Here is a 57,671-nt window from a genome sequence, read left to right as displayed (position 1 = left end):
GTATCTAATGCAATGAAATTCATCAAATATACGAATATGGATTTCGTCGATGTTGACTGGGAATATCCGGCCTCTGTACGCGCCCCAGACAACGTTGATAATAAAAATGATGAAGGAACACCGAATTCTAGGCCAGAGGATAAAGAAAACTATATTAAACTCTTGCAAGAACTACGTACCGCGCTCGATAAACAAGGCTCTGAGTTGAAGAAAACATATGAATTAACAGTCGCGTTACCAGCTCCAAAATCAAAACTTGATGAAGGAATCGATGTTAAAGCACTATTTAACATTGTTGATTTTGCTAACATCATGACATACGATATGCACGGTGCTTGGGAAGGTCAAAGTAATCACCATTCCGCACTATACGGCAATCCGAATAATCCAGACTATGCTAATGGACTTTCTGTGGATCAGACCGTGAATTATTTAACGAGTAAAGGCGCAGCATCAGAAAAAATCGTCATCGGTGCAGCCTATTATTCTCGTGGCTGGAACACTGTTGAAAAAGGTAATAATCCACTACAACCTGGTCTTTTTCAACCAGCAGCGAAAGATTTTGCTGATTCAGATGGTTCACCGACATGGGGAACAGTCAATGAAATCGATATGGTCATCGGAGATTTTGGACGTGCATCAGGAACATGGGCTTATCGTAATATTGACAAGTTAAAAGCAAGCGTACCAGGCCTGAAAGAATATTGGGATGACGTAGCCAAAGCACCATATCTGTACAGTGAAGTAACAGGACAATTTTTCACGTTTGACAATGTACGCTCTGTTACCGAAAAAGCAAACTACGTTAAAAATAAAAACCTCGGCGGCATGATCTCATGGATGCAATCTCAAGATAAAGTAAGCCCAGGCTCGACGAAACGCGATGAACTAACAAAAGCAATTAAAGTTGGACTGGAAGGCACTGAGAAATTACCAGACCAAAAAATCGTTTATGCCAACCAAGATGTAGAAGTAACACTAGGAACATCAGCGAATGCCTACACAGTGAATATCCGAAATAAAGCGACGGCTAAAGAAACTAGCCCAGTATTAAAAGCCGTTGAATCAGCATTTAACACTATCAAATTACCAAAATTCTATATTTCCCTAAACACTAACGAGCGCCTATCAGCAGGAGATAATCATGCAGGCTCTGTATCCCAAACAGGAAATATTGCGACTGTAGATCTTTCAAGTGTATATGACGGTAAAACAATCTTACCAGGGGGAAGCTATACATTTAAATTAACTACAACAGGCACTGCCAAACAAACTAATGTGGATACGATTCACTTAACGCAACGCATGACAACACATCGCAGTGAATTAGGTAAACAACTCGTGTATGGTACCCAAAATACTCCGCCAGAAATTAAAGGCGCGACGAATAAAACTATTAAAGTTGGAGACAATTTCAATGCGTTAGAAGGAGTCACAGCAACGGATGCAGAAGATTTGGACTTAACTTCCCAAATCAAAGTCACAGGTAGTGTGGACACATCAAAAGCAGGCGTATACACACTAACATACAGCGTTAAAGATTCAGCAGGTGAAGAAGTTAGCGTAAAACGGATAATTACAGTAGAAGCAAATACCGATGTAAGTGTTGATGCAAATATCTCCGTAGATCCATTTGTCGTATATCAAGATTCATACGTAAAAGGAACGTTCACAGGTGATGTAGCGAAAATCAAACTCATTGTTGCAGATGCAGAATACACAGGCGGAACAGTTAACAATAATGGAACGTTCCAATTTGATGCTACTAACAAAATCCGCAACTCCTACGACAAAGTAATTGTGGAAGCATATAATGCAGCCAACCAAAAAGTGGCTAGCAAAACAGTAGCTCTAACAAATGGAGATGGCGCAGGAACCATCTTAGTGAATGATTACATCCTTGGACAAAGTAAATACGTGGAAGGCGCGTACCAAGGAAATGTTTCCAGAGTGAAATTGCAAGTGGATGATACCGAATACGCTGGCGGATCAGTAACAGGTGGTAAAATCTCATTCTATGCCATGGATAAAATCAGAACGACAACGGCTAAAGTAGTATTAGTGGCATACGATAAGCGCGGCAATAAAATTGCTCAGCAAGAAGTAAAAGTAAAACCATTGCTCACAGGTGATATCACGACGAATGAATTTGTAGTATATCAAGATGGTTATGTCACAGGTACTTTTACAGGTGATGTTGCGAAAATTAAGCTTGTTGTAGAAGGCGATCAAGGTGGCGAATACGCAGGTGGTACAGTCGCTAATGGAACATTCCAGTTTTATGCAAAAGATAAGATTCGTAGTTCTTACAATAAAGTAACAGTAAAAGCATTCAACTCGGTAGGCCATGAGGTAGCAAGTAAAGAAGTACCGCTAAAAAATCTAGATGGTGCGGGTACAATTAATGTTGGCAACTATGTTCTAGGCGAAAGTAGATATTTAGAAGGCACATACACTGGGAATGTAAGCCGCGTACAGTTAAAAGTAGGCGATACCGTTTATAGTGGTGGTAGCGTATCGGATGGGAAAATTTCCTTCTATGCGCACGGCAAGATCAAGAATACAGCAGAAAAAGTAACGCTATTAGCCCTTGATGCAAGGGGCAATCTTATTAATCAACAAATTATCAATGTGACGAGCAAGTAAAAAATTGATAGGAATGACACTGAACAAGAAGATATCGCCGAACCTATTTTTGGGGTAAGGCGATATTTTTTGTGAATGTGTGGGAAGATAATCTAAATAAATCAAGATACATTTAAGACCGTAACAGATCCATTTTACGAAACCGCGTTGTATTTTTGTGAAGTTTCACGCATAATAAAGACAGTGATACGACAAAAGATCAACAGGGTGGTGAAAGTCCCCAACCAAATTTAAAATAAAAAAGAAGGTGCAAAATTTGAAGATAGTAGTTGTGGGGTTGGGATACATCGGCTTACCAACCGCAATCGTACTCGCTAAAGCGCAACATCAAGTAGTAGGTGTTGATGTGAATAGACGGATTGTAAATAGATTGAATAATCTGGAAATTAAAAAAGAAGAACCTTTTTTGAAAGAAGGGTTCGAGGAAGTAGTCGATTCAGGTAATTTTATCGCAAAAATGGAGGCAGAGGTAGCAGATGCATTCATCATAACGGTGCCCACACCAAATAAAGACGATACGCTTAAATCATGCGATCTCACACATGTGATCGAGGCAGTTAGAAGCATTTTGCCATATTTGCAACTAGGAAATATAGTTATTATTGAATCTACAGTTGGCCCGAAGACTACTGAATGTGAAATTTTGCCATTAATCGAATCGACAGGGTTGAAGGTAGGGAAGGATGTCTATTTATTGCATTGTCCAGAGCGCGTATTACCAGGTAAGATAATGCATGAGCTCGTTCATAACGACAGGATTATCGGAGGCGCGACGCCAGCATGTGCGGAAGCTGGCATGGCACTGTATCGAACATTTGTAACAGGCGAATTAATACCGACAGATGCTTCCACTGCAGAATTATCAAAGCTCATGGAAAATACATTTCGTGATGTTAACATTGGACTTGCGAACGAGTTGGTTAAAATCGGAAACGAATTAGGTGTGGATGCGCTAGAAGTCATCAAGCTTGCGAACCATCATCCTCGTGTCAATATACATCAACCAGGCCCTGGGGTAGGCGGACATTGTCTAGCTGTAGATCCTCATTTTGTAATAGCCGCCGCACCAATTACAGCTAAACTAATTAGGGAAGCCCGAACGATTAATCAGCGAATGCCCGCCTATATACGGAGTAAAGTAGAAGAAATAATGACGAATATCGATGGGAAAAAAATTGTAGTTTTTGGATTGACATATAAAGGGAATGTTGACGATACGCGTGAGAGTCCAGCGATGGATATCTATTTCGAATTACAACGAGCTGGGAAATACCAAGTAGTCGCTTATGATCCACATGTAGATTTACATTTTGTAGAGCGAGAGATGCAAGTAGCCGTTGAAAATGCTGATTTATTATTAGTCCTTACCGATCATTCGGAATTTAAATACATGGATACGAGTGGCATGAGGAACAAAGTTATTTTTGATACAAAAGGTATTGTTCAACGTGTAAGCGACGAAGCTCAGCTATTAAACCTAGGAAACATCTTTAAGATAGCAAACGAAAAAGTACGTAATTAGAAGTTGAAAATGATGAACAAGGAATGAGTAGAAATATGGAAAAAATGATTGATTTTCGCATCATTGTTAAGCACCTGAAACAGTATTTCTGGATACTGATGCTAGCCTCGATCATTGGTATAGGTGGCACAACATTTTGGCTCATGCAAATAGCGGTGCCGAAGTATCAGGCAAGCGCAGACATATTTGTTAAGCCGCAGAAAATAGAAAATGAAGGTTTTCGATTAGATTCCAATACCAACAATCGCTTAATCAGTACGTATTCTGGAATTTTAAAAAGTCATACAACGATCGATCAAGTGAAAGAAAAATTAAAGTTAAAAGAAGATTTTAAAACAATTACTACGAACCTGAGCATAAAAAATGAGAATGAGTCACAAATTATTTCTATATCGTATCAAGCAAATTCACCAGAACAAGCGGTTAAGGTTGTCAACACCACCGTCCAAATTATGCAACTTGAGGTGAGTAAACTATTTGAAAATAGTACCGTGAAACTATTATCAGGAGCAACTGTGGAAGATGCAACGATTCCGATATCGCCGAATATAAAAATAAGTCTAGCTTTAGGATTATTTATTGGATTGGTGGCAGGTATCATCGTTATAACCATTATGATATTGACCAATAATACAATTAGAGAAGATGAAGACATTGAAGAGATAACCAATATTCCTATTATAGGAGAGGTTGAAAAATGGTAGTAAGAAAGAAGCACTCCGAACGACAGTTAATTACAAAAGAAAAAGGTATCATACCAGAGCAACTACGAAATATTCGTACAAGTATTCAATATTTAGCTGAAAAGCGGAATATGAAAGTAATCATGGTTACATCATGCCGACAAGGCGAAGGCAAATCAACTGCTATTGCCAACCTAGCATATTTCATGGCAAAAAACGAAAAAAAAGTATTGATTATCGATAGCGACCTTCGCCTTCCAACAATACATGAGCTATTCAAACTCCAAAATTTTAGCGGACTCACAGATTTGCTAAATGAAATTGAAGGAAAAGATATCGTTCAACGAGTTATTGAAAATCTAGATATTGTTACGAGTGGGCCACTACCATATAACCCTACAGAACTTCTTAGTAAGCCGATTTTTCAAGATTTTATTGATAGTAGCCGCAACGAGTATGATTTCATTTTTGTGGATTCCACCCCAAGCGGTTTAGCTGATAGTTCGATTATTGGCAATGCTTGCGATAGCGTCCTGATCGTCGTAGAAAATGAGAAAACAACAAAACGACAATTGAAGTCCTGTATCGATAAGTACCAAATGCAGAATATTGATATCATGGGGATTGTTAGAAATAAAGTGAGAAGGAGAAAGCATGATTCCAGTTATTATTATCAATATACAAGGGAATAGCTGGGGATGCGCATGATGCAAGTAAGAATAGGAAGAGTGGTAGTCATTGCGGGAATCGCTCTTTATGTAATGATACTCTATGTGACATATATTAATCTAATTTCACCAGCGTATAGCTATTACCAACTCATTAATCTACATCCTCCACTTTGGATTATGTTGCTCTCTGGCTTTATGGCAGTTTTACCGAGTTTTTGGTCTGATTACCAGGTGGATCGCCCGTCACAAGTCATTTACTGGATTTTGTATTTATTTGCTTACATCCCCGTCGTCATTATTCCAGACTTTATACGAGAAGATCCACTTGACTCCTTTTGGTTATTTAAATTATCCGTATTCATCAGTCTCGGAACATTATATGTTTTTGGAAAAATACCTTTGATTCCTATTAAAAATAGCAGACTATCAACTTCGGTAGTAAATATCAGTTTATTCCTATACATGCTTATGTTATATGGGATTATTATCCAATCGTTTGGATTTCATGTGAACCTTGTCTCATTCAAAGATGTGTATGGCGTGCGAGAAGTTTTTAGAAGCGAGGCTAGTAGGTTGTCCGGATATGCCATTACCTGGCTGTCAAAAATAATGGATATGTTCCTCATCGCTATTGGTATGTTGAAAGGACAACTTCTACTCATTCTTATTGGTATCTTTGGTCAGGCATATGTCTATTCGATAACGGGTCATAAAAGTGTTGTCTTATCTGCATGTTTGCTGTTTATGGTACTATTTTGCCTTAGAAATAAGGGACGAACATTTGGTATTCGTTTTACTTGGTGTATGAGTCTTTTTGTGGGGATAGCGTTGTTGATGGATTATAGCAATAACACGATTACATTCACTGAAATCTTCACTCGCAGAATGCTGTTATTACCAGGAGCGCTATCCAGTTTATTTTTTGACTTCTTTTCGACGAATCCCAAAACGTATTTAGGCCATTCGATATTTCATTTTTTTGTAGAGTATCCATACAACGCAAATCCAAGTAGCATCATTGGTTTTGTATACTTTGGATCAGAGAAAATGTCTGCTAATGCAAATATGTGGGCAGATGGATACTCCGCTTTTGGGTATGCGGGTGTTATTGTTTTTAGTTTATTGCTAGCCACCATTCTCTGGGTTTACGATAGCATTGCACAGAATCGGAATTTTATGGTTAGTGTAGCATTGATGGTTATGCCGGCATGGAGTCTGGTAGATAGTTCGTTTATTATAGCTCTCATCACAAACGGGATATTCATTGCGATTGCATTGAATTATGTGTATCGCAGTGATTTATGGAAGGGAAAAGTAAATGTCAAATCGGAGAATACTAGTAACGCTATTTAGTGGAAATGGCCTAGCTCAGCTAATAATGATGTTATTTGCACCGATCATTTCACGTGTTTATTCTGAAACAGCAATGGGGACGTATGCTGCTTGTGTTACGGTCATTACTATTGTTGTTAAGGTTGCGAGTTTGAGTCTGGAGAAAGCGATACCTTTAGAAAGAGATATAAGATCAGCTAACAAATTAATGAAATTAAGCTTCACGATTGTGTGGTTGATCAGCCTGGTATTATTTATCTTTTATATCTTTTTTGACATTAGTTTGTTGAATTTCGTAGGTATACATCCTAGCTTTATCACGATGATATTGATTAGCTTAGGTATTATTTTCACGAGCATGATTCAGATTTATAATTATCAAAATATGGCATTAGAACAATATAAAACATTGTCGTCAACTAAAGGAATACAATTTATGAGTACAGGCGTGATTCAAAGTGCGCTATCGTTCTTTCAAGTATTTAAGTCGTCAGGATTACTCCTAGGAGATGTTGGGGGCAAACTAATTAGTATATTAGTATTACAACATGTTGCTAAGAAGGGTCACATGGAAAAGGTGACATTATCATGGAAAGAGGCTGTGGACTTATTAAGAAAACATCGCAATTTCATTTTATACTCGGCACCATCAGGACTGATTAATACACTAGCTTTGCAATTGCCCTTATTGTTTGTTATTGGTGTCTTTACTAGTTCTGATGGCGGACAATACGCTTTGGTTCAAAGAGTTATCGCGGTACCCATTTCTCTTTTGGCGATTTCATTGGCACAGTTTTTTTATAGCTTTGCGGCTAAAAATATCGCAAAAGAACCAGAGAAGGTGTACGAGCTATATATGCGGCTAACATGGAGGCTATTTATCATCATGCTAGTGCCAATGCTCTTATTATTTATCTTTGCTCCTACCATATTTCCATGGGTATTCGGAGAGAATTGGTTATTAGCCGGTCAGCTAGTTCCTGTTTTAGGGGGCATGTTTTTCTCGCAAGCGGTATTTGGCGCGACATCCCAAGTGTTGTACATTATCAACAAACAAGGCTTGCAACTGAGATGGGAATGTTTGAAACTCATCTGTATTATAGGCGTTTTTATGATAGTACAAGTAGATTTTTTATTGGCAATGTATTGTTACGGTATCGTTGTTTCCTTTTTTAATGCGATGTTGTGGTATCTCGGACAACGAAATTTGGCACAAGTATTGATGGCGACGAACGCGAATTATGCATAAGGAGAATCAATTTGATATGGGAAAAATAACGAATGATAAAGGTTACCACATATTGATTGAAAAGAGAGCCAGGATCGTATCTAAACGAATAGTAGACATACTTGTTGCGGTAATAGGAATTATTGTAACAGCTCCGATCATGGTTCTCATTGCCATTTGTATTAAGTTAGAGGATAAAGGACCAGTATTATTCGTACAAACACGAACAGGCCAAAATGGAGCACTGTTTTCTATTTATAAATTCCGTTCTATGAAGTTCTGCCCACGAAATAAGAATCCCCAAAAATACGGTCAGGGGTGGGATAAGGGCGTGCCAGATAGCTTTATTTTCAAAGATAGTTCTGTCGCAAATCCCAATGTCACAAAGGTAGGCGTGATTATTCGTAGGGCAAGCTTGGATGAGCTGCCGCAGTTTTTTAATGTGCTTCTTGGAGATATGAGTATTGTGGGTCCGCGCCCGGAAATACCAGAAATCACGGCTTACTATTCAAAAGAACAAAGAACGCGGCTACTTGTTAAGCCTGGAATTACAGGTTGGGCACAGGTAAATGGACGTAGCTTAATCACGAATGGTGAGAAGATGCGGATGGATCATCATTACGTTTTGCATCAATCATTATATCTGGATATATGTATTCTGATGCTTACGATTAAGGTAGTTTTAACCTCAAAAGGGGCAGTTTAAACGAAGGCGAGGAGATAGAATGTGGAGAAAAAAAGATTTTTAATTACAGGTGGTTGTGGCTTTATCGGTACACAGGTTCTTCGTGAATTACTGGAGACACCTCATGAAATATTTGTGATAGATGATCTGAGTTCTGGAGAATGGACATCGACGTCAGAAACAAGAGTAGCATTAAAAGTGTGCGATATTAGAAGTGAGGAGGCAACAAATTATATACTGGAAGTTTCGCCACACTACGTGATTCATTTGGCTGCGCAAGTGGATGTACCCACATCGATGGCGCGACAAGATGTAGATGCAGATACGAATATCATGGGGACGATTAATATGCTACTCGCCTGTAAAAAAATAGCCAATTTTGAACGCTTTGTTTTTGCATCATCGGCTGCAGTCTATGGCAATAGTGAGACGTCTTTGCTAACGGAACTGTCTGATGCTAAGCCGCATTCTCCATATGGCATGTCTAAATTGGTATGTGAACAATATCTATCCTTGAATGAAAAAATGGATGATTTTCCATACTGTGCTCTCCGATTTGCTAATGTATATGGCAAAAAGAATCGTTTAGGGAAAGATGTTATTTCATGTTTTGGGAATAAGTTGAAGAATCAAGAGGCACCAATACTATTTGGGAGCGGAGAGCAAACAAGGGATTTTATTTTTGTTGATGATATTGCAACTGCCTTAATTTTGGCAACTAAGATCAAAGGAAGTGGTAATTATAATATCGCAACGAACAAGCAGACGTCGATCAATGAGGTATTTCAGCATGTAAGCAATATCCTCCAAATCTCTATAACCCCTAAAAGAATGGCTCCGCGATTAGGGGATGTTTATAATAGTTGTCTCTCGAATCAGAAATTTAAAGACGCAACAGGATGGGAGCCTAAGTACACATTACAAGAAGGGCTTGAAAGAATGTACAATCTAATTACTATATGAAAAGGTTAGCATAGATGGGAGGAGCTGATCATGCGAAAAAAAATAGTGATGTTGCTATTCAATAATTTTTCAAATGATGCGCGCGTTTTAAAAGAAGGGAAAAGCTTGGCGGAAATAGGATATGATGTGGAACTAATTTGCGTGCAAGAAAATAAAAAAGCATTATTGCCAAGCAAGGAGTCCGTCGTACCATATTTCCATGTCACACGTATTGGCGGTGAAAAAAAGCAAAGAGTCACTTTGTTAGCATTATGTTTATTAGTCATCTCGATTGCGATACTGGTTGGAAATCTACTCGGAATACTACTATCCGTTATGGTGTTTTTTATTTTGCAGATCCCAAAAATTCAATGCACTGTTTTGATGGGCATCACGATTATGACAATGGCGGTCGTTGCTCGGAGTAGAAAGGCTAATTATTTCCAAGCGCACGATCTAAATACATTGCCCCAAGCACATTTTGCAGCAAAAAGCAGATTGCAAAAAAAGCAATTAATCTATGATTCTCACGAGGTACAGACAAGTCGTGAAGGTTATAATGGTTGGCTTCATAAAAAAGTCGAACAGTTTTACATTCAGAAAATAGATTTCATGATTGTGGAGAACGATACGCGAGCAGCTTTTAATGAACAATTGTACGGCTTTCTACCAGGTGTTATTCATAATTATCCAGAATATGAAGAAGAAATCACAAATAACAAGTTCATTCATGAGCTTTTAGAACTGCCGCCAAATGAAAAAATATTATTATATCAAGGCGTCATAAATCCAGGACGCGGTTTAGAAAAACTAGTGGAAGCGGCCCCGCTATTTAAAGAAGGGACGCTCGTTTTCATTGGAGATGGCCGTCAAAAAGCCGCTTTGCAAAAAAGGGTAATCGAATTAAAGTTAACTAGCAGGGTGAAATTTATTAGTAAGGTGCCTTTACACGAGTTGAAAAACTACACACAGCAAGCGTTTCTCGGATTTCAAGTGTTGAATAATACCTGTTTCAATCATTATTCCGCTTCCTCGAACAAGCTTTTCGAATATATCGCCGCAGAGATTCCAGTCATAGCATGTGAATTCCCAGAGATTAAGAAAGTAGTGGATGGAGATAAAGTAGGTATTTGTATAGATTCCCATTCCCCAAAAGCCATCGCAGCGGGTGTGAATTATATGATACAAGATCTGGCACGGTATCAAAATTTTAAGGACAATACGAAAAAAATAAAGAAAAAATATATCTGGGATCGCGAAAAGGAGCAGTTAGAATTTTATTATAAGCATCTCGGTTTAAAGGAGCAGAAATGAAAGAAGCCTTGGTCAGTGTTATCATACCAACTTACAATAGTGAAGCCACCGTATTAACTTCTATTCATAGCGTATTAAATCAAACATACCAACATCTTGAAATCATCCTAGTAGATGACTGCTCAAATGATGGAACGGTCGCGCTTGTTAAGAACTTAAAAAATACTCGGATACGCGTCTACGAACTTTCTAAGAATAGTGGAGCCGCAACGGCAAGAAACAAAGGATTAGAAGAGGTTCGGGGACGGTTTATTGCATTTTTGGATAGTGACGACGTTTGGCATCCTAAGAAGTTAGCCCTTCAGATGGCGTTTATGAAAAATAAGCAGATAGGATTTAGCTTTACGTCATATGAAAGAATCGTGGATCATAAAAATAAGAACATTGTGCAAGTACCAAGCTGCATGGCGTACCACGATCTTCTTAAGAACACTATTATCAATTGTTCCACAGTAATTATTGACCGGAAAATAGTTAGTGAAGTGAGGATGCCTGATCTCAGAACGAGACAAGATACAGCGACATGGCTATCGATTCTAAAAAGAGGAAACCATGCGTATGGCTTAAATATCGTATTGGCAGAATACAATATAAGGAAGGATTCGCTCTCCGCTGAAAAAGGAAAAATGGCAGTCCAGACTTGGAAAATGTATCGGACACAAGAGAAGTTAAGTTACTGGTACGCGGCCTTCTGTTTTAGCTTTTATGCGTATAATGCGATCCGCAAAAGAGTAACTAACAAGAGATGAGAGAAGTTGCTCTCTTTTGTATCTGGAGCGAAATTAAAAGGAAGAAAGGGTTTGTGAAGTATGGATAAACAAGAGCAACTTAGACATTTTTTAGATCAAGAATTTCTATCACGGCAGGAGGCGATTGATTATCTTGAAATATCGAAACAATGTTTTCATTCCCTTGTAAATCGAGGGAAAATAACTAGGATAAAGAAAGGTTCCGCGGTCCTATTTTATCGCTATGAAATCGAGCATAGAAAAGAGATTTCACCAGAACTACTTGAAAAATACCGATCAATTCAAAGGGAATCTCCTGAGAAAAATTAAAAAGAGTCGAAGAGAACCTACATATATGAAAATAAGCAGGATATCACGAATTCCATCTTTTTTGAGTAAGACCGTGTATCCTGCCGCATCCAAATCAAGGGAGGTCGTTTGAACACGGGGGTTTATTTGGATTATGTCTAGCGAACTAAAGCATTTCATGTTTTTAGAGAAAGAAAGCGTTTTCTTGTAGGGGGTAATGGACTAATAATTCATTATTTAACTACAGCCAGTGGGTGGATATTCGACTATACTGAAGAAGGAGTGAGGGATTTAAGATTTTAATGATTAGAAGGTTGGGTCGAGATGCAGGAAAATATGATATTTAGCGTGATGTTCATCATTTATTTTTTAACACCTATCATCATATTGCCGCTAGAATACATGATTCGAATGAAAGCGATTATTGCACTGACATTTTGTTTCGGCATATATACGTGCAACTCCTTTCTTTATTCCGACCTTTCTATTTTCGGAGGATGGATTATTTATGCAGCGTTTATCATATCTTTTTATCTAAGTACAAAAGATATGATGGTGACCCTGTTTTATTTGCTAATCGTGAATATTATACTCAATACATCATGGTATTTCAGTTTTGGAATACTGTTGGGTATGGAGGGGTCAAGTAGCATGACTTTTCCTTTTGGAACACTGACCAGCTTAGAAATTGTGACGGGCTATGTTCTGCAGTTTATTTTCATTGTTATACAAAGCGCCATCATGAAAAATTATTTAAATTATAATAGTATGGATTCGCTGAAGGGGTTATTTAAGAGCAGCCTATTAGTAAAAATATTGATTGTGGGTGTTCCCATTTGTATCGAAACTGCAACAGTAGCCATTTTCTTAATACCTGAAATAGACTATCGCTATTCAATGGTTACGATGCTCGTCATGATATTTATTGTTACTTATTTTTTAGGTATGATCAGCCTAAAAATTAAAGTTCGCCAGCAAATTGAACTTTTAGAAGTTATATCCGGGCAGCAAGAAAATCTAGAAAGTAGAAATAGGTATTTAAATGGTTTAAAGCATGATTTTAAGAACGTACTTATTTCTGTAAACCTATTTATCCAAAAGGATGATTATGTAGGATTAACGCATTATTTAAAAGATATTGATGTCATGATGATGGATGCAGATGGAGAAATGATGGAATTGCCTGAAATAAAAAACCTAGCGATAAAGGGGCTATTGTGGGCAAAAATGCTTCATGCAAAATCGGAAGGGATAAAAATAAATATCAAGGTATTGGAAATCATCGAGGGGCTTTCGGTCAATATTACAAAATGCATCCGAGTCTTGGGAATTATTTTAGATAATGCGATAGAAGGCGCGATCGAATCAGAGGAAAAGTCTATCGATATTCTTATTTATAAACAGCAAGGTAGCGTAGTCTTTCTAGTTTTGAATACGGTAAATGATGCGTGTGAAATTGATATGAAAGCTTTATATCATCCCGGATACAGTAGCAAGGGCTGCAATCGAGGCTATGGTCTCTACAATGTAGCGATGATTGTAAAGGATGAACAGCAAATGGCATTCCACCCAAAAATCGAAGGAAATAGTTTTATTGCTAAGTTTATTGTAGATGAAAATAACAAGGAGTTTAAAAAGCATGAAAAGATTATATGTGATTGAAAACGAAAAAATACAACGAGACAGTTTGTTATTTCTCTTGAATGAAAATAAAACGGTATCCTCGATGAAATTTTGCATAGCCGATGAAATTGAGACACCAGAGGCATTACTTGAAGATATAAAGAAGTATAAAGGTAGTAGTCATATTTATTTTTTAGATATTAATTTGGGAACAGGATTAGACGGCATCGAGCTAGCGCTTAAGGTTAGGGAAATAGATCCTACAGGGCTTATTATTTTTGTAACAGCTTTGAAATCAAGGTTTTTTGAAGCAGTGAATTTAGTTATTGAACCACTAGCTTACCTAATAAAATCTAATTTCACATTGGCAGAGTTACAGGCAAAGCTAGAAGGAATTATGGAGCTGATAAGGAGTCGCTATGAAAAGGTCGAGGCATTAGTACTGGAGATAGGAAGGTCGATTTACAAAATTAAACATGAAAATATCTATTTTATTGAAACACAACCACAGTCTAAGAAAACGATTATTCATCTCGAAAAGGAGGTAATGGTTGTTAGCATGCCTATGAAGGGCTTGAAAGAACGATTACTATATACAGAGTTTTTACTGAATTTACAAGCCTATATCATAAATCCGAAAAAAGTGGAGAACTTAGATTTGAGAAAAGGGATGGTATTGTTTAAGAATAAAGATACGATACATGCAGGGAAAAGGACGATGACAAAGATTAAGCGAGAGTTGATAGCACATGGGAATATCATCTAAACTTAAGAGTAAGGTGAACCTATTGTATACCACGATATAGAAACCGCTTTCTATTGTTTTTTTAAATATTAAAATTCCTTTTTTTGTAACACAATGCTGGTTCATTTTGTTGTAAGCTTATAGTAGACACAGGAGCATAAATTGCTTTTGTGAAAAAAGAGAGGAATGAGTATGGTGAGCAAAGAAAAATTGAGAAAAATAGGTGTTATCATTGCAGCCTCGACCATGATAATGACGATTGCACCACTTAATTTCCAATTTGACACAGGTGTGCATGCTGAGGCGGCGGAGAGAGCTTCTGATATGACAAAGCGGAGTCAAGTCCTCCCACGCCCGACAATTACTGGGAAGATTGGTAAGGTGTTTATACAACATCCAGTACCTTCTACAGGCTTGAGTGTTATCGCCCAGGTTCCGGTCAAAGGTTTACCAAATACAAAGGTTATCGTAAATGGAAGGGAATATATGACAAATTCCTCTGGTTTTGTGGAAATTCCACTTTTTCACAAAGAAGGTGAAGATTTTGATATGTACCAAATAAACAGTGCTGGTGATAAAAGTCCTGTGACGCATTATCATTTTGTAGATGACGTTGACCTAATTGATCTTCAATTGACCACGGATATAAAAGCTGGAGATACTTTCGTTACAGGTATTGGAACACCAGGTGCTACGGTTACTATACGAAAAGGTTCTGCTACACCAAGTATAGCGATAGTGGGAGCTAATGGAGAATTTCGTGTTTCCATACCTGCCTATAGTGGTGTGAATGATTCCGTGATGTTCCAAACTTTGGGTGACGCCTATAGTAGAGAAGTCCCGTTGGATAAGAATAAACTTGTTCCTATGACAGTATTCGATGTCCCTTCCGCGGATAGTGAATTGGTGCACGGTAACATGGTGCTAATGGGAAAAGCGACTCCATGGACAGATCTAGAAATACGCGTAAATGGTCAGCTTGTTAGTTCTGCTTATACACACAAGGATGGTTTTTTCAATGCAAATACACCAAAACAAAATATAGGAACCGACGTATCGATTACTCAAGTTTCTAGAACAGGACTTCGTGAGACAAAAGTTGTGAAAGTAGTCGATAAGAGTAAGAATTCGATAAAATTTACTAACTATACTTTTGGGAGCTCTTATTTAAATGGTACGTACACCGGATCTGTGGTTCGTACGCGTATTTATTCAGGCTCTAAAGTATATCCAAGTGCAGGTACTTTTACGAATGGCACATTTAGATATTACTTCGGAGGAGATCCGATTAGTAACATTAATGGACCAATTTATAGATTCCTAGAAGGTTATGACGTAAATAATCAAATTGTGGCTATATTCGGGAAGTATATGTGATGGTAATTCTTGATTTTTGTTGAAGTGGGAGTTAGAAGGTTGAGATGATGAAAAAATTACTATTCCAAAATAGTGAACATCAAAAAATACCGCATAACAAAAAGCAACCTAAATTGATGACCGCAAAATCAATTTAGGTTGCTTTTTTAGTCTAACGCATCCAAGAGGAGCATCAATATAATAAAACACATACCTGCAATTAGCACTATTTTAAACGGAGAAATCTGCTTGGTTGCGGGTTTCTCCGTTTTTGTTTCCACCTGAACTTGAGGCGGGTCATCTTGTGGCATGGCTTTTTGAATAATTGGTTGTTGCACACGCTTGGGTACCACAACAGCTCCTTGTACATACTGCTCTATAATATCATTCGGATCACCCAACAAAGCAATGGCATCCGCTTCCGATATTCCGTTCTCTAAACTTATCGCAATGTGTTCATCCAAATCTTTGATAATACTGGCACGTTCATCTTCCGGTAATGAACGCAGACCATGATGTAGCGTTTCAAAAAAATCTGATCTATTCATTTGGATTTATCTCCTTTCGTAAAGCTGCGATACTTGCCGTGAATTCATCCCATTCTTGCAATGTCTCTTTTAAAAAAATGCGACCCTGGTGCGTGATATGATAATACTTCCGCTGTGGACCAGTAGGCGATTCCACCGTATACGTTGCACAATAACCTTCTTTTACAAGCCTGCGTAAAAGAGGATAAAGCGTACTTTCGGTAATTGGAATATGCTTCTTTATTTGTTGCGTCAAATCGTATCCATAAAAATCATCCGTCTGTAAAATGAAAAGGACACACATATCCAGCGCACCTTTTCGAAACTGTGTCGTTACGCTCATATTCATCCCCCAATAAAAAATTATTCCAGTGCAATCATATGTGATAAGTATAGCAAGTTTAAGGCTTAATAGCAATACTCTTGTTAGCTAGTATGTAGTATATATAATATTTGTGGTTGACAAAATAATGTCCATGTATTATGCTGTTTACAGGTACTATGCATTGCATAATAGTATACTTCATAATATTTCAAAGGAGAATGAACATGAATAAATTAGCAAAAGTAACAATCGCAAGTGGAATGGCATTGATCGTAGGATTTTCAGGATTTGGAGCAAGTGAAGCATCAGCAGCAAAAGCAACAGCCAAGAATCTTTATAAAAAAGTAGAAGTATCGGTAGACTATGGTCGTCAAGAACTAGATTTCGAGTTTGAAGTAAAATCAAACGGTCGCGTGGAAGTAGAATTCGAAAATGATTTCACACGTAAAAAATTACGCGGAGCAGCAGCTCAAACAGAAATCGACAAAGCGTTTGCCACATATAATGTAACGGGTAAAACACGCGCACAGATCGTGAACCATATTCTAAAAACATACAAACTGTCTACGCGTTATCAAGAATTCGATTTTGAGGCGAAATTAAAGAACAACAAACGTGTAGCATTTGAGATTGAAAGATAATCAACCAAGATAATAAAAAATAGGGGAATAATCGAGGTTTAAATGAATTAAACTTGGATTATTCTCCTATTTTTGTTTTCTTATTGAACGGTTTCTTTTGCATTTTGAAGAACAAACGCGCCTTCATGTGTATCGCGTACGCCATTTTCTTTATCATAAATCACCGAACCGCGAAGTACTGTTGCGACGACTTGTGCACCAATTGTACGACCGATATACGGGCTGACTTTATGGCGATACTCCAAGTCTTCTGCTGCAAGCGTGTACGGCGCATTTGGTTGGATTAGCGCGAAATCAGCGTCTTTGCCAATGGCGATATGGCCCTTGTTGCTTAACTTGTATAGATCGGCTGGGTTCGACGCGATCAATTTCGCGAATTGAGTCAGCGCCATGCCGCGTTTTTGTACGGCTTCATCGAACATGATATCGACGTTGTTTTGCAATCCAGAAATGCCACCCCAAGCTGTAAATGCGTTGCCGATCTTCATATCTGGTGGACAAGGCGAGTGATCCGACGTGACAAAATCAATTTCACCTGCAAAAAGTTTCTCCCAGAGACGATCTTGATTCGCTTTATCACGCAGCGGCGGGGCACATTTCGCGGTTGTGCCAATCGTTTCGAATTGCTCTTCGTCAATCGCGAAGTAATGCGTGCACGATTCGCACGTTACTTTTTGACCTTCGTTACGAGCACGAGTTACTTCTTCTACGCCTTCTGGAGTGCTCAAATGGCAAATATGAATTTGGCAACCAGCGATTTTAGCAAGATAAATGGCGCGACGAACAGCCTCTACTTCAGTGAAAACTGGGCGTGATGCCACATAATCTTTTGCGGATGTTTTGCCTTCTGCTTGGGCAACTTTGCCTAATTCATCGCAGATTAACGCATTTTCAGCATGGATTGCTAGAATTTTGTCCATTTTTGCGATTTTTTGCATACCGGCAAAGAAGGAATAGTCGTCTACGTTGCGGAAATCATTATCGACGCCGTCAAAGCCACACGTTGCTAGGAAACACTTATAAGCCGCGACGCCATCTTCGTTTAGTTCGTTCAGGCGATCTAAATTATGCGGAACAAGGCCACCAAAAAGCGCTACATCGACGCTAAGTTTACCTTTTGCGGCATCAAATTTGAGATTTAGAGATTCACGGTCAATCGTTGCTGGTAATTGGTTGAGTGGCATTTCGATGAACGAAGTTACGCCACCTTTTGCAGCTGCTTTTGTGCCCGTTTCATAGCCTTCCCATTCCGTACGACCTGGTTCAGAAATGTGCACATGCGCGTCAACCATACCTGGGGAAACGACGAGACCGCTTGCATCGATGACTTCCTTCGCCTCGCCAAGATCTGCACCAATGGCCACGATTTTCCCTTTCGTTACTGCCACATCTGTTACTACCGCTTCTGTGTCTAAAATCACTTTTCCATTTTTGATAATTAAATCATAACTCATTTCCTTCAACTCCTATGTTTTTAATATGAACTTCTGTATTTTCATCATAAAACGATGGATTTTTCTTGCGGTGAAGTGAGGCGAACACGGCATAAGCGCCGAAAGCGACAATCACACCGACAAACCATGAAAGTCTGGAAACTGGCTCCAAGACAGGGATGAATTTACCACTAAGCGACACAATCACGGCAACGATGGTCACCACGAAGGCGAGCGAATTAAAACCATTTTTGTAATATGAAAATTGACCAGGCTCTGTGTAGAGGCTATCCAAGTTGATTTGGCGCTTCATAATGATGAAATAATGGGCTAGCATCACGCCAATAACTGGGCCAAGAATGCCACCGATAATATCGAGGAATAAGTAAATACTCGCCTGATTCTCCATCAATTTCCACGGGCAAATCAAGACGCTAATAATACTCGCAATCATAACGCCATGCTTATACGTCAACTTCTTCGGGAAAATCGCAGCAATCTGGTATCCTGCCGGAATAATATTCCCTGTCGCGTTCGTTGAAATCGTTGTCATCAGAATAACGAGGACGGCGAAAATCGATGCAAATAAGCTGTCCCATTTTTGCACAATGTCGAGCACATTCCAAGTTTCCGTACCGTAATGAATACTCGCGCCTGCTAAGATACAGACACTGGCTATAGCGAAGAGTACATAAGCTACGGCAAGACCGAACGTCTGACCAGCTGCTTGTGATTTGAAATTTTTTGCATTTTGTGTGAAGTCGGATGCGCTGACTGCCGGCGCTGCCCAAACAGCAACAACCGCATTAATCACGACGAGGAATAAGAAAATGGAATTCCCACCAGTTTGGACATTAGATGGTACGTAATTCACGATATTGCCGAATCCTGCTAAATAAATCGCCCAAATGGCCATCCCGCCGAACACGATGTAAATACATGGATTGAGAATCGCGGTAAACTTGTTTAAAACGCCGCCGCCGCCAAAACCAATCGCAACATTGACCGCCCAGAAAAGCAGGAATGCAATCAAACCAGGAATCGTAATCCCCAGAATGCTAGCCCCACCTCCAATCTCCAAAAATCCAGGCCAAATTTTACCGATTAAGATCAAAAAGGCGAGTGATCCCGCGTAGCATTGCAAACCAAACCACATGATCGCCGCCACGCATCCCCGCAGAATACCTGGGAAAAGTGCGCCACGAACCCCGTAAGAAGCTCGCAGAATCATCGCGAAAGGTACGCCGTATTTCGATCCGGCCGCGCCATTTAACACCATCACCGCAGCGATAATAAAGGCGCTTACAATAATGGCTGCCATGATACTAACGGTGGAAAGCCCGAGGATCAGAAATCCCCCAACCGCCACATAGTTAGGAACGTTATGTACAGAACCCATCCACAATGTGAAATAGTTAAACGTACCCCATGTCCGCTTGTTCTCTGTTTTAGGCAGTAAGTCATCACTATAACCACGAGACTTATATTTTTCTAGTTGTGCATTATCCACCTGAACCATATCGTTTTTTTCCTCCTTTTTGTTTATATATAGCAAGAAAACGCTTTCTTTAATTTAAATATAGCATGTCGCTAAATGTATTTCCTTAGACGTTTCATATAAAGTTTTAAAATCGTTTGTCTGTTTTAGACAAGGTGAAATAGATCACAAAAATAAGGCGTTAACAGTAGGGGAATTCGCAAATAAATGCTAGAATGAAAGAGTGAGAAAAAGCTGCTCGGTGAATGAGGAGAGTGAGAAAAGTGGCTAATTATATTAATGAGAAACATCGTCAAATTGACTTTGATCCATATACATTGCCCATCATTGCCTTACCAGAAGTAATTGCAACCTCGTTTGATCCAATTGGAAAAGCACCGATTATGATTCGCATTGCTGATAAAGATAAAGCGTTTGCAAAGATAAAAGATCCTGGCCAATATCAGGGGATTCTGGAGATCAACTTCAACGACATTAATGAAGAAGACGATTATTGGGGGTTGAGTAAAAAAGAATCCGACGAAATGATGCTTTTCAATAAAAAGCATGCCGAAATTATTCACGATTTTGTGGACCAATTCGATGAAATCAGCCAAATTGTCGTGCATTGCAACGCCGGTGTAAGTCGAAGTAGCGCTGTGGCAATGCAGCTGGCGGAATATACGGATGACTTGGAAACATACGCCAAACTGCGCGAAATCAAGCGTTACTTACCGAATACACGTGTTCTTGCGATAATGCGAGGCGAAGAATTTTAAACCAACTTTTTTAGCTAAATTAGCGCCACAACCTTGCCTGTCATGTTATAATGTAGAGAAATGATTGGAGGGGGTTTTTCGTGGGACGACAAGCTGATCTGCAAGCGATGCAACCGATCGCGATGCAATTGTTCATCAAAAGTATTCTGACAGATCGGTTGGCACATGGTTATTTGCTAGAAGGCGCGCGTGGAACTGGTAAGAAGCGCACGGCTAAGTGGCTTGCCCAGACTCGTTTTTGCTTGGAGAAGAGCGACGGGGAACTTGCTTGTGGCACGTGCAATAATTGTCTGCGAATCGAAAATGATAACCACCCCGATGTTCATTGGCTAGAACCAGATGGCAACAGTATCAAAATTGATCAAGTACGGGAATTGAAGCAGGAGTTATCTAAGCGCGGTATGGAATCGGATCGCAAGGTTTTGATTATCGATAGCGCTGATAAGATGACAGTCCAATCTGCCAATTCTTTGCTTAAATTTATAGAAGAACCAGATGGTGGGATGTTGATTTTATTCCTTACCGCAAATCCGCAACAGATCTTACCAACGATTCAGTCAAGGCTGCAGCCAGTTAGCTTTCGGGCTTTGCCGTTTGAAGCATTTGTTAGTAGCTTAATCGCACAAGGTGTTTTGGAGCAGAAGGCACGCGTGTTAGCCAGTGTTGCTGGAAATGCAGAGCAGGCGCTCGTTTGGAATGAAGATGAGTGGTTTGCCGAAGCGCGCAATGTGACGGTGAAACTATACGAAGGGCTACATCATCAGGGTGTAGATCCTATTTTGCTCATTCATGAATCGTGGATGCCTGTTTTTAAAGATAAGCCGCAGTTACATCTGGGCTTAGAAATGTTGCTACTTTTGTACCGTGACCGCCTGCATCTGTCCCTAAACGACGATTATCGTCCGATTTGTATGGAACAAGAACCGATGCTAAAACAAGGCATCTTACGGAAGTCACTCACAGATACGACTGCTGAAATGGAAATTATCCTAGAAGCCAAGCGCAAACTAGATTCCAATATGAATACACAACTATTAATGGAGCAGCTCGTACTCAAAATTCAAGGGAGGTAGTCTAATTGCCAAAAATTGTAGGCGTTCGATTTAAAGAAGCCGGTAAAATATATTATTTTTCGCCCGAGAAGCTCACGATCAAAGAGGGCCAGGGTGTTATTGTTGAAAACGCACAAGGAATTGAGTTTGGGAAAGCAGTTATTGCTCCGCGTGACGTCGATGAAGAGGATGTTGTTATGCCTCTAAAACGAGTGATACGTGTTGCAACAGACGCAGATTATAAATGTGTAGAGGAGAATGCGGCATCCTGTCAGCGCGCTTTTCTACTCTGTGACGAGAAGATTCATGAACACAACATTGAGATGAACTTAGTGGATGTTGATTATACATTTGATCGTAATAAAATTATTTTTTACTTCACTGCTGAAGGGCGCGTCGATTTCCGGGAGCTTGTGAAAGACTTGGCGTCGATTTTCCGGACGCGAATTGAATTGCGCCAAATCGGTGTACGAGATGAAGCGAAATTACTCGGCGGGATTGGTCCATGTGGCCGGATGCTGTGTTGTTCGACGTTTTTAGGAGATTTTGAACCAGTGTCGATCAAAATGGCGAAAGATCAGAATTTATCGCTGAATCCGACGAAGATTTCTGGCCTTTGCGGTCGTTTAATGTGTTGTTTGAAGTATGAGAACGATGAATACGAAGCGGCGAAGAAAGAAATGCCTGATGTAGGCCAAAGCGTTGTCACACCAGATGGCAAGGCGCGGGTTGTGGGCATTAATCTGCTTGGCCGAATTATGCAAGTTAGATTACCAGATCAAGACGCGGTCATTGAATATGCATTAGAAGAATTACGTCCCTTTAATGCCTTTTCAAAAGCAACCGCGAAGTCATGAGGTGAACGCCGATGGACAAAAAAGCGCTCTTTGATTCAGTCAGTAATATGGAAGAACAAATCGGCGAGTTATACCAACAACTTGGCGACTTAAAACAAAACTTAGGCGAGATGTTAGAAGAGAACAATCGCTTAAACCTAGAAAATGAACATTTGCGTCGTCGTTTAGAAGAACTGGATGGCAAGCAACATGTGAGCCTAGTTCCAGCAGAACAAGAACTTGGCGCGATGGCACCAGCTCGCAAAGAAGCGATGCGCCAAATGATTGAAGTTGGCGAAGGTTACGACAATCTAGTCAAACTGTATAAAGAAGGCTTCCATATTTGCAATGTGCATTTTGGAAGCCCACGTGGAAACGATGAAGATTGTCTATTCTGCATGTCGTTATTAAATAAAAAGTAAAACGCGGCTTTCTCTTATATAAAGAGGGGGCCATTTTTTAGAGGTGATTTAGATGTTAATTGGAGATGAGCGATTAGACCATTTATTAGCGGAGGACTTGCGCATTATTCAGAGCCCGTCGGTGTTTTCCTTCTCTTTGGATGCGGTGTTACTGGCAAGGTTCAGCTATATACCGTATCAAAAAGGTGGACGCATCATCGATTTGTGTAGTGGCAACGGAATCATCCCACTGCTCATCAGTTCGCGGACAAAAGTACCGATTATTGGCGTGGAAATTCAAGAACGGCTCGCAGATATGGCGAGTCGCAGCATCGCCTATAATAGCCTTGCGGATCAGATTGAAATTTTGCAGCAAGATTTACGGGAAGTCGTGCCGATTCTCGGAAAAGGGAAAAATGGTTTTGTGATCTGTAATCCGCCGTATTTCGCGATGGATTCGACGCACGTCAAAAATGAAAACGAGCATTTGCGCATCGCTCGGCATGAAGTACATTGCACATTGCGCGATACGATTCAAGTTGCGGCGGATTTGTTGAAGCAAGGCGGCAAGGCAAGTTTTGTACATCGTCCAGAGCGCTTGCTTGAAATCATCGATATCATGCGGGAATACGGCCTCGAACCAAAACGAATCCAATTTGTGCATCCGCGCATAGAACGAGAAGCAAACACGATTCTAATTGAAGGCACGAAAGGCGGCAAGCCAGGTGTGAAATATTTACCGCCAATCATCACGCAAACCGCAGACGGTGAGTACACGGCGCAAGTGAGGGAGTTACTATATGGCAAAGAGTGATACGCATTATTTTTATGTATTGGCCTGCAAGGACGGTTCCTATTACGGCGGTTATACGACAGATGTAGCGCGCCGGGAGGCCGAACACAACGCCGGGATACGTTGCAAATATACGCGAAACCGACGCCCAGTTCGAGTGATTCATTCCGAATGTTTCGCGACACGCTCTGCGGCAACCAAAGCCGAAGCCGCCTTCAAAAAGTTACCACGCAAAGATAAAGATCAGTATTTACAAGACAATAAGGAGTGAGCTCACGATATGAAAAGCCAAAAAAGCTTTACTGAAACAGGTGATGCAAAAGGAACGCTGTATCTGGTACCAACACCGATTGGCAATTTAGAAGACATGACGATGCGTGCGATTCGAATTTTGCAAGAAGCGGACCTGATCGCAGCGGAAGATACACGTAACACGATTAAGTTACTCAATCATTTTGACATACATACAAAAATGGTCAGTTATCATGAACATAATAAAACGACACGTCAAGATGAGCTTATCCAGAAATTACAGACTGGAACAACGATTGCGGTCGTGAGTGATGCAGGGATGCCATCGATATCTGACCCAGGTTACGAACTAGTAGGCGCTGCAATCGAAGCAGGCATAACGGTTGTGCCACTTCCGGGCGCCAATGCCGCGCTCACTGCCCTCATCGCGTCAGGCCTAGCACCACAACCGTTCTTCTTTTACGGCTTTTTACCGCGTGGCAATAAAGACCGGGAAGAAGCACTGGGCCTCTTAAACCGACGCGAAGAAACATGGATTATTTACGAATCCCCGCATCGCCTGAAAGAAGTTTTAAAAGCGATGAACAAAGTAATTGGAAGCACCCGCAAAATCGTATTATGTCGCGAGTTGACGAAGAAGTACGAAGAATTTTTGCGAGGAACGATCGAAGAAGCGCTGGAATGGGCAAAAGAAACCGAAATCCGCGGTGAATTTTGCGTTATTGTCGAAGGAAACGAAGAAGCACCAAGCGAAGACGAAGAAGTTTGGTGGATGGGCATCCCGATCAAAGAACACGTCGAAAAAGTTATGGAAGATGAATCGGTGTCCGCGAAAGAAGCGATCAAACAAGTCATGAAAACCCGCCAACTCCCAAAACGCGAAGTTTACCAGGCTTATCACGAGCTATAAATAGATGGAAATGAAAATCGCCAGCCCAGCGCAAATCAGGGTTGACGATTTTTTGTTATTATTCAGCGCCTTCACGCTATAAATCAATGTCCATATGGCTAAGAAAATACCAAGTGGAATAAATGGATACAACAGAAAGAACAAGCATCAGAGCGGATTCATATAAGCACATCATAGTTTTTGCATAAAAATGGTTGCGCTTGCTATAATAGAATCAGTAAGAAAAAGGAGGAGTTACAATGACAATGTTACCTAGCATTGGCAAACCAGCGACGAGGGCATTACAAACAATCAACATCACAACACTAGAGCAAGTTGCAGCGCACGACGAAAAAACCCTTTTAAAAATACACGGGGTTGGGCCGAAAGCAGTCCGCATCTTGGGAGAAGCCTTGATAGAACAAGGATTAACGTTCAAAGAATCCCCACAGAACAGCATGGCACCGGCTGTAGATTTTGCAGTATTATGTGATATTGAATGCGACAATGCACCTAAAAAACGCATAATCCGAGACTATCTTATTGCAGCAGCCTCAGGCGATCGAGCCATACTGGAAGACTTACTAGAAGAGAACTTCATCTGGAATGTAGCAGGAGAGTTCCAAATAAAAGGTCGAGAAGCGTTCATTACAGAAGTCTTAGCCCACCTCCAAGAAATCAGCACACTAGAAATCCAGACGCTCCTAACTCACGGCAAAGAAGGCTCCTCGCATGGAACCGTCACCGATAAACAAGGAAAACACGTCTACTACTCCGACATCTTCACCTTCAAAAGCAACAAAAAAGACGCCAAAATCTCAGAATTAACCTCATTCGTAGTCATAGAAAAATAAAGATGGGTTATTACAGATTTCAAAAAAGGTAATAGGCTTTGTGACAAGGAACAAATCCCCCATATTCGAGTATTTTAAGGAAAAGGGGTTATTTGGATTTTTGGCATTTAAATGGCGTCAATTTTCTAAGTTAAATTACACTTATTGATTTTAAGTCTATATATGAAAAGTGAAATGGAGGCACGCGTAGTACCATTTTTTTGTGGTGTCAAAACTTATAATTTTGGCGCCATTCCTTATGTATAGTAGGATCCGATCCGTACATAGCCTTGTAGCATAGATCAAATGTCGGATAAGGGTATGCCCCAAATGGGCGTCGAACTATATCTTAAAAAGTTGGGTAGGAGTGTAGGATTATGGTGATCAATCGAGTGTTTCTTTTTAGGTGAAGATCGCTGAAAGGGAGTATCACCAAAGTACATTTGTGATGCCCTTGTTACATATTGCGCGCATAACCGAAAATAAGGCATAAAGGCGGCATGTGTCTTTTTTGTTGAATGCACGTAAGCGCTATGGGTGAAGAAACGCCTACCAACTCAAAAAGAAAGCGTTATCTCTCATCTTCTTTTAGGTGGAATTTCTTAATTTGTACACAGCTATTCGGAATGAAAAAAGATACAATAAAAGGAAGTTCAAATACCAATATAAAAGGGGAGTCAATGAATGAAAAAAGTACTATCACGATGGCTTGTCGTCTTGATCGTTATGGCAATGATCGTGTCTACGATTCCAGCATACGAACCGTATGCGGAACAAGAAGTGCCTCCAGCAGAAACAACAGTAGAAGGCACACCAGAAAAAACAGATGTTGTAGAAGAGAAAACGGAAAAGGAACAGCAAGACACTCAAGTGGCAGAGGTCCCTTCCGTGAAGGAAGATGGGGATTGGACAGATCCTTACTATGAGGGAGTAAGAAGAGCAAGAAGCGTTGCGGATAAACCAGAAAAAGCAACAATCAAAACCGTATCGAACGGTGTTGGCACAGGTACAGGCGCCATGAATTTATCGTGGAAAGCGATGCCTGGTGCAACGGGTTATAAAGTCATCATTGGAAATGGCTATAACTATGAGTATTTTTCAGTAGGAAATGTGACATCATGGACGACGAAAGGCAAAGGTATTTTCCCTACCAAAGCAGAGTTAGACAAAGGATTGTATCGCTTCCACACAGATGGCAAGGGAATGGAGTTTGCGAATGATCCGACACAGCTCTACGAAAATACGTTTAAAGCAGGAACGACCTGGACATTGCGTGGACAAAAGAAATATATTGTCCGTATTTTAGCCATCTATGCTAGCGGAGATGGCCCAACATCCGATATTACGGAGGCAGTTATGCCACCAGAAACATTACCCGCGAAACCAGAGAAATCAACGATCAAAACGGTATCAAGTGGTGCTGGAACAGGTACTGGTCACATGGATATCTCTTGGCAGGCGGTAGCAGGTGCTATTGATTATAAAGTAGTGATTAGCAACGGCTACAACTATGAATATTTCAATACAGGGAATGTGACGAACTGGTCGACGAAAGGGAAGAAGATATTTCCAACACAGGCTGAAATAGCAAATAAACAATATAAGTTTCACCAAGATGGCAAAGGCGTGGAATTTGCGAGTGATCCACGCGCGTTGTACGAGAATGGATACCAAGCAGGGAGCACGTTTGGTCTTCGTAATCAGAAAAAATATATTGTGCGTATCCTAGCGGTTTATCCGTGGGGAGACGGTCCAACATCGGATATTACCGATGCGACAATGCCAATGGAACAAATGACCAAACCGACAGTAACGAGTCATCGCACAGAAAATGATAAGCATACGGGTTATCTAAATGTGGATTGGAAGGCTGTACCTGATGCAGTTTCTTATAAAATTGGTCTTTTTAATGGGTATAACTATCAATACGTAAATGTTGGTAAAACGACCAACTGGAGTACCAAAGGGAAGAAATTGTGGGCATCCAACGAAGAAATCGCGAATGGTAACTATCAACTGCATGTCAATGGAACTGGTAGTGAACTGCCAATGGATCCTATGAAGACATATACTGCAGCAAACAAAGAAAACCCGAAGGTGAATTATAGTGACCGTTTATTTTATTATATACGTGTGATTGCGGTTTTTGAAAATGGTGAGAGTCCGGTTTCTGATGCTGGAACAACGACAATGCCTTTTGATAGTATACCAAATTTAACTATTTCAGTGGCAGGTATTAATCAAGAAGATGGATTAATGGATGTTTATTGGGATGAAATGATGCTAGCTGCTGGATATAAATTTTGGATTTTCAATGGACTAAACTATATTGCATATGATGTAAAGAAAAATACTGAATGGCATTCGGAAAATCAATTCATCTGGCCAACGAAAGCTGAAATAGCAGAGGGGAAAGGCATTCTTCATATGGATAACACTGGAGAAAATTTGTCTCTTACCCCAAGTGAGGTGTACGCGTTGAATAGTAGTAACTATGCAGGGAACAATGCATATTTTAGTAGAGTCACCGCGTATGATGATGAAGGTAAAACGATAGCGTTTAGTCAAAATGAAACAGTTAGTATTGAACCAGCTGATGAGACGATTGATCCAGAAACTCAAGCTGAGTATGAACAAGTGGAAAAAGAATTAGAACCATATTTGATATATGGTGAAGACGGTAATGTAATGGTGAATAGCCAAAAATTAGCTAACAGTGGGGTGTCAGAAATAACATCAGAAGTAGCCGATGTGCTTAATACATTCAGTCAAAGTCAGCAAGCTGACGCGGATGGAGGAGCACAAGCAAGAGGTTGGAAAGTATATGGGAATTGGTGTGGGCCAAAACACGGTGGTGGTAAACCGATAGATTACTTAGATTCAATTTGTAAATCACATGATTTGTGCTACGCTGATCGAGGATACTTTGCATGTTCGTGTGATAAAATGTTGATTAAAAGAATTGATCAGTACGCAAAAAAAATGAAATGGAAGGAAAGGTTGGCAGCGTACGCAGTTAAAACATATTTCAAGTATGCTCCATGTAAACCTTGGGCATAATTATGAATAAAAGAAGTGAAAAAACATTGAAAATAATGTCAGCTAGCTGTGTTTTCCTAAGTGTATGCTCCTATTTACCAAGTACAGCTTTTCAAGACTGGGTATCACCCACATCATTATTACCATTGTTATTTATTACAAGTATACCATTATCTGCGCTAGGTTTTGGTTTTGCAATGGCAGTCAAGTCCAAGGTACTAATTGTGGCTAATATAATAATGTTCTTAAGTATTCCGATATTCATGTATGGTATGTACACTTGGGAGTGGATAGAATCATTATAGAAATGGAATGGTGATTTTTAAGCTATGGATAAAACAATAACATGGAGAATCGTATTATTGATATTATCAGTGATTATTCCATTAGGAGTTATTTTAGCTATCTATGTATTTATTTCGAATAGAAAAAACACACAGAGTACAAAAAAATGGATTGACATAGGTTGTGCAATTAGTTTTGTTTATACAATAGCAAAGGTAGTCTTGTGGATTATTGACTTGATCCGTTTTGTACTTCAATAAAAAATAATTAGACATGTAGAAAAGGGAGTTTAAATTGAAAAAGTTAACAATTATAATGTCAGTCATATTATTGATTGTATTAGCAGGGTGCAGTGATGTAGGAATTATAGAAATTGAAAAATCGGATGAAATAACGTCATTATTAAAAGAGGAGAAACAAGAAACGGCATATGTATACTTCGGAAGACCAACATGTCCGTATTGTCAAAAATTCCAACCAAAACTTGATAGCGTAGTCAAGGAAAAAGAAATGAAGGTGCTCTATTACAATACAGATGAACATAGAGAAGATAATGATTTTGATAAAGTATTGGCTGAATATAATGTAGATAGAATCCCTTATCTTGCGAAAGTAAAGAACGGAAAAGTAATATCGGCTTTAATTGATGCCAGAACTGAACAAGATATAATAAAATTTATGAAGTAATTGCAATATAAAGAGTTGACTCTGTATATTTTTTTACAGGTAAGAGTTGGGACATTTGTGGATCTAAGGATTTCTCTTATGTATCAGCTCTTTTTTCTGTGTGTATTATCTACATTGTGGATCCAACGCATCAAAGTACGCTTCATAAGAACCCACACAAAAAAGCATCCTATTTGAGGCTAGCACGCTTTCAAATAGGATACTTTCTTTAGTTGTAGATTTTAGATATCATCGCCGAATTGACGACGGATGTCAGCTACTAATTTCTCAGCTCCATCACGGCTAAGTGTTAATTTACCGTCAACAACTTGTTTGTTTTGATCGGAAAACTCACCAGTGATATCACAAAGGTTGCTAGCTGTATATTTCTTTAGGATAATTTCATCTTCATTGATGTAAATTTCTAAAGCATCTTTAACAGCAACGCCTAGGTTACGACGAATTTCAACTGGGATTACAATGCGTCCTAGTTCGTCAATTTTTCTTACCATACCTGTAGATTTCATATTCTTACCTCCTAACTCTGTGGTCTACTACCTATAATACCAAGAATTTCCTAAAAAAGCTAGATGAAAATATCAATAAATACAAAAAAAATGATTATTGTGCTGAAAAAAGGGTATAAACCTAGTTGGAGCGCTATTTCTAAAATAAAAGTTGCACAATTGCAAATTTTATTTTTTAGGGAAAAGTGCGCGATATATAGAGTTGAAAAGGAGTTTTTTGATGGATATTTTAATTGCACTTATTCCAGCGGTAATGTGGGGAATCATGCCGCTTGTCGTTTCTAAAATTGGCGGTAAACCATATCAGCAAACGCTAGGTGTCACGTTTGGTGCACTTATTTTTGCTATCGGTATGTATTTTTATTCGACACCACACTTCACAATGACAATATTACTCGTAAGTTTTGTCTCAGGGATCTTTTGGACAGTAGGGCAGCTGAACCAGTTCCGGGCGTTTACCCATATCGGGGTATCCAAAGCAATGCCACTGTCAACTGGGATGCAACTTGTTGGGACCTCCCTGTTTGGCGTTTTTGTATTTCAAGAATGGGGCACTACCGCGAAATTAGTGCTCGGTTTTTCTGCCTTGATTTTTATTATCATCGGGATTTTCATGACGTCTTATCAGCAACATAAATCAGAGGGGAGCAACATGAAACAAGGAATGGTTGCCCTTATCATCTCCTCTTTGGGCTATGTGGCGTATGTCGTTATTCTGAAAGCTTTCGACATTAGCGGATGGGAAGCGATTTTGCCGCAAGCAGTTGGGATGGCGCTTGCTGCAGTGGTTTTTTCATTCAAAGACCGGAAAACTTTCTTTTTAAAAGAAACATGGCTTAGCATTATTCCTGGTGTCATTTGGAGTATTGGGAACTTGGCGTTACTTATTTCTAATACGGTTATTGGTGTGGCGATTAGCTTCTCCTTATCACAAATGGGTGTTGTCATCTCGACGCTTGGCGGGATTTTACTACTTGGTGAGAAGAAAACCAAGCGCGAATTAATCTTAGTCATCATCGGAATTATTTTAGTCAGCGCCGGTGGATTCATGATCGGTTTTACAAAATAATGAAATTCCGCAGTGCAGGAGAAAATTCTGCGCTGCCTTTTTAAAATTTTTCGGGCTCGCGGTATTTTGTTTTGTGTAGAAAATGATATAATAGAAGGTAATTGTGAATTTAACACCGGAAAAACATGATTTTCGGCGGGAGAATAGGAGAGGATTAGATTGCCAAAAGAGAATAATACATTTTATATTACGACTCCGATTTATTATCCAAGTGGAAAGGCTCATATTGGGCATGCTTATACAACCGTTGCGGGAGATGCGATGGCGCGTTACAAACGACTACGCGGTTTCGATGTGTTTTACTTAACGGGCACAGACGAGCACGGTCAGAAAATCCAACAAAAAGCAGAAGAACAAAAGATTACACCGCAAAGCTATGTAGATGATATTGCAGCAGGATTCCAAGATTTATGGAAAAAGCTCGAAATTTCAAATACAGACTTTATCCGCACAACGGAGCCACGTCATAAAGACGGCGTTGCGAAAATTTTCCAAAAACTGTTGAATCAAGGGGATATTTATCTTGGTCAATATGAAGGTTGGTATTCTGTTTCTGATGAAGAATATTTCACAGAAACCCAGCTAGAAGAAGTATATCGTGATGAAAATGGCAAAGTAATTGGTGGAAAAGCGCCGAGTGGCAACGAAGTAGAATTGGTGAAAGAAGAATCCTATTTCTTCCGCATGAGCAAATATGCTGATCGTTTGCTTGATTACTACAACAACAATCCAGAGTTCATCCTACCGGAATCACGCAAAAACGAGATGATCAATAATTTCATCAAACCAGGACTCGAAGATCTAGCAGTCTCCAGAACTACTTTTGACTGGGGAATTAAAGTGCCAGGAGATGCAAAACATGTGGTTTACGTGTGGATCGACGCGCTTTCTAACTACATAACTGCACTGGGCTACGGCTCTGATGATGAAGGAAATTTCAATAAATACTGGCCTGCAGACGTGCACATCATCGGTAAAGAAATCGTCCGCTTCCATACGATCTATTGGCCGATTATCCTGATGGCGCTTGATTTACCACTACCGAAGAAGATTTTCGGACACGGCTGGATTCTGATGAAAGACGGCAAAATGTCCAAATCAAAAGGAAACGTCGTAGATCCGTATATGTTGATTGATCGCTACGGTCTAGATGCGTTGCGTTACTACTTGCTACGCGAGGTTCCATTCGGTTCTGATGGGCTATTCACACCGGAGGACTTCGTGGATCGCGTGAACTACGATTTGGCAAATGACCTTGGAAATCTGTTAAATCGGACTGTTGCGATGATAAATAAATACTTTGATGGCGAAATTCCAGCTTATCAAGGCAACGTAACGCCCTTTGACGGTGAATTAGAGATTTTCAAAGACAACGTTCTAAAAGAATATGAAATCAATATGGAAACGATGCAATTCTCGGTCGTCCTTTCCCAGTTATGGACATTTGTCAGCCGCACGAATAAATACATCGACGAAACGGCGCCATGGGTACTCGCAAAAGAAGAAGCGAAGCGCGACGAGCTGGCCAGCGTGATGACGCATCTAGCAGAAAATTTACGAATCATCGCTGTTATGCTGAAACCATTCTTAACGCAATGTCCAGAAGGCATTTTCACACAACTAGGAATTACGGACGAAGCGTTAAAAAACTGGGCATCTATCACAGGCTACGGCAAAATTCCAGCAGGCACCAAAGTAGTTACAAAAGGAACGCCAATCTTCCCTCGTTTAGATGCAGCGGAAGAAGTAGCTTATATTCAAGAACAAATGAAAGCAACCATTGTGGCGCCAAAAGTAGAAGAACCGACTGTTGTAGCGCTTGAAACACCAGAAATCGGTATTGAGGACTTCGACAAAATCGATCTACGTGTCGGCGAAGTCAAACAGGTTGAAAAAGTCAAAAAAGCAGATAAACTGCTTTGTTTCCAACTAGATCTAGGTGAAGGCAAGCTACGCCAAGTTCTCTCAGGCATCGCAGAATTTTATGAACCAGAAGAACTCATCGGTAAAAAGGTAATTGTCGTATCCAACTTGAAGCCGGTGAAATTACGGGGGCTAATGAGTGAAGGCATGATCCTGTCAGGCGAAAAAGATGGCACATTACAAATACTCGAAGCAAGTAGTGCCCTTCCAAACGGCGCGAAAGTGAAATAATAAAAGTGAGGTGGCGTTCTAAGGAATCCATCTCACTTTGGTTTTTCCTCCTGTATTCCTGCATCAACTAATGAACACGAGAAGAAATTTTGCAGCACTGGCATATAGAAATACAGTTTTTGAGTCATGCTATTGTTCTACTAAAAAAACTACTTTCTTCTATAGTATTGCTACATAATAAAATGGGGTTATACTATTCTATAGAAGAAAGTCGTCATTTGATCCATTGAAGATTAAGAAATGAGGGATAAAAATGCTTTTTGATACACATGTTCATTTAAATGATGATGCCTTTAACGAGGATTTAGAAGCGGTTATCGAACGAGCTAAAGAAAATGATGTAACTCGGATGGCCGTCGTGGGTTTTAATGAAGAAACAATTAAGCGTGCCCTAGAGCTTGCCCAGACATATGATTTTATTTACTTAATCGTCGGATGGCACCCAACAGATGCGATTACATTTACAGAGGAAAAATTAGAGTGGTTACGTGAATTAGCTACACATCCCAAAGTAGTTGCGCTTGGCGAGATGGGACTGGATTATCATTGGGATACATCGCCAAAAGAAATTCAATTTGAGGTTTTCCGCCAGCAAATCAGGTTAGCTAAAGAAGTAAAGCTTCCAATTATTATTCATAATCGTGAAGCAACAGAAGATGTTGTGCGTATTTTGCAGGAAGAAAAGGCAGATGAGGTCGGTGGAATTATGCACTGCTTCGGAGAAACGTTAGAAGTGATGGAAACTTGTCTTGCGATGAATTTCTATATCTCATTTGGAGGAACAGTTACCTTTAAAAACGCGAAATTGCCAAAAATTGCAGCAGAAGCAGTGCCATTAAATAGGATTTTGGTCGAAACAGATGCGCCATATCTTGCTCCGCATCCAAATCGCGGGAAAAGAAATGAACCAAGTTACGTCAAGCTTGTTGCCGAAAAGGTCGCTGAATTAAAAGAAATGAAATATGAGGAGATCGCTTACCACACCACAGAAAATGCAAATAAACTGTTTGGATTGCATTGATTTTTGTAACACTACCGTAATATAACCTGAACTCTGTAACGGAATCTTAAGCAAGCGCGAAAGAATGTTTAAGAAAAGTTTAAGAATGCGCTATATTATGCCTACGACCAGAGACTGATTAGCATGAAATGTTTTTGACATATTAGACACAAAATGTAATGAAAAGGTTTTGTAATGGCTTTGTAGCAACGATTTCCAAGCTTTTTTTGATCTGAATAAATAAATGCGTAAACTCGTTGACAGTTCTTTCGTCCCCCGTATATAATCACAACAGAAGTTAGAAAGGGGAGAAATACATGACCATGGAAACTAGCAGTAACGCAAGCCAGAAATCAAAATGGCGTTTACCAATAATGATTGGCGCGTTTGTTATTGTCATAGCTTTGGTTTTTTATTTCGTTTTCGAGGGAACTAAAAACGATATCACGATTGTAAAAGCAGGCGAGGTTACAAAAGTTAGCACGCACGCAAAAACAGTTGGAGAAGTATTAAATGACGAAGGTGTAAAAATTGGAAAACATGACGAACTATCATATTCCAAAAATACAGCTATAAAAGATGGGATGAAGATTGCTTACATTCCAGCAAAACAAGTAACAATTAATGACGAAGGTAAAGAAGCAAATGTATGGACAACAAAAGATACAGTTGCCGAAGTACTGAAGGATGAAAATATTACGACACGCCCACAAGATGCTTTGAACGTTTCATTGGATGACAAAGTAGCAGCAAACATGGAAGTTAAAATCGACCGTGCTGTAGCTCTTGCGATTCAAAATGGTGCGAAGAAAGAAGTAATGTGGACAACAAAAGATACAGTTGCAGCTCTATTAGCAGAGAAAAATATTAAGCTGGATGCACATGATAAGGTATTGCCTGCAAAAACGGCAAAACTTGCGGAAAATATGACGGTTATTGTTACATATGTAGACAAAAAAACCGATGAAAAGAAATCGAAAGTTGGTTTCAAAACCGTAGTAAAAGAAGATGCATCGCTTGATAAAGGTGTAGAAAAAGTAGTACAAGAAGGAAAAGCGGGCGAGAAAGTAGCCAAATACAATGTTGTTCTTGAAAATGGTAAAGAAAAACAGCGTAAGCTTCTTGCAGAACAAGTAATAGCTAAACCAGAAGATAAGATCGTCGTTCGTGGCACGAAAGAAGAGGCAGTTGTGACGGCTATTAGCAATAGTCCAGCGCCTTCTAAAAAAGCAACGAACTCAAGCAGTAGCACTTCAAAAGTAAGTAGCAAGCCAGCATCTGGCGGTAAAACGTTCACGATGGAATCAACTGCTTATTCAGGTGGCGGTACAACAGCGACAGGTATTAACCTAACAGCAAACCCAGATTTAAAAGTAGTTGCTGTCGATCCAAGCGTTATCCCACTAGGCTCTAGAGTCTACGTGTCTGGATACGGAGAAGCAATTGCAGGAGACACTGGTGGCGCGATTAAAGGTAATATCGTAGACGTATACTTCCCGAATGAAAGCCAATGTTACACTTGGGGTAGACGTCAAGTGACCGTAACAGTTTTAGATTAATAAGAATACAATGAAGCAGGATATAAGCCGCTAATAGGGCTGTATCCTGTTTTTTTATGTGTCCTCTATCATGATATTTAGCTTTTTCGGGTTTTATGGTATGATAGAAAGACGGAGTGAGAGAAGGGACGAATGGTATGGAGAAGTTAGTGATTCATGAGGTCATTGTAGTCGAAGGACGAGACGATACAACGGCGATACACCGCGCAGCCGATGCTGATACGATCGAGACGAATGGTTCGGCTCTATCTGCAACGACAATTGAAAAAATCCGCCATGCAAAAGAAAAACGAGGCGTTATCATTTTGACAGATCCAGACTTCCCCGGTGAGAAAATCCGCAAGCAAATCGATGCGGCAGTGCCAGGATGCCATCATGCTTTTATTAAACGAAGTGATGCCTTGCCAAAATACGGGCGTGGACTTGGTGTAGAACATGCTAAGCCTGCGGTTATTCAAGAAGCCCTGCAACATTTCCATACGAGCGATGAGCGTACGACAACGAGTGACATCGACTATGAGCGCCTAGTTATGCTAGGTTTGATGGGCGGCGCTGGAGCCAAAGCAAAACGGCAACGATTAGGAGAAATCCTTAAAATAGGTTATACGAACGGCAAACAATTGCAGGCTAGACTTCGCATGTTTGGCATTACAAGCGAACAATTTGAAGCCGCATGGGGCTTAATAGTGCAGGAGGAAACGAATGAGTAAAGATATCGCAACGCCGGGACGTACGAAGGAGATTTTAAAGAAGTATGATTTTCTTTTTAAGAAAAGCCTGGGTCAGAATTTTTTGATTGATAGTAATATTTTACGTCGGATTACGGAGACGGCTGGACTAGATAAAGAGACGGATGTGATTGAAATTGGGCCAGGTATCGGTGCCTTGACGGAGCATTTGGCCCGGACATCACACCGCGTCTTAGCATTCGAGATCGATCAGCGTTTGATGGCGATTCTGCCGGATACATTGGCGGCTTATGATAATGTGGACATCGTGAACGAAGACATTTTGAAAGTGGATGTTGGGGCGATGATTGAGGCGAACCTGCCAGAACGGACGAAGCCTGTGAAGGTCGTGGCGAACTTGCCGTACTACGTAACAACGCCAATTATTTTGCAGTTGCTTCATGAGGATTTACCGGTGTCTAGCATGACCTTTATGCTTCAAAAAGAAGTCGCGGATCGTATTTCGGCAAAACCGAGCACGAAGGCTTACGGAAGCTTGTCGATCGCGATTCAGTACTACATGGAAGCCGAACTAGCTTTTATTGTTCCTAAAACTGTATTTATGCCGCAACCGAACGTGGATTCAGCAATTATCCATTTGAAAAGGCGAGAAGAACCACCCGCAAAAGTGAATGATGTCGATTTCTTTTTTGATATTACGCGTTCTGCATTTGCCCAAAGACGAAAAACGCTATGGAACAATTTAGTGAATCGTTTCCCTGAATTGAAGCCTCAAAAAGAAGAAGTAGAAGGAAAACTTGCCGAGCTTGGTATCGATGTGAAACGTCGTGGTGAAACGCTTTCGATCCCTGAATTTGCGACTTTAAGTAATTTTCTTGGCGGTTTCATGAGAAATTAGTGAAAAATCACTAAAAAAGTGACCTTGCCGGTTGACAGAAGGGCGTTTCGCTGTTAAAATATTTGTTTATTGATTTTTAGGCCTTACTATGCTATACTGGAATTTAGTGAGGTGGAATATAAATGTCAAAAACTATTGCAAGCATCAAACAAAATCTTGAATCCAGACTTGGAACAAGACTAACTTTGAAAGCGAACGGCGGACGTAAGAAAACGATCGAGCGTTGTGGCGTTTTAGCTGAAACTTATCCATCAGTTTTCGTAGTGGAATTAGATCAAGACGAGAACAATTTTGAAAGAGTATCCTATAGTTATACAGACATTTTAACAGACACTGTAGAATTAGACTTTACTGATGATGTAAGTAAGGAATTAGCACTTTAATCACTGATATCTCAAGACCAGTTCTTTTTTGGAGAGCTGGTTTTTTGATGTGCATTGTTACATAATCGTAGCTTTTCGTTTAGAAGTACATATTTACGTCGCTGTATGGTAAAATAAATGAAGAAGATTTTTGAGATGAGGATCCTTGGAAAATAAATGGTCGAACGACATTGGTTCCCTAAGAAAGGCTGTAGAAGCGATGAAAATAAATGTGAAAGCACCGGCGAAAATTAATTTATCATTGGATGCGCTATATAAAAGAAACGACAATTACCACGAACTCGAAATGGTGATGACAACGATTGACTTGGCGGATCGTCTGCAGTTAGTTTTACTGGAAAAGGATATCATCAAATTGGACGTCAAAGCACATTTTATCCCAGATGATAAACGGAACCTAGTTTACCAAGCGGCAGCGCTTCTAAAAGAGCGGTTTTCAGTGAAGCAAGGCGTAGCGATGACGCTCGATAAGAGTATTCCGGTTGCGGCAGGACTTGCGGGTGGCAGTAGTGACGCAGCCGCAGCGCTGAAAGGGTTGAATCAGCTGTGGGATTTGAATCTAACCATTGAGGAGTTAGCGGATCTTGGCGCAGAGCTCGGATCCGATATCCCATTTTGCTTGTACGGTGGTACGGCACTGGCAACTGGGCGCGGCGAAATTATTGAGCCGCTTCCGATGATGCCCAACTGTTGGATCGTTTTGGCTAAGCCGTCGATTAGCGTGTCGACACCTGGTGTTTACCGCGATTTGCGTGTCGGTGAGGTCACGCACCCAAATACGGCAGGAATGGTACAGGCGATTCGGGATAACAGTTTTGACGGAATTTGCGAGAATATCGGTAATGTCCTAGAGACGGTAACACTCGTGAAACATCCAGAAGTGAAGCGGATCAAAGAGAAGATGCTAGAGTTCGGCGCAGATACGGCTTTAATGAGCGGTAGTGGCCCGACGGTGTTTGCTCTTGTAAAACAGTATTCCAGAGCTAAACGTGTCTATAACGGCCTGCGAGGCTTTTGTGAAGAAGTATATTTAGTAAGACCATGGCAAGAAGAAAAATAATGAGGGAGTCGATCATGATGAAAGTTATTTTTAATGCAGATGATTTTGGTTTGTCAAAAGGTGTCGTATATGGGATTTTGGAAGCTTACAAGAATGGTGTGGTCAAATCAACGACGATGCTTGCGAATTCACCCGCATTTGATTTAGGTGCAGAAATCGCGAAAGAAAATCCAGGGCTTGATATTGGTGCACATTTGACGCTAACGTTCGGCAGTCCGCTTTTAAACGATGTCCCAAGCTTGACTGCGGCATCGGGTAAATTTTTGCCACAAGATGTTTTAAGAAGTTCAACCGATACGCTGAATTTTGACGAGGTAGAACGCGAATTCACAGCTCAAATCGAAAAAATCCTAGCGGCAGGAATCCAGATTTCCCATTTTGACACCCATCATTTAATCGAACCAATCGTACTGCCAGTCCTGCAAAAACTTGCGAAGAAATATGGTGTTGGCCTACGTCGCTCTGTTCACGATGCCGATTACAAGGGTATTCCAACTACCGATCGCTTCTCTGATCAATTTTACGCAGATGGTATTACAGCGGATGTCGTGAAGCAAGTGATTCAAGCACACGAAAATGATACGCAAACATTGGAGTTCATGTGCCATCCAGCGTTTATCGATGAAACCCTGTTATCCCTTAGCTCCTATTCTGATTATCGCATAAAAGAACTAACATTTTTAACGTCTGATGAAGTCCTTTCTGCACTGACATCTGTTGGGGCAGAAGTGGTGAGCTTTAAAGAGGTCATGAAATAAGCAGATCAGTACGCGCGATATCTGTATTACTATCTTTTCCTCCAAAAAGCCTTTATAATAAAGTTAAACACGTACAAAAAGGGCGAAATAGGTTCTATTGTTTGGAAAAGCTATTTTTAAAAAGAGGAGAAGAAGTACAATGAAAATTCGGCGTAGTGAGCGTTTAATTGATATGACACAGTTTCTACTGAGCCATCCACGAAAACTAGTACCACTAACTTTGTTTGCAGAACGTTACGGTTCCGCAAAATCATCGATTAGTGAAGACTTAGTAATTATAAAGAAGACATTTGAAGATCGAGGTATCGGCACGCTTGAGACCGTCCCAGGCGCCGCTGGTGGCGTGAAATACATTTCGATTGCTGATAACGCGGACGTGCTTGATTTCGTTCAGACGCTCTGTAATCGCATCGCAGAGCCTAACCGGTTACTTCCAGGCGGATACTTATATTTATCGGATCTACTAGGCGAGCCTGTGACGCTAAGTCATATCGGCAAAATTTTAGCGACAAAATTCAATAAGCAGCGAATTGACGCGATTATGACGGTGGCGACAAAAGGCATTCCCATCGCGCAAGCTGTTGCTGAACACTTGAATGTCCCGTTTGTCATTGTGCGTCGTGATAGCAAGGTAACGGAAGGTTCGACGGTAAGTATCAATTACGTATCTGGTTCGAGCAAACGGATCGAGAAGATGGAATTATCCAAGCGGAGCCTGCCTGAGGGTTCGAATGTTGTGATCGTCGACGATTTCATGAAGGCTGGCGGAACGATTAATGGGATGAAGAACTTGTTAGAAGAGTTCAATGCGAAATTAGTTGGCATAGGTGTGTTGGTCGAGTCAGAGTACGCAGAAGAACGGCTAGTGGATGATTACGTCTCGTTAGTAAAAATTAAGAATGTGAACGTGAAAGAAAAGCAAATCGAAGTAGTAGAAGGAAATTATTTCAATTACCCGAATGAATAAAAAGTAGACTAGAATCGAAGCGGCGGATCTTGCTGTCTTAGTATTCTAGTTTTTTTAATATGAATGGAATATGAACAAATAAATAAGACCTCCGTACGACTGGTTTTCATTTTAGGTGTGCTACAATAGTTACTTATAGAGAAGGCATGAACATTTTGGAAAGTGAATATTTGTGTTTATGAACTTTTTAATGCTTAGTTACCTACATACGGGTACTGACAAACAATTACTTAATTTGGAAGGGGCAACACACATGAAGAAATGGGTAAAATGGTTGATCGCTCTCGTTATTATCGCGGCGATCGTAGTTGGAGCAGTACTATTCTTAGGCTCTAAATCAGGATCAGATACAGCAGCAACAAAAGACCTTGTAACGACGAAAGTAAAACAGGGGGACATGAAAATCAACGCGACAGCCACAGGAGCAATTGTTCCACAAAATCAACAAGCGCCTGATTATAATGAGTTACAACTGCAAGTGCAGATGGACGAACTCGATGTTCCGAATGTGAAAGTCGATCAGGAAGCAAAAATATCTGTGACCGCGGTGCCTGATAAAACATACACAGGTAAAGTAAAAGAAATCGCAGAACAGGGAACAGTAATGAACGGTGTATCTTCTTTTCTAGTGACAATCACGATCGATGATACGACCAATTTGAAATCTGGGATGACAGCAGACGCATCGATTCTCGTGAACGAAAAGGCAAACGCGCTTTACGTCCCAATCGAAGCTGTTCAAAAAAAGGATGACGGTAAATATTATGTGCTCGTTCCTAAGAAAGGGAAAAATGATACAACAAAAGAAGTGAAACAATACGTAACGACAGGACTTCACAATGAAGATAACATCGAGATCACGAAAGGTCTAGAAAAAGGCGATGAGGTCATTTTACCAACAAAAACGAAATCATCAGGACAGCCAGGATTTTAAAAACTAGACCAAACAAGGAGGTGATCACGTGATGAGTCCGCTTATTGATATGAAAAATTTGACAAAAACATACACGCTCGGTGGTGAGACATTTAAAGCATTAGATAATGTGACGCTAGCCGTTGAAAAAGGCGAATTTTTGGCGATTGTAGGACCTTCTGGCTCTGGTAAGTCGACCTTGATGAATATGATTGGTTGCTTAGATGTGCCGGATTCTGGTCAGTATCATTTAGATGGTGTCGATGTGGCAACGCTAAATGATAACAAATTATCAGCGATTCGCAATAAGAAAATAGGTTTCATTTTTCAACAATTTAATTTGTTGACGAAACTATCAGCTTTAGAGAACGTGGAATTACCGTTGATCTACGGCGGTATGAACGTGAATAAAAGACAAGAGATTGCGCTGGATTGTTTGAATAAAGTCGGTTTAACGGATAAGAAACAAAATCTACCGACACAACTTTCTGGAGGACAGCAGCAACGTGTAGCAATAGCTCGTGCACTTGCAGCAAATCCGCAAATTTTGTTGGCCGATGAACCAACCGGAGCACTCGATTCCAAAACGGGAAAAGAAGTCATGGCGATTTTGCAAGAACTAAATCGTGCTGGCAATACGATCGTTATGATCACGCATGATCTTGATATCGCGAATTATGGTACGAGAACGATTCGGATTCAAGATGGTCAACTTTTCAACGAGGGGGTAACGCAATGATCCTCCAAAGTATGAAAATGGCTTGGAAACAACTAAAAACAAGTAAGATGCGGTCTTTTTTGACGATGCTCGGAATTATTATCGGTGTTTCGTCGGTTATCCTGCTCGTCTCCCTTGGTAAAGGTGTGACAGATCAAGTAAACAGCCAGATGGGTGATCTCGGTTCTAATCTGGTGACAGTCATGAATACATCAACGAATCCAAATGATAAGTTCACATACGATGACGTCTTGAAATACAAGAATATTGATGGTGTCAAAAGTATTTCTCCAGAACTCTCAGGACAGGTCAAAGCAACGTTTGATTACAAATCGAAGGACTTGAAACTGATCGGTACAAATGAGCAGTATAAAGATGCTCGAGGGCTGAAACTGGATGCGGGTCGATTCTTGCTTCCAATTGATGTGGAGTACGGTCAGAAAATCGCGGTTATTGGACCGAATGTAGCCAGTGATTTGTTTGGATTTTCTGATCCTATCGGTGAATATATCCGCGTTAACGGTATGCCGTACAAAGTCGTCGGTGTACTTAAGGAAAAAGGTGCATCCATGATGGGCTCTAGCGATGATCAAATATTTGTCCCGTTATCAGCGGCACAGCGTTTACTAAAAGATACGAACGTTCGGACTTTCTATGTCGAAACAGACACGGCGGAGGATGTGGATCGGGTTGTTAATACGCTTGAATCACGCTTGTCCATTCATTTCAACTATAATGAGGCAGACTCGGCGAGTGGAGAAACAGCACCATATCAAGTGATTAATCAGCAGGAGATTTTGAATGCCTTTGATACGATCAGCTCTACTTTGACAACGGCGCTTGGGGCCATTGCGGGTATCTCGCTAGTTGTCGGTGGTATTGGAATCATGAATATCATGCTTGTCTCCGTATCCGAAAGAACACGAGAAATTGGTATTCGAAAAGCACTAGGGGCGAAAAAACGAGATATTCTGACCCAGTTCTTGATTGAATCCATTGTTATAAGTGTTGTCGGAGGTTTGGTAGGTATTGCAATAGGTGTATCAGGAGCACTTGCTTTTGGATCGCTTGCGGGAATACCATCAGGCATAACGGCGCCAACAATCATTGGAGCTTTCCTATTCTCGATGCTTATCGGTGTTATATTCGGTATTACACCAGCGAATAAAGCGTCGAAATTACGACCAATTGATGCATTACGATCAGAATAATAGCAAGAAAAAGAGGATTTTATGTAAAAAAATCCTCTTTTTTTATTATGTAGCTTTTAAAGATTATGACAAAAAATACATTTTTTGATGCAAAAGGTCCAATTTTTGAGGTAAAAAGAGCTGTCATATATTTTTAATCTGTTTGTCATAATTGTGATGAGATTAGCGCCTATATGAACTAATATCAATTGCCTAATAGTATGTTATTATACTGAAAATTGTATTATACCAACCCTTCACATGTATTATAATGGTTCGGTTAGCTTTGTCATAATTCCGCTCATTTTGTAAAAAAGATTAAAAAACAATGTGCAAAAATATGAGTAAAAGCTTGCATCTATAGGTTATTTTGTACACAAAAAAACCAGCTCATTTTGATGGATAATCAAATTTGGTTATCTTGAAGAGGCTTATTGAACAGGTTAATAAATAGGGGAAGTGTAGTTGCAATGCAGGTTAAGGGGATGCATATAAATAATGTTTTAATTTAGTGTACAATAAAAACAATATTTAAAACAATTCATTTTTGTCAATAAAAAATGTCTTATAATCACTATTTTTACGTACGAAGTCACAAAGTTGTCAAATTTAGCTTTTTTTATTATGATGTTGTTAGAGAAAAATTCTGGGCTTTCCTTTTTGGGAACGACGAGTGACTTTTATGATTGCTTGTTGTATGGGAGAAACGTCGATGGAACAATTCTCTAGTGTTATCTTTATGATGTTGCGTGCGTGCCCAGCAGGCAAGTAGCATGTCAACAAGAGCTAAGGTGGTGAAGAAAATGGAAATTACAGATGTGAGATTACGTCGAGTTGAGACTGATGGAAGAATGAAAGCTATTTCTTCAATTACTATTGACGGTGAATTCGTAGTACATGACATTCGCGTGATTGATGGTAATGACGGATTATTTGTAGCAATGCCTAGTAAACGTACTCCTGATGGAGAGTTTCGTGACATCGCACACCCAATTAATTCTGATACTCGTGCTAAAATTCAGGACGCTGTTTTAGTTGCTTATGCAGAAGCTGACGAAGTTGTTAGCGAGGATGCTGAGGTTGCTGCCGGAACAGAAGAAGAAGGAAATGAAGAATAAACACTACTTTTTGTAGGAGCTGGGTGGATACTTGTTGTAAATAGCGGATCTAAAGGGAAACCAAGTTTGTCCCAAATAACAAGATGAAATAACCCGAAGAACTATGAGAAGACAAAATGGGATAAGGAGTGACTAATAATGCAAGTAACTGATGTGAGATTACGTCGTGTAGAAACTGATGGAAGAATGAGAGCTATTGCTTCTATAACTTTAGATGAGGAATTTGTTGTTCATGATATTCGTGTCATCGACGGCAACAACGGTTTATTCGTAGCAATGCCAAGTAAACGTGGCGTTGATGGTGAATTCCGTGATATCGCCCACCCAATCAATTCTGATACTCGTGGAAAAATCCAAGAGGTAGTGCTAGCTGAATACGTTCGCGTAGGCGAAGAAGAATCTAGCGCTGTTTCAGAAGACGTAGCAGTAGAAGAAGTCACTGCTGAATAATAATGATATAATCCAAACAACCAGTGCAATGCTGGTTGTTTTTTTGTGTATGTTTAGTAGAATTCACGTCCTACCTGAAAAAAATGGGATGCGTGATTTTCTGCTTATTTTGCGTGAAAAGGTTCTCTGGGTTTAGACATAATTATGACGGAATAATTTGGTTAGAGAGTGGTAGGTAGGATGGGGGAAGATGTATCTTAAATGGGCAAGGTGTATCTTTTCATACATAGTTAAAGTTCTGTTTTAGAATGATAGATTGCTACCATCAATTAGTACAAATTTTTACTCGGTCCATTTACATCTTGAAAAAAAGCTTTATTTACGGTATTATTCATTATGAAGAATAGTGGATAATTGGAGGGTCTTGTCAATGATGAATAGATATGCGGTTGTGTTAGCGGCTGGGCAAGGTACAAGAATGAAGTCGAAGCTTTATAAGGTTTTGCATCCGGTATGCGGGAAGCCGATGGTAGAGCATGTGGTAGACCAAATTAGCCAACTTGAGCCTGAAGAAATTGTGACCATTGTTGGACACGGTGCGGAACAAGTGCAGACCCATTTGCAAAATAGAAGTGTGTTTGCGTTGCAAGAAGAGCAACTGGGGACCGCCCACGCTGTTTTACAAGCGAAAGAGGTACTAGGTGACAAAGAAGGCGTAACGCTTGTTGTATGCGGCGATACACCGCTTATTCAGGGGCATACGATGGAAGCTCTTATGAAATACCATCATGAAAAGCGCGCGAAAGCAACTATTTTAACAACTGTTTTAGACAATCCAGCTGGGTATGGACGGATTATTCGTGATGACCTTGGCATTGTAGAAAAAATTGTTGAACAAAAAGATGCTTCAGAAAAAGAGCAACGCGTGAATGAAATCAACACAGGGACTTACTGCTTTGATAACCAAGCGTTGTTTGAGGCGCTTGCGAAAGTTTCAAATGAGAATGCGCAAGGTGAATATTATTTACCAGACGTGATCAAAATTTTAAAAGATGAAGATGAAGTGGTTGCAGCTTACCGAATGGAAAACGCGAAGGAATCACTTGGCGTTAACGACCGCGTTGCTTTGGCGGAAGCGCAAGAAATTATGCGTCACCGAATCAATGAGAAGCACATGCGAAATGGTGTAACTTTGATTGATCCAGCTAACACATATATCGATGTGGACGTTGAAATTGGCCAAGATACGATCATTGGACCGAATGTGGCGATTCACGGTAAAACAGTTATTGGTGCGGATTGTGAGATTACTGGAGCTAGCGTACTGGATAATGCTATTTTAGGGGAACGTGTGGAAGTAAGACATTCTTCTATCTATGATAGCAAAGTTGGCGATGATGTACAGGTAGGTCCTTATTCGCATCTGCGCCCTGAATCTGAGATTAGCGAAGGCGTGAAAATCGGTAATTTTGTAGAAACGAAGAAAGCGACAATCGGCAAGAATTCGAAGATCCCGCATTTTATTTATATGGGTGACGCGGAAATTGGTGAAAATGTTAACATTGGTTGTGGCTCCATTGCTGTAAACTATGATGGTAAAAATAAAGCGAAAACGATTATTGGTGATGATGTCTTTATTGGTTGCAATTCTAATTTGGTAGCACCAGTAAAAGTTGGCAATCGTGCGTTCGTTGCAGCGGGTACGACGGTTACGAAAGATGTGCCAGAAGATGCCCTAGCAATCTCCCGCGTGAAACAGGAAAATAAAGAAGGTTATGCAAAAAAATTAAATTTTGGTAAGTAAGAAGTTCTAACAACATTAAATCTTATACAAAAAGGGATATGAACGCATTTTTTGATCCTTTGCATATGGAGTTGTGCGTTCTAAAAAACAGCTCCAAAACAATCTATGAACTAAAAAATTATATAAAATCTATGTGGAGGCTGATTATGTCTAACGATTATTTTGATCCGAAGTTAAAAATTTTCTCTTTAAATTCCAACCAAGCACTAGCGGCGGAAATCGCGGAAGTGGCAGGAATTAATTTAGGGAAGTCCAGCGTGACCCATTTTAGTGATGGCGAAATTCAGATTAATATTGAAGAAAGTATCCGTGGTTGTCACGTCTATGTCGTACAATCCACTGGTTTTCCAGTAAACCAAAATCTGATGGAACTTTTGATCATGATTGATGCACTTAAGAGAGCTTCAGCAAAAACAATTAATATTGTGATGCCGTATTATGGTTATGCTCGTCAAGACCGTAAAGCGCGCAGCCGTGAGCCTATTACGGCAAAACTCGTAGCGAATCTGATTGAAAAAGCAGGAGCTACACGCATGATTACACTAGACCTTCATGCACCGCAAATTCAAGGTTTCTTTGATATTCCGATTGATCACTTGAACGCAGTTCGTTTGTTATCCAACTATTTCAGCTCGCACCATATCGACGAAGATTTGGTTGTTGTGTCGCCAGATCATGGTGGTGTGACGAGAGCCCGCAAAATGGCAGATCGTTTAAAAGCGCCCATTGCCATTATTGATAAACGTCGCCCGCGTCCCAATGTGGCCGAAGTAATGAACATCGTTGGTAATGTGGAAGGTAAGGTAGCTATTTTAATTGATGATATTATTGATACCGCAGGGACGATCACGCTTGCTGCGAACGCTTTGATTGAGAGCGGAGCAACGAAAGTATATGCATGTTGTTCGCACCCCGTCTTATCTGGGCCAGCGATAGAACGCATCAACAACTCAGCGATTGAGAAATTGATCGTTACCAATTCACTTGTACTACCAGAAGACAAGTGGATCGATAAAATTGAACAATTATCAGTGGGACCATTACTTGGCGAAGCAATTGTTCGCGTACACAAGAATGAATCAGTGAGTCCGCTTTTTGATTAAATAGGAATAAGTAAAGAGTTACTAGTCTCGGCGCTAGTAACTTTTTTTGTGAGGCTATTCCAATAAATATTTAACAATGTAGGTTCCTTTTTTAATTAGTTATTAGGTAGAAAACGCTAACTTTTCCTAACAACAGGATATATGCTATAATGAGTACGTGCATACATAACTGAGGGCATCTAAGAATGTAAGCACACAATGTGAGTATGTGAGACACTGAGATCTATAATATAAAACTTTGATATGTCTGTAAGATGAAAAGAAGATCGTTTTAATTGCGATTTTATAAATGGGAGGACTGAAACGATATGGCAGAGAAAAAAATTCTGGTTGTAGATGATGAAAAACCGATAGCTGATATTGTGAAATTTAATTTGAATAAAGAGGGCTTTGATGTTTATTGCGCATATGATGGTGATGAGGCGATTGAGCTTGTGGAAGAGATCCAACCTGATTTGATTTTATTAGATATTATGTTGCCTGGTCGCGATGGGATTGAGGTATGCCGTGAAGTGCGTAAGAAATATGATATGCCAATTATTATGGTGACGGCCAAGGATTCTGAAATTGACAAGGTACTTGGACTAGAATTAGGCGCGGATGATTATGTGACGAAGCCATTTAGCAATCGAGAGCTGATTGCTCGTGTTAAGGCTAATTTACGCCGTCATAGTTCAACTGCGAATGCCACATCAGAGGCGGAAGAAAATAGCGAACTGGAGGTAGGTTCGCTTATTATTCATCCGGATGCTTATGTGGCATCGAAACGCGGTGAGACGATTGAGCTGACGCATCGTGAATTTGAATTACTGCATTATTTAGCGAAACACATGGGGCAAGTCATGACGCGGGAGCATTTGTTACAGACCGTTTGGGGTTATGATTATTTTGGCGATGTACGTACGGTGGATGTGACTGTTCGTCGTTTACGTGAGAAAATCGAGGATAATCCGAGTCATCCAGCATGGCTTGTAACACGACGGGGAGTAGGCTATTATTTACGAAATCCTGAGCAGGAGTAGAAGATTATGCGGAGAATGAAGTTTTTTCAATCGGTCCAATTTAGGTTTGTAATGATTTATCTACTGCTTATTTTAGTAGCGATGCAGGTTATTGGCGCTTATTTTGTGCGGGAATTGCAGGATCAGTTGGAGAAGAACTTTAAAACAGCGATTACCAACAGTGTGAATTTGCTAGAATATAATGTTCGTGAAGAGATGTTGAAATATACGAATGATGACCAGACGAAACTCGAGAGCGACATCCAAGCTATGTTGCTCGATTTCGTTCGTGGTAGCAATGATTTTGAAGACGTATTAGTCGTGGACAACAAAATGAAGATCATCGGGACGTCGGATGTGGACAATCAAGGTATTGTTGGGCAGGTTTCGACGAATAAGATGATTAAAAATACAATAAATAGCGGGAATGGCGAAAATAAAATCTTCATGGGGAAAAATCCAAAACGGCAAATTTGGGTGGATGTTTCTCCGATTACTTCAAAAGGAGAGGTTATTGGCGCCATCTATTTGGCTACGGATATTGAGTCGGTTTATGAGCAGGTTGATAGTATTACGAGTATTTTCATAACAGGGACGCTCCTCGCGATGATTATTACGGCGATACTGGGAATTTTGCTGTCGCGAACGATTACGAAGCCGATTACAGATATGAAACGGCAGGCTTTTGCAATGGCGCGTGGAAACTATACGCGTAAGGTAAAGGTGTACGGCATGGATGAAATCGGGCAATTGGCGGAGTCGTTTAATGCGCTCACGAAACGGGTGCAAGAGGCGCAAGCGATGACGGAAGGGGAACGCCGGAAGTTGTCGTCGGTACTTTCCTATATGACAGATGGCGTGATTGCAACGGATCGCCGCGGTAAGGTGATTTTGATTAATACGCCGGCTGAGAAAATGTTGAAAGCGGCCCATGAAAGTGCGAATGGGAAACCAATCATTGACGTACTCGGAGTTTCCGAAGAGTATTCATTTGATGATTTGATGGAGCTAGAAGAGCCGTTAACAATGGATCGCAGTACGTTTGAGGAACCGTATGTATTACGGGCTAATTTGTCGGTAATCCAGCGGGAAACTGGTTTTGTCAACGGGATTATTGCTGTTTTGCATGATATTACCGATCAGGAAAAAGTGGATCAGGAACGTCGCGACTTTGTATCGAATGTCTCACATGAACTCAGGACGCCACTCACCAGTATGCGCAGTTATCTAGAAGCGCTCAGTGATGGGGCTTGGCGTGATGAAGAGATTGCTCCACGTTTCTTAGAAGTAACGCAAAGTGAGACGGAGAGAATGATTCGCTTGGTGAATGATCTCTTGAAACTGTCACGGATGGACAGCGGTCGTACGAATTTGGAGAAGAGTTTTGTGAATTTTAACGACTTCTTTAATCATATTATTGATCGGTTTGAAATGATGAAGCAGGATGATATTACGTACAAGCGTCATTTTACGCGTGAACCGGTTATTATTGAAATTGATGAGGATAAGATTATGCAGGTAATGGATAACATTATCTCGAATGCAAATAAATATTCACCAGATGGTGGCAGAATCAGTTTCTACTTGCGCAAGCGTGAGGATGAGATTGAGATTAGTATTAGTGATGAAGGTATGGGAATTCCTGAGGAGGACTTGACGAAAGTGTTTGATCGGTTCTTCCGTGTGGATAAGGCGAGGTCACGGGAAATGGGTGGAACAGGTCTAGGACTTGCGATTGCGCGTGATGTCATTACAGCACATGGGGGCGAGATTTGGGCTGAGCGTAATCGTGGCAAAGGAACAACGATTTCGTTTACATTGCCATACAATGATTTACCGGAGGATGATTGGGAATGAAAGGTACAAAAATAAGAGGTATTATCCTCACCGTTCTTGTAGTTATTAGTGTTTTCCTAAGTTATAGCCTCTGGAAAGTGCAGCCAGATTATGAAGTAATTGATAATGAAACGGTGAAGAAAGAGCAGATTGCAAAATTAAGGCAGCCGGAACAGGTTTTTAGACCGACCGCGGTGTATTTGCATCAAAATGAGAGTAATTACGTGACGCAAAATTTAACGATGATCAACGCACTTGTGAAAGCTGGTACGACGTTTGATTTCTCTGAATTGGTACGAACGGATAAAATGAATGCAAGCTATCAGGAAATGATGCATCAGGATGACTCTGTGGAGCTTGTTTTTCCGAATGCTGTGCCGCTTTCGATCTATAGTCAGGTTTTCAGGTTGAAAGGTGATAATTTTGATTTGAATTCGTTTAATCGGATTACGTTTAATTTGACTAAGTCGGAGAATGGCTTGTTCTCGGTTTATTTTGGCAATGATTCCAATGAGCAAATTTATCAAGGTTCGGTTCAGCAGGACCAAGTGAATATGTTGAAGCAAATTTTGACGGAGCAGAAAACTGTTTTAGCACCAGTGGATGAGGTTTATAAAAATAAACAGTATTTATTTCTCAGCAATGCGCCAGTGAAGTTGAGACAGCAGCAGTATGTGATTGAGACGATCGATATTGGCTTGTTTAAAAATGCTTTGTTTGGTGATGGTAGCAAGGTGAAGGGGCAAGATAACTCATTTACCAATGGTTCGAGTTCGATGACGATAAATCCAGATGCGAAGGTGCTGACCTATGTTGATCCAGCACAGGAACGTAGGGATACGTCGCAGCTGAGCAGTGCGATGAAGTCGGAGCAAATTCAGGCAAGTTTTAATTTTATTAATGATCATTGGGGCTGGACTGGAAACTATTATTATTCGGGCTATGCAGCGGATAATTCGACGACGGCGTTTTCCTTATTTGTGCAAGGGTTACCTGTGTTTAATGACGATGGGATGTCGCAGATCCTGGTTTCGGAAGGGACGGAAAGTGTGTATAAATATCAGCGTCCGTTTTTTAAACTAGGTGCGCAAATTACGACGGAGTCAAAAGAAGTGACGTTGCCGAGTTCGGTGAGCGTTTACGAAAATCTAATTAAGACAGTGGAACCCAATGATATTCAAATGATTGTTCCTGGGTATGTGATGGGATACGAGCAGAATAATAATAGTTACAATCGTGTTGTGGAATTGAAGCCGGCATGGTTTTACAAGTATAACGGTACTTGGACTCCTGTAGTGGGAGGCGAATCGTAATGGATTGGAAGAAAACAGAAACCATCTTTATTATCGCCTTTTTAATTTTAGATATTTTCTTATTGGTGTTGTTCATAGATTCTAGAATGTCTTCTGCACCAACCCCGCTTGTTAGTCAAACGCTGGAAGAAAAGCTGAAATCAGAAAATATTACGTATGGCAAAATTCCGTCTAATCCAGAGAAAGGTTCCTATTTATCCACGGAGCCGATTGCTTTTACGCAGAAAGATATCAATGGTTTGAAAGGGCAAAAGATCTCGGTTATGAATGCGGATCAGCGTATTTATTCGGTGTTAACCAAACCTGTGAAAATTGATCCTGAGAAGTATGGTGCAGACTTGTTGCCATTTTTGAAGAGTGATGTTTTTGAAGGGGATCGGTATACGTATTGGAGTTATAATGCTGATAGACGTGAGATGACGTTTAATCAGAAAATTGATGGACGGCCTGTGTTGTTTAATGCGAATGGGCAGATTGTGTTTAATTTGAATAAGGATAATGAGGTTATTTCCTATCAGCAAACGATGCTTGGTGATACGCAGCTGTTCGATGAAAAGGATGATGTGATTTCAGGAACGGATGCGCTAGAGGTACTTCATCAACATGGTGATTTGAAACAGAATAGTAAGATTGTGAATACGACGCTTGGTTATTATAATTTGGTTAGTTTGCCAAGTTCGGATGTGTATTTGCCGGTTTGGGCGTTTGAAGTGAAACACGATAAGCAGACGACGTTCTTCCTTGTGAATGGGTTGGAGGGGTCTGTTATTAACACGAGTGATGAACAGACGAATACTCAGAGGCAATCAGCGGAGAGATTGCACAATGAGGAATTGTCCCGCTAAACTAGGAAAGAGGAGCACCTTGATTTATAAGGAGGATCTCCTTTTTTCGTGCATTTGTGCTTTTTTAGTTGTACAATAAGATTATGGAATTTTAAGGGGGCTTGTGAAAAATGTTTGCAAAGGAAATCAAGATAGCAAGTCAGGCAACGGATCAGCTCCGCTTTAGTATATTAGCAAGTGGCAGTTCCGGGAATGCGACGTTGATTGAGACGGCGGATCAGACGATTTTAGTGGATTGTGGTTTGAGTGGCAAGAAGATTGAGCATTTGTTTAGCGAAGTTGGACGCAGCATGGCGGATGTGGATGCGATTTTAGTGACGCATGAGCATGTGGATCATATTAAAGGACTTGGTGTGCTGGCGCGACGTTACGAGGTACCAGTTTACGCGAATGCTAAAACATGGGCTGCAATGGAAACGACGATTGGTGAAATAAATAGTGAGCAGAAGTTTCAGTTTGACATGGAGACGGTAAAATCATTTGGGAGCCTGCAAGTGGAATCGTTTGGTGTTTCGCATGATGCGGCTGAACCGATGTTTTATATTTTTCACAGTGGGAAGAAAAAGTTCGTCATGATTACGGATACAGGCTATGTAAGTGACCGTATGAAGGGGCATATTGCGAACGCGGATGCATACCTTTTTGAGAGCAATCATGATGTGGAAATGCTACGGATGGGGCGTTATCCTTGGAATGTGAAGCGTCGTATTTTGGGTGATGAAGGTCACGTTTCGAATGAGGATGCTGCCATTGCGATGAGCGAAGTGATTGGGGACGCGACGAAGCGGATTTATCTTGGGCATTTGAGCAAAGATAACAACATGAAGGATTTGGCGAGAATGGCAGTTTCGCAAACATTGGCTGGTGAGGGTATCATCGTCGGTGAACAAGTGGACCTTTTTGATACCGATCCAGAGGTTCCGACCTCCATTTTTACGATTTAATGTGAGTTGTAGCAAAAATTTTAATAAAATTTCATAGTTTTTTCATAATTAGGGTATAGAATAGCTATATGGACACGTCTACAATTTGGAAAGGGATGAATAATGCATGGATGAGAAAAACAAAGACTTGGAAACACATAATGATGAACTAGCAAGTGGGGCTTCTCCTGAGAAGTTACCAGAGTCACAATCTTACGAAAAATCTGAACCAACTGGGGATGCGGCGGTACATACGTCACCTGAGCCGCAAGTTGCACGTGATATCCCAGTCGAAGCTGTGCATTCTGCAGAAGGTGTAACGCCAGAAGGTGAACCATTTGCAACGGCAACGAAGGAAGAGGCTGAAGCGAGTTCAACGCATGCTTTCTTTGATGCTGCGGCTAGTGAACCGGAAGTAAAGCCGGCGCCGACAAACAGTGATGGTGGGAATAATGTTGTTCCACCGGTCCCTCCAACGCGTACTGGCGGAGGCGGAAATGGTAGTGAGCCACCGAAAAAAGAAGGCAAGAAGAAAACGATGCTAGCGGTCTTTTTAACAGGGCTTCTGGGTGTCTTAATCGGTGCTTTGATCGTGTTGGGCTTCTCATGGGGCGCGCTTCATGATGATAATACGAACACGACTTCAAACACAACATCTACTGGTAGCGGCGAAACGAAAAAAGTAACCGTTGAAAATACGACGAGCACGACAAAAGCGCTTGAAAAAGTACAGGATTCTGTTGTGAGTGTCTTGAATTACCAGGCTGGAACATCGATTAGTACAGATGCATCAGCGGAAGCAGAGGCTTCATCCGGATCTGGTGTTGTATATAAGAAATCGAATGGTAAAGCCTACATCGTGACGAATAATCATGTTGTAGAAGGTGCCAATAAATTAGAAGTGAAGTTTTCGAATGGCAAGAAATCGGAAGCGAAACTTGTTGGAACTGACAAATGGAATGACTTGGCGGTTCTTGAGATTAGTGATAAATATGTGACGAAGATTGCTGAGTTTGGTAATTCTGATGCGCTGAAAGTCGGCGAAACGGCGATTGCGATTGGTAGTCCACTTGGAACTGAATTTGCTGGAACGGTAACGGAAGGTATTATTTCTGGTTTAAATCGTACGGTGCCTGTTGATACGAATGGTGATGGTACGGAGGATTGGGAAGCTGAGGTTATTCAAACCGATGCTGCGATTAACCCTGGGAACAGTGGTGGTGCGCTAGTCAATATCGAAGGCCAAGTTATCGGTATTAATTCGATGAAGATTTCGACGGAAAATGTGGAAGGTATCGGTTTTGCAATTCCAATTAATACGGTTGAGCCAATTATTGAGCAATTAGAGAAAAATGGAGAAGTGGAGCGTCCATCGCTTGGAGTGACATTGCGTGACGTAGATACGATTCCAGAAGTGCAACAACAGCAAGTATTGAAATTACCAGATGGCGTGGATTATGGTGCGATGGTACAACAAGTCGTTTCTGGTTCTTCCGCTGACAAAGCTGGTTTGAAAGAATATGATGTTATCGTTGAAATGAACGGTAAAAAAGTAACAAACTCGATGACACTACGTCAAATTCTATATTCGAATGATGTCAAGGTTGGCGATAAGATGGAAGTGAAGTATTATCGTGACGGTAAGAAGGAAACAACGACGGTGACACTTGCTGCTGCTACCTCCACCAACCAGTAACGCAAGAGGCGCAAAGGACCGAGAAACGCTTATCTGCGTCGTTAAAGGCTCCGTTCCGGTGCTCTTGTACAGGTCGTACATTCCGCTCCAGTACTCGCCTTTGCCTAGCAGCTAAGCATTTCTCGGTCCTTGCTGATTTAGCGGTGAATGCGAGATTTCATAGGAAAACACGATTCTCTAAAACCAGGGAATCGTGTTTTTTTGTTATGTTGTGATTTGGTGGCCGGCGGTTGTTAGAGTCGTGACCGCGAGTTCTAGATTGGCTTGCTTCATGAGGATGTAGTCGGTGTTGTAGGTGGAGACGGCGAAGATGCTGATTTCTTTTTCGGCGAGTGGGGTAGCTATTTTGTGTAGGATGCCGGTTAGGGAGAAGTCGAGGATTCCTTCGATTTTTAGGAGGAACCAGTCGGATTCTATGGATTGCGCTTCTGTCGCGTCAAGGTGCTCGGTTGGCATGATGATGGAGCATTCTTCATCGGTGTACGTGATGCTTTTGAACGTTGCCTTATCGGTTTGGAACCAGGTCGGAACTGGAAAATCTGGTTGGAATTTTGCGATGGTGTAGTTGGTTTTGTCTAGTTTTAGTTTCATTGGGAAACATCTCCTTTTTTATAAGCGTATCATGAATTTTTGTGGGTTGCAAAAAGTTTTGACAGATGGGGGTTCGGGTGGTAAAGTTAAGGGAGATTATAATTCTATCTGGTAGAGTAATTTGAGGGGTGATTTTGATTCGTAGTGATATTTTAAGAGGGCATGTGGACTCGATTATTTTGCGAATTTTGGCGGATGGGGATTCTTATGGTTATGAAATCTCGAAGCAAATTAGTGAACGGACGGGTGATCGCTTCCAAATTAAAGAGGCGACGCTGTATGCGGTTTTTCAGCGGTTGGAGAAGAAACAGTTGATTGAGTCGTATTTCGGGGAACGCTCGCATGGTGGGAAGCGAAAATATTATATGATTACGAGTCTCGGCCGTGCTTATTTGAGTGAGATGGCGCGGGAATGGCGAGAGATAAAGGGTATTATGAACCTTTTTTTGGAGGAGATTGATTAGTGAATAGGATAACAGAATTTGTGGAGAAGCTATTTGAGAATGTTCCGGAAAGCGATCAGGCAGCGCAGGTCAAGGAAGAGATTACGTATAATTTAGCGGAAAAAGTGGCGGACTTGATGGAGGAAGGTAAGTCAGAAGAGGACGCGGTGAACAAGGCGATTATTGAGTTTGGTGATATCGATGAGATTATCGCGGAACTCGAAGTGGCTAAGCCGAATACGAAGAAACGGCGGGAACTAGCGAAAGTAAACTTAGGATTTTCGATATGGGGATCGGCGTTACTTATTATTTTATTTATCGTTGTGAATGTGATGTATTCGCCAGATGTTTTATGGTGTATATTCCCTATTTTTGGAGTGCTTTGGTGGCCGCTTGCGATGTTTTATTTTTGGTATCGGCGCAAGGCGGAAGATAAATAGGTTGAAGAAAGTCGATGTACTTTTCTGTCGAGGATGGGTAGTTATGTAGCTCGTTCGGAAAAAGGAGAGTAACCATCGGCTTTCTTAATTTTTATATCCGTAAAAAGAAAGCGCTATCTGGCGAGGGGTGGCCTAATTAAAATTGTTAATTTATCTACATATTAAATAGGATTACAAGTATATAATAGGAGTATCAAATAGAATAAAAAGGAGATTATGAAAATGGAGAAAAGAATATTTAAAACATCACTCATAATTGGAATGACGGTTG

Annotated in this window: 56 protein-coding genes and 1 pseudogene (2 of these 57 running past the window's edge); 51 read left to right on the top strand and 6 right to left on the bottom strand. The window is 40.5% G+C overall.

Annotated elements, in window-relative coordinates; genetic code table 11:
* The 14 genes from HCJ54_RS15725 to HCJ54_RS11010 form a co-directional block, all read left to right on the top strand.
* Positions 1-2,646: the 3' portion of an immunoglobulin-like domain-containing protein gene (locus HCJ54_RS15725; protein ID WP_187137672.1), read on the top strand. Its footprint begins 480 nt before the window's first position; the window shows 2,646 of its 3,126 coding nt (coding positions 481-3,126); the start codon falls outside the window, past its left edge; the stop codon is at positions 2,644-2,646.
* 256 nt (positions 2,647-2,902) lie between these two features.
* Positions 2,903-4,168 carry a nucleotide sugar dehydrogenase gene (locus HCJ54_RS11070; protein WP_187137671.1) on the top strand — a complete coding sequence of 422 codons (1,266 nt, stop codon included), beginning with the start codon at positions 2,903-2,905 and terminating at the stop codon, positions 4,166-4,168.
* Positions 4,169-4,203: 35 nt separating this feature from the next.
* Positions 4,204-4,872: a YveK family protein gene (locus tag HCJ54_RS11065; protein ID WP_187137670.1), complete on the top strand. Its 669-nt coding sequence runs from the start codon at positions 4,204-4,206 to the stop codon at positions 4,870-4,872.
* The gene (locus HCJ54_RS11060; protein ID WP_187137669.1) at positions 4,866-5,543 is read left to right on the top strand and encodes a CpsD/CapB family tyrosine-protein kinase; all 678 of its coding nucleotides are present in this window, start codon (positions 4,866-4,868) and stop codon (positions 5,541-5,543) included. Before HCJ54_RS11065 ends, HCJ54_RS11060 begins: the two co-directional genes overlap by 7 nt.
* 12 nt (positions 5,544-5,555) lie before the next feature.
* Positions 5,556-6,875 (top strand): hypothetical protein, encoded by a 1,320-nt coding sequence (locus HCJ54_RS11055; RefSeq protein WP_187137668.1) that lies wholly within the window; start codon positions 5,556-5,558, stop codon positions 6,873-6,875.
* Entirely contained in the window at positions 6,841-8,103 is a 1,263-nt protein-coding gene (locus HCJ54_RS11050) for a lipopolysaccharide biosynthesis protein (protein WP_187137667.1), read from the top strand. Before HCJ54_RS11055 ends, HCJ54_RS11050 begins: the two co-directional genes overlap by 35 nt.
* Before the next feature lie 16 nt (positions 8,104-8,119).
* Entirely contained in the window at positions 8,120-8,788 is a 669-nt protein-coding gene (locus HCJ54_RS11045) for a sugar transferase (protein WP_187137666.1), read from the top strand.
* 21 nt (positions 8,789-8,809) lie between these two features.
* Positions 8,810-9,730, top strand: coding sequence for an NAD-dependent epimerase/dehydratase family protein (locus tag HCJ54_RS11040; protein WP_187137665.1), 921 nt, complete (start codon positions 8,810-8,812; stop codon positions 9,728-9,730).
* Between the two features lie 30 nt (positions 9,731-9,760).
* Positions 9,761-11,023: a glycosyltransferase gene (locus HCJ54_RS11035; protein WP_187137664.1), complete on the top strand. Its 1,263-nt coding sequence runs from the start codon at positions 9,761-9,763 to the stop codon at positions 11,021-11,023.
* Positions 11,020-11,772: a glycosyltransferase family 2 protein gene (locus HCJ54_RS11030; RefSeq protein WP_187137663.1), complete on the top strand. Its 753-nt coding sequence runs from the start codon at positions 11,020-11,022 to the stop codon at positions 11,770-11,772. The genes HCJ54_RS11035 and HCJ54_RS11030 overlap by 4 nt, the downstream gene beginning before the upstream one ends.
* Before the next feature lie 60 nt (positions 11,773-11,832).
* Positions 11,833-12,081: a helix-turn-helix domain-containing protein gene (locus HCJ54_RS11025; RefSeq protein WP_187137662.1), complete on the top strand. Its 249-nt coding sequence runs from the start codon at positions 11,833-11,835 to the stop codon at positions 12,079-12,081.
* A gap of 303 nt (positions 12,082-12,384) precedes the next feature.
* Positions 12,385-13,722: a sensor histidine kinase gene (locus HCJ54_RS11020; protein WP_187137661.1), complete on the top strand. Its 1,338-nt coding sequence runs from the start codon at positions 12,385-12,387 to the stop codon at positions 13,720-13,722.
* Positions 13,700-14,449, top strand: coding sequence for a LytR/AlgR family response regulator transcription factor (locus tag HCJ54_RS11015; protein WP_187137660.1), 750 nt, complete (start codon positions 13,700-13,702; stop codon positions 14,447-14,449). The genes HCJ54_RS11020 and HCJ54_RS11015 overlap by 23 nt, the downstream gene beginning before the upstream one ends.
* A 165-nt stretch (positions 14,450-14,614) precedes the next feature.
* Positions 14,615-15,805, top strand: coding sequence for an Ig-like domain-containing protein (locus tag HCJ54_RS11010; RefSeq protein ID WP_187137659.1), 1,191 nt, complete (start codon positions 14,615-14,617; stop codon positions 15,803-15,805).
* Positions 15,806-15,951: 146 nt separating this feature from the next.
* Here the strand turns inward: HCJ54_RS11010 and HCJ54_RS11005 are convergent, their stop codons facing one another.
* Together HCJ54_RS11005 and HCJ54_RS11000 are read right to left on the bottom strand one after the other, a co-directional pair.
* A complete protein-coding gene (locus HCJ54_RS11005) occupies positions 15,952-16,332 on the bottom strand; it encodes a DUF1700 domain-containing protein (RefSeq protein ID WP_185409444.1) in 381 nt (126 codons plus the stop codon).
* Positions 16,325-16,654, bottom strand: coding sequence for a PadR family transcriptional regulator (locus HCJ54_RS11000; RefSeq protein ID WP_036067634.1), 330 nt, complete (start codon positions 16,652-16,654; stop codon positions 16,325-16,327). The genes HCJ54_RS11005 and HCJ54_RS11000 overlap by 8 nt, the downstream gene beginning before the upstream one ends.
* Before the next feature lie 206 nt (positions 16,655-16,860).
* Between HCJ54_RS11000 and HCJ54_RS10995 the strand changes: the two genes are divergently transcribed.
* The gene (locus tag HCJ54_RS10995) at positions 16,861-17,277 is read left to right on the top strand and encodes a YusW family protein (RefSeq protein ID WP_185409443.1); all 417 of its coding nucleotides are present in this window, start codon (positions 16,861-16,863) and stop codon (positions 17,275-17,277) included.
* Positions 17,278-17,357: 80 nt separating this feature from the next.
* Here the strand turns inward: HCJ54_RS10995 and allB are convergent, their stop codons facing one another.
* Together allB and HCJ54_RS10985 are read right to left on the bottom strand one after the other, a co-directional pair.
* On the bottom strand, positions 17,358-18,731 hold the full coding sequence (gene allB, locus HCJ54_RS10990; RefSeq protein WP_187137658.1) for an allantoinase AllB: 1,374 nt from the start codon (positions 18,729-18,731) through the stop codon (positions 17,358-17,360).
* Positions 18,721-20,229 carry an allantoin transporter gene (locus HCJ54_RS10985; RefSeq protein WP_187137657.1) on the bottom strand — a complete coding sequence of 503 codons (1,509 nt, stop codon included), beginning with the start codon at positions 20,227-20,229 and terminating at the stop codon, positions 18,721-18,723. Before HCJ54_RS10985 ends, allB begins: the two co-directional genes overlap by 11 nt.
* A gap of 242 nt (positions 20,230-20,471) precedes the next feature.
* On the opposite strand from HCJ54_RS10985, the gene HCJ54_RS10980 reads away from it, so the two are divergent.
* The 10 genes and pseudogenes from HCJ54_RS10980 to HCJ54_RS10935 all read left to right on the top strand — a co-directional run bounded on the left by HCJ54_RS10980 (position 20,472) and on the right by HCJ54_RS10935 (position 30,033).
* The gene (locus HCJ54_RS10980) at positions 20,472-20,966 is read left to right on the top strand and encodes a dual specificity protein phosphatase family protein (RefSeq protein ID WP_187137656.1); all 495 of its coding nucleotides are present in this window, start codon (positions 20,472-20,474) and stop codon (positions 20,964-20,966) included.
* A gap of 80 nt (positions 20,967-21,046) precedes the next feature.
* The gene (gene holB, locus HCJ54_RS10975) at positions 21,047-22,039 is read left to right on the top strand and encodes a DNA polymerase III subunit delta' (protein WP_187137655.1); all 993 of its coding nucleotides are present in this window, start codon (positions 21,047-21,049) and stop codon (positions 22,037-22,039) included.
* 5 nt (positions 22,040-22,044) lie between these two features.
* Complete coding sequence (locus tag HCJ54_RS10970; RefSeq protein WP_036067620.1) at positions 22,045-22,875, top strand: PSP1 domain-containing protein; 831 nt, start codon at positions 22,045-22,047, stop codon at positions 22,873-22,875.
* 11 nt (positions 22,876-22,886) lie between these two features.
* On the top strand, positions 22,887-23,276 hold the full coding sequence (gene yabA, locus HCJ54_RS10965) for a DNA replication initiation control protein YabA (RefSeq protein WP_187137654.1): 390 nt from the start codon (positions 22,887-22,889) through the stop codon (positions 23,274-23,276).
* A 52-nt stretch (positions 23,277-23,328) separates the two neighbouring features.
* Positions 23,329-24,069 carry a tRNA1(Val) (adenine(37)-N6)-methyltransferase gene (locus tag HCJ54_RS10960; RefSeq protein ID WP_187137653.1) on the top strand — a complete coding sequence of 247 codons (741 nt, stop codon included), beginning with the start codon at positions 23,329-23,331 and terminating at the stop codon, positions 24,067-24,069.
* Positions 24,056-24,319 (top strand): GIY-YIG nuclease family protein, encoded by a 264-nt coding sequence (locus HCJ54_RS10955; protein ID WP_036067614.1) that lies wholly within the window; start codon positions 24,056-24,058, stop codon positions 24,317-24,319. Before HCJ54_RS10960 ends, HCJ54_RS10955 begins: the two co-directional genes overlap by 14 nt.
* Before the next feature lie 9 nt (positions 24,320-24,328).
* Positions 24,329-25,210 carry a 16S rRNA (cytidine(1402)-2'-O)-methyltransferase gene (rsmI, locus tag HCJ54_RS10950; protein WP_187137652.1) on the top strand — a complete coding sequence of 294 codons (882 nt, stop codon included), beginning with the start codon at positions 24,329-24,331 and terminating at the stop codon, positions 25,208-25,210.
* 239 nt (positions 25,211-25,449) lie between these two features.
* Positions 25,450-26,043 carry a DNA-binding protein gene (locus HCJ54_RS10945; protein ID WP_187137651.1) on the top strand — a complete coding sequence of 198 codons (594 nt, stop codon included), beginning with the start codon at positions 25,450-25,452 and terminating at the stop codon, positions 26,041-26,043.
* Between the two features lie 1,356 nt (positions 26,044-27,399).
* Positions 27,400-27,843 (top strand): annotated as a pseudogene (locus HCJ54_RS15755) (hypothetical protein); the annotation flags it as partial.
* A gap of 1,797 nt (positions 27,844-29,640) precedes the next feature.
* On the top strand, positions 29,641-30,033 hold the full coding sequence (locus tag HCJ54_RS10935) for a thioredoxin family protein (RefSeq protein WP_187137649.1): 393 nt from the start codon (positions 29,641-29,643) through the stop codon (positions 30,031-30,033).
* 221 nt (positions 30,034-30,254) lie between these two features.
* On the opposite strand, the gene HCJ54_RS10930 is transcribed toward HCJ54_RS10935, so the two are convergent.
* A complete protein-coding gene (locus HCJ54_RS10930; protein ID WP_036060638.1) occupies positions 30,255-30,539 on the bottom strand; it encodes an AbrB/MazE/SpoVT family DNA-binding domain-containing protein in 285 nt (94 codons plus the stop codon).
* Positions 30,540-30,759: 220 nt separating this feature from the next.
* On the opposite strand from HCJ54_RS10930, the gene HCJ54_RS10925 reads away from it, so the two are divergent.
* The 23 genes from HCJ54_RS10925 to HCJ54_RS10815 all read left to right on the top strand — a co-directional run bounded on the left by HCJ54_RS10925 (position 30,760) and on the right by HCJ54_RS10815 (position 55,926).
* Positions 30,760-31,608 (top strand): GRP family sugar transporter, encoded by an 849-nt coding sequence (locus HCJ54_RS10925; protein ID WP_187137648.1) that lies wholly within the window; start codon positions 30,760-30,762, stop codon positions 31,606-31,608.
* A 159-nt stretch (positions 31,609-31,767) separates the two neighbouring features.
* Entirely contained in the window at positions 31,768-33,762 is a 1,995-nt protein-coding gene (metG, locus tag HCJ54_RS10920; protein WP_187137647.1) for a methionine--tRNA ligase, read from the top strand.
* A 253-nt stretch (positions 33,763-34,015) separates the two neighbouring features.
* Positions 34,016-34,783, top strand: coding sequence for a TatD family hydrolase (locus tag HCJ54_RS10915; RefSeq protein ID WP_187137646.1), 768 nt, complete (start codon positions 34,016-34,018; stop codon positions 34,781-34,783).
* Between the two features lie 296 nt (positions 34,784-35,079).
* Positions 35,080-36,321: a resuscitation-promoting factor gene (locus HCJ54_RS10910; protein ID WP_187137645.1), complete on the top strand. Its 1,242-nt coding sequence runs from the start codon at positions 35,080-35,082 to the stop codon at positions 36,319-36,321.
* 137 nt (positions 36,322-36,458) lie between these two features.
* Positions 36,459-37,031, top strand: a complete 573-nt coding sequence (rnmV, locus tag HCJ54_RS10905; RefSeq protein ID WP_185525844.1) for a ribonuclease M5 — start codon at positions 36,459-36,461, stop codon at positions 37,029-37,031.
* Positions 37,024-37,908 carry a 16S rRNA (adenine(1518)-N(6)/adenine(1519)-N(6))-dimethyltransferase RsmA gene (gene rsmA / locus HCJ54_RS10900; RefSeq protein WP_187137644.1) on the top strand — a complete coding sequence of 295 codons (885 nt, stop codon included), beginning with the start codon at positions 37,024-37,026 and terminating at the stop codon, positions 37,906-37,908. The genes rnmV and rsmA overlap by 8 nt, the downstream gene beginning before the upstream one ends.
* 122 nt (positions 37,909-38,030) lie before the next feature.
* Entirely contained in the window at positions 38,031-38,291 is a 261-nt protein-coding gene (gene veg / locus HCJ54_RS10895; protein WP_036067518.1) for a biofilm formation stimulator Veg, read from the top strand.
* Between the two features lie 199 nt (positions 38,292-38,490).
* Entirely contained in the window at positions 38,491-39,351 is an 861-nt protein-coding gene (ispE, locus tag HCJ54_RS10890; RefSeq protein ID WP_036067528.1) for a 4-(cytidine 5'-diphospho)-2-C-methyl-D-erythritol kinase, read from the top strand.
* A 17-nt stretch (positions 39,352-39,368) separates the two neighbouring features.
* Positions 39,369-40,109: a chitin disaccharide deacetylase gene (chbG, locus tag HCJ54_RS10885; RefSeq protein ID WP_187137696.1), complete on the top strand. Its 741-nt coding sequence runs from the start codon at positions 39,369-39,371 to the stop codon at positions 40,107-40,109.
* Between the two features lie 139 nt (positions 40,110-40,248).
* Complete coding sequence (purR, locus tag HCJ54_RS10880; protein WP_185409404.1) at positions 40,249-41,076, top strand: pur operon repressor; 828 nt, start codon at positions 40,249-40,251, stop codon at positions 41,074-41,076.
* Between the two features lie 253 nt (positions 41,077-41,329).
* On the top strand, positions 41,330-42,010 hold the full coding sequence (locus tag HCJ54_RS10875; RefSeq protein WP_187137643.1) for an efflux RND transporter periplasmic adaptor subunit: 681 nt from the start codon (positions 41,330-41,332) through the stop codon (positions 42,008-42,010).
* Between the two features lie 28 nt (positions 42,011-42,038).
* Complete coding sequence (locus HCJ54_RS10870) at positions 42,039-42,728, top strand: ABC transporter ATP-binding protein (RefSeq protein ID WP_149024061.1); 690 nt, start codon at positions 42,039-42,041, stop codon at positions 42,726-42,728.
* Complete coding sequence (locus HCJ54_RS10865; protein ID WP_036067514.1) at positions 42,725-43,918, top strand: ABC transporter permease; 1,194 nt, start codon at positions 42,725-42,727, stop codon at positions 43,916-43,918. The genes HCJ54_RS10870 and HCJ54_RS10865 overlap by 4 nt, the downstream gene beginning before the upstream one ends.
* Positions 43,919-44,700: 782 nt before the next feature.
* Positions 44,701-45,015 (top strand): septation regulator SpoVG, encoded by a 315-nt coding sequence (gene spoVG / locus HCJ54_RS10860; RefSeq protein ID WP_036067513.1) that lies wholly within the window; start codon positions 44,701-44,703, stop codon positions 45,013-45,015.
* Positions 45,016-45,153: 138 nt separating this feature from the next.
* Positions 45,154-45,465: a septation regulator SpoVG gene (gene spoVG / locus HCJ54_RS10855; protein WP_036067511.1), complete on the top strand. Its 312-nt coding sequence runs from the start codon at positions 45,154-45,156 to the stop codon at positions 45,463-45,465.
* A gap of 370 nt (positions 45,466-45,835) precedes the next feature.
* Positions 45,836-47,209, top strand: coding sequence for a bifunctional UDP-N-acetylglucosamine diphosphorylase/glucosamine-1-phosphate N-acetyltransferase GlmU (glmU, locus tag HCJ54_RS10850; RefSeq protein ID WP_187137642.1), 1,374 nt, complete (start codon positions 45,836-45,838; stop codon positions 47,207-47,209).
* Positions 47,210-47,355: 146 nt separating this feature from the next.
* Positions 47,356-48,312, top strand: coding sequence for a ribose-phosphate diphosphokinase (locus HCJ54_RS10845; protein WP_036067509.1), 957 nt, complete (start codon positions 47,356-47,358; stop codon positions 48,310-48,312).
* A 308-nt stretch (positions 48,313-48,620) separates the two neighbouring features.
* Complete coding sequence (gene yycF / locus HCJ54_RS10840; RefSeq protein WP_185409399.1) at positions 48,621-49,334, top strand: response regulator YycF; 714 nt, start codon at positions 48,621-48,623, stop codon at positions 49,332-49,334.
* A 6-nt stretch (positions 49,335-49,340) separates the two neighbouring features.
* Positions 49,341-51,170 carry a cell wall metabolism sensor histidine kinase WalK gene (gene walK / locus HCJ54_RS10835; RefSeq protein ID WP_036067507.1) on the top strand — a complete coding sequence of 610 codons (1,830 nt, stop codon included), beginning with the start codon at positions 49,341-49,343 and terminating at the stop codon, positions 51,168-51,170.
* Complete coding sequence (locus tag HCJ54_RS10830; protein WP_187137641.1) at positions 51,167-52,462, top strand: YycH family regulatory protein; 1,296 nt, start codon at positions 51,167-51,169, stop codon at positions 52,460-52,462. Before walK ends, HCJ54_RS10830 begins: the two co-directional genes overlap by 4 nt.
* On the top strand, positions 52,462-53,307 hold the full coding sequence (locus HCJ54_RS10825; protein WP_187137640.1) for a two-component system regulatory protein YycI: 846 nt from the start codon (positions 52,462-52,464) through the stop codon (positions 53,305-53,307). The genes HCJ54_RS10830 and HCJ54_RS10825 overlap by 1 nt, the downstream gene beginning before the upstream one ends.
* Before the next feature lie 110 nt (positions 53,308-53,417).
* Positions 53,418-54,251, top strand: a complete 834-nt coding sequence (locus HCJ54_RS10820; RefSeq protein WP_036067501.1) for an MBL fold metallo-hydrolase — start codon at positions 53,418-53,420, stop codon at positions 54,249-54,251.
* Between the two features lie 106 nt (positions 54,252-54,357).
* Positions 54,358-55,926 carry a S1C family serine protease gene (locus tag HCJ54_RS10815; protein WP_185409395.1) on the top strand — a complete coding sequence of 523 codons (1,569 nt, stop codon included), beginning with the start codon at positions 54,358-54,360 and terminating at the stop codon, positions 55,924-55,926.
* Between the two features lie 204 nt (positions 55,927-56,130).
* Here the strand turns inward: HCJ54_RS10815 and HCJ54_RS10810 are convergent, their stop codons facing one another.
* Positions 56,131-56,517 carry an ACT domain-containing protein gene (locus HCJ54_RS10810; RefSeq protein WP_036067497.1) on the bottom strand — a complete coding sequence of 129 codons (387 nt, stop codon included), beginning with the start codon at positions 56,515-56,517 and terminating at the stop codon, positions 56,131-56,133.
* 134 nt (positions 56,518-56,651) lie between these two features.
* Here HCJ54_RS10810 and HCJ54_RS10805 point away from each other — a divergent pair, with 134 nt between their 5' ends.
* From HCJ54_RS10805 to HCJ54_RS10795, 3 genes are all read left to right on the top strand, one after another.
* Complete coding sequence (locus HCJ54_RS10805) at positions 56,652-56,981, top strand: PadR family transcriptional regulator (RefSeq protein ID WP_036082190.1); 330 nt, start codon at positions 56,652-56,654, stop codon at positions 56,979-56,981.
* On the top strand, positions 56,981-57,400 hold the full coding sequence (locus HCJ54_RS10800; protein ID WP_187137639.1) for a permease prefix domain 1-containing protein: 420 nt from the start codon (positions 56,981-56,983) through the stop codon (positions 57,398-57,400). Before HCJ54_RS10805 ends, HCJ54_RS10800 begins: the two co-directional genes overlap by 1 nt.
* 222 nt (positions 57,401-57,622) lie before the next feature.
* On the top strand, positions 57,623-57,671 hold the start of the coding sequence (locus HCJ54_RS10795; RefSeq protein ID WP_187137638.1) for an Ig-like domain-containing protein. It continues 1,874 nt past the right edge of the window; only the first 49 of its 1,923 coding nucleotides appear in the window; the start codon lies at positions 57,623-57,625; the stop codon falls past the right edge of the window.

Source organism: Listeria grandensis (assembly GCF_014322885.1).
Taxonomy (GTDB): domain Bacteria; phylum Bacillota; class Bacilli; order Lactobacillales; family Listeriaceae; genus Listeria_A; species Listeria_A grandensis.
This window is presented reverse-complemented; position numbering and strand designations above follow the sequence as displayed.

Excerpts from the sequence above, each read along its gene's own strand:
- HCJ54_RS11065 (WP_187137670.1), top strand. The coding sequence starts at position 4,204 with ATGGAAAAAATGATTGATTTTCGCATCATTGTTAAGCACCTGAAACAG.
- HCJ54_RS11060 (WP_187137669.1), top strand. The coding sequence starts at position 4,866 with ATGGTAGTAAGAAAGAAGCACTCCGAACGACAGTTAATTACAAAAGAA.
- HCJ54_RS11055 (WP_187137668.1), top strand. The coding sequence starts at position 5,556 with ATGATGCAAGTAAGAATAGGAAGAGTGGTAGTCATTGCGGGAATCGCT.
- HCJ54_RS11050 (WP_187137667.1), top strand. The coding sequence starts at position 6,841 with ATGTCAAATCGGAGAATACTAGTAACGCTATTTAGTGGAAATGGCCTA.
- HCJ54_RS11045 (WP_187137666.1), top strand. The coding sequence starts at position 8,120 with ATGGGAAAAATAACGAATGATAAAGGTTACCACATATTGATTGAAAAG.
- HCJ54_RS11035 (WP_187137664.1), top strand. The coding sequence starts at position 9,761 with ATGCGAAAAAAAATAGTGATGTTGCTATTCAATAATTTTTCAAATGAT.
- HCJ54_RS11030 (WP_187137663.1), top strand. The coding sequence starts at position 11,020 with ATGAAAGAAGCCTTGGTCAGTGTTATCATACCAACTTACAATAGTGAA.
- HCJ54_RS11025 (WP_187137662.1), top strand. The coding sequence starts at position 11,833 with ATGGATAAACAAGAGCAACTTAGACATTTTTTAGATCAAGAATTTCTA.
- HCJ54_RS11020 (WP_187137661.1), top strand. The coding sequence starts at position 12,385 with ATGCAGGAAAATATGATATTTAGCGTGATGTTCATCATTTATTTTTTA.
- HCJ54_RS11015 (WP_187137660.1), top strand. The coding sequence starts at position 13,700 with ATGAAAAGATTATATGTGATTGAAAACGAAAAAATACAACGAGACAGT.
- HCJ54_RS11010 (WP_187137659.1), top strand. The coding sequence starts at position 14,615 with ATGAGTATGGTGAGCAAAGAAAAATTGAGAAAAATAGGTGTTATCATT.
- HCJ54_RS11005 (WP_185409444.1), bottom strand. The coding sequence starts at position 16,332 with ATGAATAGATCAGATTTTTTTGAAACGCTACATCATGGTCTGCGTTCA.
- HCJ54_RS11000 (WP_036067634.1), bottom strand. The coding sequence starts at position 16,654 with ATGAGCGTAACGACACAGTTTCGAAAAGGTGCGCTGGATATGTGTGTC.
- HCJ54_RS10995 (WP_185409443.1), top strand. The coding sequence starts at position 16,861 with ATGAATAAATTAGCAAAAGTAACAATCGCAAGTGGAATGGCATTGATC.
- allB (WP_187137658.1), bottom strand. The coding sequence starts at position 18,731 with ATGAGTTATGATTTAATTATCAAAAATGGAAAAGTGATTTTAGACACA.
- HCJ54_RS10985 (WP_187137657.1), bottom strand. The coding sequence starts at position 20,229 with ATGGTTCAGGTGGATAATGCACAACTAGAAAAATATAAGTCTCGTGGT.
- yabA (WP_187137654.1), top strand. The coding sequence starts at position 22,887 with ATGGACAAAAAAGCGCTCTTTGATTCAGTCAGTAATATGGAAGAACAA.
- HCJ54_RS10960 (WP_187137653.1), top strand. The coding sequence starts at position 23,329 with ATGTTAATTGGAGATGAGCGATTAGACCATTTATTAGCGGAGGACTTG.
- HCJ54_RS10955 (WP_036067614.1), top strand. The coding sequence starts at position 24,056 with ATGGCAAAGAGTGATACGCATTATTTTTATGTATTGGCCTGCAAGGAC.
- rsmI (WP_187137652.1), top strand. The coding sequence starts at position 24,329 with ATGAAAAGCCAAAAAAGCTTTACTGAAACAGGTGATGCAAAAGGAACG.
- HCJ54_RS10945 (WP_187137651.1), top strand. The coding sequence starts at position 25,450 with ATGACAATGTTACCTAGCATTGGCAAACCAGCGACGAGGGCATTACAA.
- HCJ54_RS10930 (WP_036060638.1), bottom strand. The coding sequence starts at position 30,539 with ATGAAATCTACAGGTATGGTAAGAAAAATTGACGAACTAGGACGCATT.
- HCJ54_RS10925 (WP_187137648.1), top strand. The coding sequence starts at position 30,760 with ATGGATATTTTAATTGCACTTATTCCAGCGGTAATGTGGGGAATCATG.
- HCJ54_RS10915 (WP_187137646.1), top strand. The coding sequence starts at position 34,016 with ATGCTTTTTGATACACATGTTCATTTAAATGATGATGCCTTTAACGAG.
- HCJ54_RS10910 (WP_187137645.1), top strand. The coding sequence starts at position 35,080 with ATGACCATGGAAACTAGCAGTAACGCAAGCCAGAAATCAAAATGGCGT.
- rnmV (WP_185525844.1), top strand. The coding sequence starts at position 36,459 with ATGGAGAAGTTAGTGATTCATGAGGTCATTGTAGTCGAAGGACGAGAC.
- rsmA (WP_187137644.1), top strand. The coding sequence starts at position 37,024 with ATGAGTAAAGATATCGCAACGCCGGGACGTACGAAGGAGATTTTAAAG.
- veg (WP_036067518.1), top strand. The coding sequence starts at position 38,031 with ATGTCAAAAACTATTGCAAGCATCAAACAAAATCTTGAATCCAGACTT.
- ispE (WP_036067528.1), top strand. The coding sequence starts at position 38,491 with ATGAAAATAAATGTGAAAGCACCGGCGAAAATTAATTTATCATTGGAT.
- chbG (WP_187137696.1), top strand. The coding sequence starts at position 39,369 with ATGAAAGTTATTTTTAATGCAGATGATTTTGGTTTGTCAAAAGGTGTC.
- purR (WP_185409404.1), top strand. The coding sequence starts at position 40,249 with ATGAAAATTCGGCGTAGTGAGCGTTTAATTGATATGACACAGTTTCTA.
- HCJ54_RS10875 (WP_187137643.1), top strand. The coding sequence starts at position 41,330 with ATGAAGAAATGGGTAAAATGGTTGATCGCTCTCGTTATTATCGCGGCG.
- HCJ54_RS10865 (WP_036067514.1), top strand. The coding sequence starts at position 42,725 with ATGATCCTCCAAAGTATGAAAATGGCTTGGAAACAACTAAAAACAAGT.
- spoVG (WP_036067513.1), top strand. The coding sequence starts at position 44,701 with ATGGAAATTACAGATGTGAGATTACGTCGAGTTGAGACTGATGGAAGA.
- spoVG (WP_036067511.1), top strand. The coding sequence starts at position 45,154 with ATGCAAGTAACTGATGTGAGATTACGTCGTGTAGAAACTGATGGAAGA.
- glmU (WP_187137642.1), top strand. The coding sequence starts at position 45,836 with ATGATGAATAGATATGCGGTTGTGTTAGCGGCTGGGCAAGGTACAAGA.
- HCJ54_RS10845 (WP_036067509.1), top strand. The coding sequence starts at position 47,356 with ATGTCTAACGATTATTTTGATCCGAAGTTAAAAATTTTCTCTTTAAAT.
- yycF (WP_185409399.1), top strand. The coding sequence starts at position 48,621 with ATGGCAGAGAAAAAAATTCTGGTTGTAGATGATGAAAAACCGATAGCT.
- walK (WP_036067507.1), top strand. The coding sequence starts at position 49,341 with ATGCGGAGAATGAAGTTTTTTCAATCGGTCCAATTTAGGTTTGTAATG.
- HCJ54_RS10830 (WP_187137641.1), top strand. The coding sequence starts at position 51,167 with ATGAAAGGTACAAAAATAAGAGGTATTATCCTCACCGTTCTTGTAGTT.
- HCJ54_RS10825 (WP_187137640.1), top strand. The coding sequence starts at position 52,462 with ATGGATTGGAAGAAAACAGAAACCATCTTTATTATCGCCTTTTTAATT.
- HCJ54_RS10820 (WP_036067501.1), top strand. The coding sequence starts at position 53,418 with ATGTTTGCAAAGGAAATCAAGATAGCAAGTCAGGCAACGGATCAGCTC.
- HCJ54_RS10815 (WP_185409395.1), top strand. The coding sequence starts at position 54,358 with ATGGATGAGAAAAACAAAGACTTGGAAACACATAATGATGAACTAGCA.
- HCJ54_RS10810 (WP_036067497.1), bottom strand. The coding sequence starts at position 56,517 with ATGAAACTAAAACTAGACAAAACCAACTACACCATCGCAAAATTCCAA.